Origin of the sequence: Methylobacterium sp. NEAU K (assembly GCF_030700285.1) — a bacterium.
Lineage (GTDB): Bacteria > Pseudomonadota > Alphaproteobacteria > Rhizobiales > Beijerinckiaceae > Methylobacterium.
Map to the genome: position 1 here is coordinate 1 of NZ_JAUYZJ010000031.1, position 55,512 is coordinate 55,512.

The 55,512-nt window shown below is 69.4% G+C and carries 55 protein-coding genes, 1 other RNA gene and 1 pseudogene (1 of these 57 only partly in view); 30 read left to right on the forward strand and 27 right to left on the reverse strand.

The window, feature by feature from the left end:
- The first annotated feature begins 555 nt into the window (after positions 1–555).
- Positions 556–906, forward strand: a complete 351-nt coding sequence (locus Q8W67_RS20830) for a hypothetical protein (protein WP_305549554.1) — start codon at positions 556–558, stop codon at positions 904–906.
- A gap of 24 nt (positions 907–930) precedes the next feature.
- Here the strand turns inward: Q8W67_RS20830 and Q8W67_RS20835 are convergent, their stop codons facing one another.
- The gene (locus Q8W67_RS20835; RefSeq protein WP_305549556.1) at positions 931–1,803 is read right to left on the reverse strand and encodes a 4-(cytidine 5'-diphospho)-2-C-methyl-D-erythritol kinase; all 873 of its coding nucleotides are present in this window, start codon (positions 1,801–1,803) and stop codon (positions 931–933) included.
- Positions 1,804–1,870: 67 nt separating this feature from the next.
- On the reverse strand, positions 1,871–3,109 hold the full coding sequence (glp, locus tag Q8W67_RS20840) for a gephyrin-like molybdotransferase Glp (protein WP_305549558.1): 1,239 nt from the start codon (positions 3,107–3,109) through the stop codon (positions 1,871–1,873).
- A 147-nt stretch (positions 3,110–3,256) separates the two neighbouring features.
- Between glp and Q8W67_RS20845 the strand changes: the two genes are divergently transcribed.
- Positions 3,257–4,414 (forward strand): aminotransferase class V-fold PLP-dependent enzyme, encoded by a 1,158-nt coding sequence (locus tag Q8W67_RS20845; protein WP_305549560.1) that lies wholly within the window; start codon positions 3,257–3,259, stop codon positions 4,412–4,414.
- Between the two features lie 130 nt (positions 4,415–4,544).
- Positions 4,545–5,855 (forward strand): hypothetical protein, encoded by a 1,311-nt coding sequence (locus Q8W67_RS20850; protein WP_305549562.1) that lies wholly within the window; start codon positions 4,545–4,547, stop codon positions 5,853–5,855.
- Between the two features lie 105 nt (positions 5,856–5,960).
- Here the strand turns inward: Q8W67_RS20850 and Q8W67_RS20855 are convergent, their stop codons facing one another.
- The 3 genes from Q8W67_RS20855 to Q8W67_RS20865 form a co-directional block, all read right to left on the reverse strand.
- Positions 5,961–7,085 carry a GNAT family N-acetyltransferase gene (locus tag Q8W67_RS20855; RefSeq protein WP_305549564.1) on the reverse strand — a complete coding sequence of 375 codons (1,125 nt, stop codon included), beginning with the start codon at positions 7,083–7,085 and terminating at the stop codon, positions 5,961–5,963.
- Positions 7,086–7,087: 2 nt separating this feature from the next.
- Positions 7,088–8,077 (reverse strand): sterol desaturase family protein, encoded by a 990-nt coding sequence (locus tag Q8W67_RS20860; RefSeq protein ID WP_305549566.1) that lies wholly within the window; start codon positions 8,075–8,077, stop codon positions 7,088–7,090.
- A gap of 273 nt (positions 8,078–8,350) precedes the next feature.
- Positions 8,351–9,598, reverse strand: coding sequence for a glycosyltransferase family 4 protein (locus tag Q8W67_RS20865; RefSeq protein ID WP_305549568.1), 1,248 nt, complete (start codon positions 9,596–9,598; stop codon positions 8,351–8,353).
- 132 nt (positions 9,599–9,730) lie between these two features.
- Between Q8W67_RS20865 and Q8W67_RS20870 the strand changes: the two genes are divergently transcribed.
- Both Q8W67_RS20870 and Q8W67_RS20875 read left to right on the forward strand, forming a co-directional pair.
- Positions 9,731–10,906, forward strand: a complete 1,176-nt coding sequence (locus Q8W67_RS20870) for a DUF1972 domain-containing protein (RefSeq protein ID WP_305549570.1) — start codon at positions 9,731–9,733, stop codon at positions 10,904–10,906.
- Positions 10,900–12,147: a glycoside hydrolase family 5 protein gene (locus tag Q8W67_RS20875; RefSeq protein WP_305549572.1), complete on the forward strand. Its 1,248-nt coding sequence runs from the start codon at positions 10,900–10,902 to the stop codon at positions 12,145–12,147. The genes Q8W67_RS20870 and Q8W67_RS20875 overlap by 7 nt, the downstream gene beginning before the upstream one ends.
- Positions 12,148–12,154: 7 nt before the next feature.
- Here the strand turns inward: Q8W67_RS20875 and Q8W67_RS20880 are convergent, their stop codons facing one another.
- Positions 12,155–13,459 (reverse strand): VpsF family polysaccharide biosynthesis protein, encoded by a 1,305-nt coding sequence (locus Q8W67_RS20880; RefSeq protein ID WP_305549574.1) that lies wholly within the window; start codon positions 13,457–13,459, stop codon positions 12,155–12,157.
- Positions 13,456–15,561, reverse strand: a complete 2,106-nt coding sequence (locus tag Q8W67_RS20885) for an exopolysaccharide transport family protein (RefSeq protein ID WP_305549576.1) — start codon at positions 15,559–15,561, stop codon at positions 13,456–13,458. The genes Q8W67_RS20880 and Q8W67_RS20885 overlap by 4 nt, the downstream gene beginning before the upstream one ends.
- A 261-nt stretch (positions 15,562–15,822) precedes the next feature.
- Here Q8W67_RS20885 and Q8W67_RS20890 point away from each other — a divergent pair, with 261 nt between their 5' ends.
- The 6 genes from Q8W67_RS20890 (at position 15,823) to Q8W67_RS20915 (ending at position 21,452) form a co-directional block, all read left to right on the forward strand.
- Positions 15,823–17,355, forward strand: coding sequence for a formyl transferase (locus Q8W67_RS20890; protein WP_305549578.1), 1,533 nt, complete (start codon positions 15,823–15,825; stop codon positions 17,353–17,355).
- Between the two features lie 317 nt (positions 17,356–17,672).
- Positions 17,673–17,829: non-coding RNA, 6S RNA (ssrS, locus tag Q8W67_RS20895), on the forward strand.
- Complete coding sequence (locus Q8W67_RS20900; RefSeq protein ID WP_305549581.1) at positions 17,819–18,433, forward strand: 5-formyltetrahydrofolate cyclo-ligase; 615 nt, start codon at positions 17,819–17,821, stop codon at positions 18,431–18,433. Before ssrS ends, Q8W67_RS20900 begins: the two co-directional genes overlap by 11 nt.
- Positions 18,434–18,436: 3 nt before the next feature.
- Positions 18,437–19,255: a TIGR00282 family metallophosphoesterase gene (locus tag Q8W67_RS20905; RefSeq protein ID WP_305549583.1), complete on the forward strand. Its 819-nt coding sequence runs from the start codon at positions 18,437–18,439 to the stop codon at positions 19,253–19,255.
- A 206-nt stretch (positions 19,256–19,461) separates the two neighbouring features.
- Positions 19,462–20,439, forward strand: coding sequence for a MotA/TolQ/ExbB proton channel family protein (locus Q8W67_RS20910; RefSeq protein WP_305549585.1), 978 nt, complete (start codon positions 19,462–19,464; stop codon positions 20,437–20,439).
- The gene (locus tag Q8W67_RS20915) at positions 20,439–21,452 is read left to right on the forward strand and encodes a peptidoglycan -binding protein (RefSeq protein ID WP_305549587.1); all 1,014 of its coding nucleotides are present in this window, start codon (positions 20,439–20,441) and stop codon (positions 21,450–21,452) included. Before Q8W67_RS20910 ends, Q8W67_RS20915 begins: the two co-directional genes overlap by 1 nt.
- A 392-nt stretch (positions 21,453–21,844) precedes the next feature.
- On the opposite strand, the gene Q8W67_RS20920 is transcribed toward Q8W67_RS20915, so the two are convergent.
- Together Q8W67_RS20920 and Q8W67_RS20925 are read right to left on the reverse strand one after the other, a co-directional pair.
- Positions 21,845–22,870: a D-cysteine desulfhydrase family protein gene (locus tag Q8W67_RS20920; protein WP_305549589.1), complete on the reverse strand. Its 1,026-nt coding sequence runs from the start codon at positions 22,868–22,870 to the stop codon at positions 21,845–21,847.
- Between the two features lie 99 nt (positions 22,871–22,969).
- Positions 22,970–24,814 carry an ABC transporter transmembrane domain-containing protein gene (locus Q8W67_RS20925; RefSeq protein WP_305549591.1) on the reverse strand — a complete coding sequence of 615 codons (1,845 nt, stop codon included), beginning with the start codon at positions 24,812–24,814 and terminating at the stop codon, positions 22,970–22,972.
- Between the two features lie 242 nt (positions 24,815–25,056).
- Here Q8W67_RS20925 and rpmE point away from each other — a divergent pair, with 242 nt between their 5' ends.
- Both rpmE and Q8W67_RS20935 read left to right on the forward strand, forming a co-directional pair.
- Entirely contained in the window at positions 25,057–25,305 is a 249-nt protein-coding gene (rpmE, locus tag Q8W67_RS20930; protein WP_010682778.1) for a 50S ribosomal protein L31, read from the forward strand.
- A 389-nt stretch (positions 25,306–25,694) separates the two neighbouring features.
- Entirely contained in the window at positions 25,695–26,981 is a 1,287-nt protein-coding gene (locus Q8W67_RS20935; RefSeq protein WP_305549595.1) for a diguanylate cyclase domain-containing protein, read from the forward strand.
- A 12-nt stretch (positions 26,982–26,993) separates the two neighbouring features.
- Here the strand turns inward: Q8W67_RS20935 and Q8W67_RS20940 are convergent, their stop codons facing one another.
- The 3 genes from Q8W67_RS20940 to Q8W67_RS20950 form a co-directional block, all read right to left on the reverse strand.
- A complete protein-coding gene (locus Q8W67_RS20940) occupies positions 26,994–27,524 on the reverse strand; it encodes a DUF1465 family protein (protein WP_305549597.1) in 531 nt (176 codons plus the stop codon).
- Between the two features lie 344 nt (positions 27,525–27,868).
- The gene (locus tag Q8W67_RS20945) at positions 27,869–28,354 is read right to left on the reverse strand and encodes a copper chaperone PCu(A)C (RefSeq protein WP_370693922.1); all 486 of its coding nucleotides are present in this window, start codon (positions 28,352–28,354) and stop codon (positions 27,869–27,871) included.
- Between the two features lie 41 nt (positions 28,355–28,395).
- Positions 28,396–28,785 (reverse strand): hypothetical protein, encoded by a 390-nt coding sequence (locus Q8W67_RS20950; RefSeq protein WP_305549599.1) that lies wholly within the window; start codon positions 28,783–28,785, stop codon positions 28,396–28,398.
- Positions 28,786–29,014: 229 nt separating this feature from the next.
- On the opposite strand from Q8W67_RS20950, the gene Q8W67_RS20955 reads away from it, so the two are divergent.
- Positions 29,015–30,313: a murein L,D-transpeptidase gene (locus Q8W67_RS20955; RefSeq protein WP_305549601.1), complete on the forward strand. Its 1,299-nt coding sequence runs from the start codon at positions 29,015–29,017 to the stop codon at positions 30,311–30,313.
- A gap of 155 nt (positions 30,314–30,468) precedes the next feature.
- Positions 30,469–32,121: a calcineurin-like phosphoesterase family protein gene (locus Q8W67_RS20960; RefSeq protein WP_305549603.1), complete on the forward strand. Its 1,653-nt coding sequence runs from the start codon at positions 30,469–30,471 to the stop codon at positions 32,119–32,121.
- Positions 32,122–32,357: 236 nt separating this feature from the next.
- Here the strand turns inward: Q8W67_RS20960 and Q8W67_RS20965 are convergent, their stop codons facing one another.
- Both Q8W67_RS20965 and Q8W67_RS20970 read right to left on the reverse strand, forming a co-directional pair.
- Complete coding sequence (locus Q8W67_RS20965) at positions 32,358–33,392, reverse strand: hypothetical protein (RefSeq protein ID WP_305549605.1); 1,035 nt, start codon at positions 33,390–33,392, stop codon at positions 32,358–32,360.
- A 356-nt stretch (positions 33,393–33,748) separates the two neighbouring features.
- The gene (locus tag Q8W67_RS20970; protein WP_305549607.1) at positions 33,749–34,327 is read right to left on the reverse strand and encodes a type 1 glutamine amidotransferase domain-containing protein; all 579 of its coding nucleotides are present in this window, start codon (positions 34,325–34,327) and stop codon (positions 33,749–33,751) included.
- Between the two features lie 147 nt (positions 34,328–34,474).
- On the opposite strand from Q8W67_RS20970, the gene Q8W67_RS20975 reads away from it, so the two are divergent.
- Entirely contained in the window at positions 34,475–34,678 is a 204-nt protein-coding gene (locus Q8W67_RS20975; protein ID WP_305549609.1) for a hypothetical protein, read from the forward strand.
- Positions 34,679–34,713: 35 nt separating this feature from the next.
- Here the strand turns inward: Q8W67_RS20975 and Q8W67_RS20980 are convergent, their stop codons facing one another.
- A complete protein-coding gene (locus Q8W67_RS20980; protein ID WP_305549611.1) occupies positions 34,714–35,103 on the reverse strand; it encodes a hypothetical protein in 390 nt (129 codons plus the stop codon).
- A 314-nt stretch (positions 35,104–35,417) separates the two neighbouring features.
- Between Q8W67_RS20980 and Q8W67_RS20985 the strand changes: the two genes are divergently transcribed.
- Both Q8W67_RS20985 and Q8W67_RS20990 read left to right on the forward strand, forming a co-directional pair.
- A complete protein-coding gene (locus Q8W67_RS20985; protein ID WP_010682786.1) occupies positions 35,418–35,627 on the forward strand; it encodes a cold-shock protein in 210 nt (69 codons plus the stop codon).
- 164 nt (positions 35,628–35,791) lie between these two features.
- Positions 35,792–36,028, forward strand: a complete 237-nt coding sequence (locus Q8W67_RS20990) for an AsnC family transcriptional regulator (RefSeq protein WP_305549613.1) — start codon at positions 35,792–35,794, stop codon at positions 36,026–36,028.
- 69 nt (positions 36,029–36,097) lie between these two features.
- Here Q8W67_RS20990 and Q8W67_RS20995 read toward each other — a convergent pair whose 3' ends face one another.
- Positions 36,098–36,913 carry a 3'(2'),5'-bisphosphate nucleotidase CysQ gene (locus Q8W67_RS20995; protein ID WP_305549615.1) on the reverse strand — a complete coding sequence of 272 codons (816 nt, stop codon included), beginning with the start codon at positions 36,911–36,913 and terminating at the stop codon, positions 36,098–36,100.
- Positions 36,914–37,314: 401 nt separating this feature from the next.
- Here Q8W67_RS20995 and Q8W67_RS21000 point away from each other — a divergent pair, with 401 nt between their 5' ends.
- Positions 37,315–37,770, forward strand: a complete 456-nt coding sequence (locus Q8W67_RS21000) for a DUF6101 family protein (protein ID WP_305549617.1) — start codon at positions 37,315–37,317, stop codon at positions 37,768–37,770.
- Between the two features lie 15 nt (positions 37,771–37,785).
- Here Q8W67_RS21000 and ubiA read toward each other — a convergent pair whose 3' ends face one another.
- The gene (ubiA, locus tag Q8W67_RS21005) at positions 37,786–38,733 is read right to left on the reverse strand and encodes a 4-hydroxybenzoate octaprenyltransferase (protein ID WP_305549619.1); all 948 of its coding nucleotides are present in this window, start codon (positions 38,731–38,733) and stop codon (positions 37,786–37,788) included.
- 85 nt (positions 38,734–38,818) lie between these two features.
- A complete protein-coding gene (locus Q8W67_RS21010; protein WP_305549621.1) occupies positions 38,819–39,289 on the reverse strand; it encodes a hypothetical protein in 471 nt (156 codons plus the stop codon).
- Between the two features lie 229 nt (positions 39,290–39,518).
- Here Q8W67_RS21010 and Q8W67_RS21015 point away from each other — a divergent pair, with 229 nt between their 5' ends.
- The 6 genes from Q8W67_RS21015 (at position 39,519) to Q8W67_RS21040 (ending at position 43,915) form a co-directional block, all read left to right on the forward strand.
- Complete coding sequence (locus tag Q8W67_RS21015) at positions 39,519–40,271, forward strand: 16S rRNA (uracil(1498)-N(3))-methyltransferase (RefSeq protein WP_305549623.1); 753 nt, start codon at positions 39,519–39,521, stop codon at positions 40,269–40,271.
- A gap of 292 nt (positions 40,272–40,563) precedes the next feature.
- Complete coding sequence (locus Q8W67_RS21020; RefSeq protein WP_305549625.1) at positions 40,564–41,931, forward strand: glutamate--cysteine ligase; 1,368 nt, start codon at positions 40,564–40,566, stop codon at positions 41,929–41,931.
- A gap of 102 nt (positions 41,932–42,033) precedes the next feature.
- A complete protein-coding gene (locus Q8W67_RS21025) occupies positions 42,034–42,429 on the forward strand; it encodes a hypothetical protein (RefSeq protein ID WP_305549627.1) in 396 nt (131 codons plus the stop codon).
- Positions 42,430–42,640: 211 nt separating this feature from the next.
- Complete coding sequence (locus Q8W67_RS21030; protein ID WP_305549629.1) at positions 42,641–42,964, forward strand: hypothetical protein; 324 nt, start codon at positions 42,641–42,643, stop codon at positions 42,962–42,964.
- Between the two features lie 80 nt (positions 42,965–43,044).
- Positions 43,045–43,302 (forward strand): sulfurtransferase TusA family protein, encoded by a 258-nt coding sequence (locus tag Q8W67_RS21035; RefSeq protein ID WP_305549631.1) that lies wholly within the window; start codon positions 43,045–43,047, stop codon positions 43,300–43,302.
- 37 nt (positions 43,303–43,339) lie between these two features.
- Entirely contained in the window at positions 43,340–43,915 is a 576-nt protein-coding gene (locus tag Q8W67_RS21040; protein ID WP_305549633.1) for an NUDIX hydrolase, read from the forward strand.
- A gap of 9 nt (positions 43,916–43,924) precedes the next feature.
- Here the strand turns inward: Q8W67_RS21040 and Q8W67_RS21045 are convergent, their stop codons facing one another.
- The 6 genes from Q8W67_RS21045 to Q8W67_RS21070 form a co-directional block, all read right to left on the reverse strand.
- Positions 43,925–44,758 carry a WecB/TagA/CpsF family glycosyltransferase gene (locus Q8W67_RS21045; protein ID WP_305549635.1) on the reverse strand — a complete coding sequence of 278 codons (834 nt, stop codon included), beginning with the start codon at positions 44,756–44,758 and terminating at the stop codon, positions 43,925–43,927.
- Positions 44,751–46,226, reverse strand: coding sequence for a GumC family protein (locus Q8W67_RS21050; protein ID WP_305549637.1), 1,476 nt, complete (start codon positions 46,224–46,226; stop codon positions 44,751–44,753). The genes Q8W67_RS21045 and Q8W67_RS21050 overlap by 8 nt, the downstream gene beginning before the upstream one ends.
- A gap of 281 nt (positions 46,227–46,507) precedes the next feature.
- Positions 46,508–47,599 carry a glycosyltransferase gene (locus tag Q8W67_RS21055; protein WP_305549639.1) on the reverse strand — a complete coding sequence of 364 codons (1,092 nt, stop codon included), beginning with the start codon at positions 47,597–47,599 and terminating at the stop codon, positions 46,508–46,510.
- The gene (locus tag Q8W67_RS21060) at positions 47,599–49,434 is read right to left on the reverse strand and encodes a glycosyltransferase (RefSeq protein WP_305549641.1); all 1,836 of its coding nucleotides are present in this window, start codon (positions 49,432–49,434) and stop codon (positions 47,599–47,601) included. Before Q8W67_RS21060 ends, Q8W67_RS21055 begins: the two co-directional genes overlap by 1 nt.
- Before the next feature lie 232 nt (positions 49,435–49,666).
- Positions 49,667–50,713 carry a selenide, water dikinase SelD gene (gene selD, locus Q8W67_RS21065; RefSeq protein WP_305549643.1) on the reverse strand — a complete coding sequence of 349 codons (1,047 nt, stop codon included), beginning with the start codon at positions 50,711–50,713 and terminating at the stop codon, positions 49,667–49,669.
- A 47-nt stretch (positions 50,714–50,760) separates the two neighbouring features.
- Complete coding sequence (locus tag Q8W67_RS21070) at positions 50,761–51,480, reverse strand: cytochrome c biogenesis CcdA family protein (protein WP_305549645.1); 720 nt, start codon at positions 51,478–51,480, stop codon at positions 50,761–50,763.
- Between the two features lie 157 nt (positions 51,481–51,637).
- Here Q8W67_RS21070 and Q8W67_RS21075 point away from each other — a divergent pair, with 157 nt between their 5' ends.
- The 3 genes from Q8W67_RS21075 (at position 51,638) to Q8W67_RS21085 (ending at position 52,843) form a co-directional block, all read left to right on the forward strand.
- Positions 51,638–52,147, forward strand: a complete 510-nt coding sequence (locus Q8W67_RS21075) for a metallophosphoesterase (RefSeq protein WP_305549647.1) — start codon at positions 51,638–51,640, stop codon at positions 52,145–52,147.
- A gap of 128 nt (positions 52,148–52,275) precedes the next feature.
- Positions 52,276–52,614, forward strand: a complete 339-nt coding sequence (locus Q8W67_RS21080; RefSeq protein WP_370693923.1) for a hypothetical protein — start codon at positions 52,276–52,278, stop codon at positions 52,612–52,614.
- Positions 52,615–52,618: 4 nt separating this feature from the next.
- Positions 52,619–52,843: a hypothetical protein gene (locus tag Q8W67_RS21085; RefSeq protein WP_305549682.1), complete on the forward strand. Its 225-nt coding sequence runs from the start codon at positions 52,619–52,621 to the stop codon at positions 52,841–52,843.
- On the opposite strand, the gene Q8W67_RS21090 is transcribed toward Q8W67_RS21085, so the two are convergent.
- The gene (locus Q8W67_RS21090; protein WP_305549649.1) at positions 52,844–53,086 is read right to left on the reverse strand and encodes a hypothetical protein; all 243 of its coding nucleotides are present in this window, start codon (positions 53,084–53,086) and stop codon (positions 52,844–52,846) included.
- Positions 53,087–53,254: 168 nt separating this feature from the next.
- On the opposite strand from Q8W67_RS21090, the gene flaF reads away from it, so the two are divergent.
- Entirely contained in the window at positions 53,255–53,626 is a 372-nt protein-coding gene (gene flaF, locus Q8W67_RS21095) for a flagellar biosynthesis regulator FlaF (RefSeq protein WP_305549651.1), read from the forward strand.
- A gap of 21 nt (positions 53,627–53,647) precedes the next feature.
- On the opposite strand, the gene Q8W67_RS21100 is transcribed toward flaF, so the two are convergent.
- Entirely contained in the window at positions 53,648–54,061 is a 414-nt protein-coding gene (locus Q8W67_RS21100) for a flagellar biosynthesis repressor FlbT (protein WP_305549653.1), read from the reverse strand.
- A 183-nt stretch (positions 54,062–54,244) separates the two neighbouring features.
- Between Q8W67_RS21100 and Q8W67_RS21105 the strand changes: the two are divergent.
- Positions 54,245–54,993: pseudogene (locus Q8W67_RS21105) on the forward strand (SDR family NAD(P)-dependent oxidoreductase).
- 95 nt (positions 54,994–55,088) lie between these two features.
- On the opposite strand, the gene senA reads toward Q8W67_RS21105, so the two are convergent.
- Positions 55,089–55,512, reverse strand: the end of a protein-coding gene (senA, locus tag Q8W67_RS21110) for a selenoneine synthase SenA (RefSeq protein WP_305549655.1). It continues 887 nt past the right edge of the window; only the last 424 of its 1,311 coding nucleotides appear in the window; its start codon lies off the right edge, out of view; its stop codon occupies positions 55,089–55,091.

The window sequence follows — 55,512 nt, forward strand, 5'->3', positions numbered from 1 at the left end:
CTAGGGTCAAAACCTAATCAGCTTGACCCTGGGAGGGCCGCCCGCTTTCGACCCATTGCGGACGGTCAGGTTGAGTGTGGAAGCAGAATTGCGGCCTTGTCATGGACGTTGCAACTCAGGAAACTTTTCGGTGACCAAATTTACTTGCCCAGCCTCCGATTGAAGCTCCGATCCAAAGAGAAGCATAAAGTAGGCAAGAGCTTATCAAGAATATGATATGCCCTGCATTGCCAGAAAATCCATTCTTGTCTATAGCCTTAGTAAATATTATTGCTGCTAATATGATTAAAAATAAACTCAGCGGCGATTTTAACCCTAATCTTGGTCGCTGCTTACCTTTACGATAGCCAACGGCGAAACCAAATATTAGCAACAAAAGCGCGACATATGGAATTAGATACAGTAACATGACAGATACCCAATCGGGACGATCACTGGCTAACCGTAGCATTTGAGCGTCCGCTCGCCACCCTTCTCGGACATCATCACGGCCAAGCTGATTGAGTTCAGACCCTAGCCCTGGTGGTCACGCGAGACGGTCTCCGAGGGGTGCTCGTGCTGAACCGCCGCCACGCGGACGGGCGGCACCTGCCCCACGCCACGGATGTCGCCGCCGATTTCGACGTGCTGGAGCTGCGCGAAGCCCACCTCGTGCCGAGCCGGGCGATCACGGATCTCGCCTTCGGGCGGGTCACGGCGGCGGCCGCCTTCCCCGCCCTCCATCTCGGCGATGGCAGCGCCTATCTGTGCGGCCGCGACGAGGCGGGGCGGGCGACGACCTTCGACATCGGGAGCGGTGTCGCCAGCGCAGTCGATCCCGCCTACCTGCCCCACTCCACGCGCTGGCGCGTCATGGTCCCGGAGGCCGGCGGCCTCGCAACTGTGTTCGAGGCGGGACCCGCCTGAGACCGGCGTCGCCGCCGGGACGGATCAGCGCAGGAAGGTCGGTGCCACCCACCAGCCCGGATGGGCGGCACGCAGCGCGGAGGCCGCCCGCACGGCGGCGCGCCGGTCGGAGAACAGCGCGAACACCGTCGCCCCCGAACCCGACATCCGCGCGAGGCTGCAGCCACAGTCACGCAGCGCCGCCAGCGCGACGCCGATCACCGGAGCCACCGTGAGGGCCGGCGCCTCCAGGTCGTTCCGGGCCGGAACGAGCGCCGCCACGAGGGCGTCGCCGCCGAGATCTTCGGAGATGCCGGGATGCGGCGCGCCGTCGAGCCTCTGCCCGACCGCGAGGCCGAGCGCCTTGAACACCGGGGCGGTCGGCACCGGAACGCCGGGGTTTACCAGCACGGCCGAGAGCGGTGCCAGGCCGAGCGCCGGGCCGATGGTCTCGCCGGCACCGCGCATCATACGGGCCCGCGGATCGAGGCAGACCGGCACATCGGCCCCCGTCTCGCGTGCGGTGGCCACGACGGCCGCGTGGTCGAGCGGTAGCGCGTTGAGGCGCGCCAGCAGCCTCAGGGCCGCGGCGGCATCCGAGGAGCCGCCGCCGATGCCGGCGGCGACTGGTAGGCGCTTGACGAGATGGAAGGCCCCCGTCCGCAGGGACGGCACCCGCGCCGCGAGCCCCCGGGCGGCGCGCAGGACGAGGTTGTCGTCTGTCGGGCCAGCCGGGCCGGCGGTCGGGCCGCTGACCGCGAGGCCGAGCGGGGCTGCGGGGTTCAGGGTCAGCCGGTCGGCAACGCCCGCGAAGGCCACCAGGCTCTCCAACTCGTGGTAGCCGTCGCCAGCCCGCCGCCCGAGAACGTGGAGCGTGAGATTCACCTTGGCGGGGGCACGGTCTGCGAGCAGGGGCACGGGATCTCGGACGGGTCGGGCGTGAACGGGCTTGACGCTCTACAGGCTCGCGCCTTGTAACAACAGCTCAGCTCAAATCCCCATGCGGCCGGTACGGCAGGGCGTCGCCGACCCGGATCGCACCCAGATCCTCGGCGAGTTCCGCCAGCCCGTCGCTCGCCGACAGGCCCGACATGGCGCCTGCCGGCGCCGGCACCGCCTCCGGCACGCCGTCGGCGCCCGCGCGGAGGCAGACGGGCAGGTATTCGCGCCGGCCCGCACGCTTCTCCCGGGCGAAGCCGCTGCGCACGGTCAGCGCCGGCATCGCATCGCGTGCGCCGGAGAGGTGCAGCACCAGGGGGTAGAGCACCGCGAGCGCGGTCACGTAGGCGGCGGCCGGGTTGCCCGGCAGGCCGGCGAAGGGCGTGCCCGCCACATCCCCCAGGGCCACCGGCCGGCCCGGCTTGATCGCCAGCCGCCAGAAGGTGAGCGCGCCCGACGCCTCAACGGCGGCGCGGACGTGATCCTCCTCGCCCACCGAGACGCCCCCGGAGGTGAGGATCAGGTCGTGCTCCGCGGCCGCCGCCTCGAGGCGCTGTCGCAGGGGACCGGGCGCGTCGCGCAGGATGCCGAGGTCGGCCGGCTCGGCGCCGAGCCGCCGCAGCAGCGCCGCCAGCATGGGTCTGTTGGCGTCGTAGATTCCGGCGGGCGGCAGGGGGCATCCGGGCGCCGTCAGCTCGTCGCCGGTGGAGAACAGCGCCACCCTGAGGGGCGTGCGCAGTCGCAGGTCCGGCAAGCCGAGCGCGGCCGCCAGGGCGAGGTGCCGGGGGCCCAGCCGCGTGCCGGCCCGGATCGCGAGGCTGCCGCGCGCCACGTCCTCGCCGGCCCGGCGGCGATTGGCTCCTCGCGCGAGGCCGGCCGGCACGACGACGGCGTCGCCCGCGACCCGGACGTCCTCCTGCATCGCTACGGTATCGGTGCCCGGCGGCATCGGCGCCCCGGTGAAGATCCGAACGGCGTAGCCCGGCCCCGGATCGGCCGGCGCGTGACCGGCCGGTACGCGGCCGCCAAGCGGCAGGAGCGTCTCGCCGGCTCGGGGGAGATCGCCCGCCCCAAGGGCGTAGCCGTCGACCGCCGCATTGTCGAACGGCGGCAGATCGACCGGCGCGATCAGGTCCTGCGCCAGGATGCGCCCGTCCGCGCGCTCGAGGGGGACCGTCTCGATCCCGGATAGGACCGGCAGCCGCGCGCGCAGCAGCGCCACCGCGTCGGCGACCCGCATCGGTGCGGGCGCGGCGTCAAAACAGTCGCGGCTCAGGCGGCCCATTGCGGCGCGGTGTCGGTCGGGGGCAGGGGGCGGGTCGGCACGGGCGCCTCGCGGGGCTATGGCTCGCCGGCTTGCGGCATCGGGGCCGTGTGATCAAGCCCCGGGCCGTGGCCTCGGCCGGTACGATCCGCTACGCTCCCCGTCGCCATGCCTGCCGCCGACGAGCTTCCGTGCCAGCGACACCTGTTCGAGGTGCCGGCGGATGTCAGCTATCTCGACGCCGCGGCATGGTCGCCCTTGCCGCGTGCCGTCCGGATGGCCGGCGAGGCCGGAATCCTGGCCAAGACTCGTCCCTGGACGCATCCCCGCGCGGCGTTTGCCGCCCGGGCCGAGCGAGCCCGTGCGGCCGCGGCCACGCTGATCGGAGCGACTACGGACGATTTCGCGATCGTCGGCTCGGTGAGCCACGCGATGGCGACGGCCGCCCGCAACCTCGCCCCGGAGCCGGGTGGGCGCCTGCTGCGGGTGGCTGACGAGTTCCCGTCCCTCCGCTACGCCTTCGACCGGCTGGCGGCTGCCCGCGGTCTCGCCGTGGAGGAGGTCGCCCGCCCCGCGGACGGCGACTGGACCGCGGCGCTGCTGGCGGCGATCGCGCGCCCAGGCGCCCCGCCGCTCGCCCTCGCGACCCTGACGCCCCTGCACTGGACCGACGGTCTCCTGATCGACCTCGACCGTCTGGCGCCCGCGGTGCACGCAGCCGGCGCCGACCTGGTGATCGACGCGACGCAGGCGGTGGGCGCCGTGCCGGTGGATGTCGGCCGGTGGCGGCCCGATTTCCTCGCCTTCCCCACCTACAAATGGGCACTCGGTCCCTACGGCCTCGCCTTTCTGTATGCAGCGCCCGACCGGCAGGACGGCGTGCCGATCGAGGAAAATCTTGGAAACCGGTCGCCGACGTCCGGGGGGCGGCGCTACGACCGGGGCGAGTTGAAAGATCCCGTAGCCCTGTCGATGGCGGCGACCGGCCTGGAACTGATCGCCGGCTGGGGCATGCCGGCGGTGTCCGCGAGGCTCCGCGGGCTCACCGACCGACTGGCCGAGGGGGTCAGCGCGCTGGGCCTCGCGGTCGCGCCGCGGCCCCTGCGGACACCCCACATCCTCGGGCTGCGCGCACCCGGCGGCCTGCCTGTCGGCCTCGTGGAGCGCCTGGAGCGAGAGCACGTTTTCGTGAGCGAGCGGTCGGGAGCGCTGCGGCTGAGTCCACACGTCTGGGCGAACGAGGTCGACGTCGCGCGCTGTCTCGCCTCTCTGGCGGGCGCGTTCGACGGTCTTGCCGCACACGGTACGGAAACAGGTCGCGGATAGTTTCGGAAGTCGTGGCCGGACCAATGCGGATGGCGTGGCGGCCGCCCTGCCTAGATGACGCGGCGGAAGCGCGGCCATTTCATCCGGAAGGACGCCGCCCGCAACATTATGCCGAATTATGCCGAGATTCATGCCGCGACCCGGTGAGACCCTTTGCGCACCGGCGACCGGCCGCAGCCTGCGGTTGCCCGCTTCGGTGCGTGCCGCCCTGTCCGGACGGTTTGCCGTGATCCTGTCCGGCGAGCTGATCCAGAGCCTGTTCCACTTCGTGCTGAACATCCTGCTGGTGCGCGCGCTCGGCGCGCACGATTACGGGCTGTTCGCCATCGTGTTCACGGTCGGCGCCGTCAGCATCACCTATATCCGCGCCCTTGTGGCGATCCCGGCGACGCTTCACCTCGCCCGCAGCCTCGGCCGGCCGGCCGCCCTCGGCTACGACGTGATGTTCGGCTCCGGGGCGGCGTTGGTCTCCGGTCTGATGGCGCTCGCCACCGGCGCGGCGCTCGTACCGGTGATGGGCCTCGGCGCCTTGGCGGCCGGGGCCTTCGTGGCACTCTACGGCTTCCGCAGCTACCTGCGGATCGTGCTGCTCGCCCGTGGGCGGCCGCAGATCGCGGGCTTGAGCGACCTCGTCTACGCCGTCTGCGGCGCCCTGTTCGTCTGGAGCGGGCTGAACGGCGAGGGCACGGCGCTCCTCGAGCGGGCCTTTCTCGCCATCGCGCTGGCCCATGCGATCGCCATCGCGGTGGCCTACGGGGCGTTGCGCCAGCGGCTGCGCCTCTCGCTCCATGCCCGCGCGCGGGCGCGCTACAGGGCGATCTGGCGGACCCTGGCGTGGTCGCTCGCGGGCGTCACCAGCCTCACCGTGCAGGGACAGGGCCTGACGCTGCTGTTCGCCCTCATAGCGGGCCCGGCCGCCTATGCGCCGATCGCCGCGACGCTCGTGCTGTACGCACCGCTACGCATCCCCACGAACGCGCTGATGAACATGGTCCTGCCGGAGATCAGCGGATTGCTGGCCGCCGGGCAGGTTCACGCAGTCCGTCGGCTCGTGGTGCGCTACGCCCTGCTGATCGGCTGCGCCTGCCTCGCCTACGGGGTGGTGATGGCGATGACCCTGCCGCTGATCGAGCAGATGCTGTTCAAGGGGCGGTTCGCGGACGAGCGCATGGGCTTGATCGGGCTCGGCGTCTGGGCGGTGGTGACCGTGTCGCTGCTCTACGCGATCCCGCGCGCCTACCTTGAGGCGTCCGCGGCCTTCCGGACGATCACCGCCGGGGCGGTGGCGAGCGCCGCGCTGGGCTTCGCCATCATGGTGCCGCTCCTGCTGCTGCTGCCGCCGGCCACCGCGCTCCTCGGCCTGCTCACCTCCGAGGCCGCCACGCTCGCATGGTCGGTGGGCGCGTTCCGGGTTCGAACGCGGGCACCGCGCATCCCGTGAGCGGCCGGTAAGGGCTTCGTCCGACGAGGCTGCTGCGCACCGGCGCCACCCCGCGCATTCCGATGCCGAACCGGCATCCGCGGCCTTGAGCATCGCGCCAGCGCCTCAGGCCGCTGCCTCGGCGGGCATCGGCTCCGCGGTCGCGGGCTTGCCGAACCGCTGCCGCCACGCGTGTCGAGTGCGGTCGACCAGATGCGCTGCAGCGCCCTGAGGCGTGCGTGCGCCCATCATCGAGGTCAAGGTCAGGTTCTGAGTGCCGAATCGGCCCTTGAACCCCTCGTCGCCGCAGAGGAAGTCTACCGTGTGCAGCCCGTGGTCGATCGACCACATGATGTAGTCCATCATCAGCACCATCCCGGGCGAGCCGCGCTCGAAGGCCGGATCGTAGGTTGTGACGAAGGCCATCATCGTGCCGGCCTGGACGAAGTTGATCGACACCGCCACGACTGCATCGCCGCATTCGAGCACAAAGGCGTGCAGCAGCCCCGACTCGGCCAGCACCCGCACCATGGCCGGGAGGGCGCCCGAACCCTCGTCGTAGAATGCCGTGGAGGGCAGGTCGTGGGTCGCGAGCCAGGCCCGCTTGAAGGCGGTCAGCCTGTCGAGCACCGGCCCGAGCGGCTCTTCGGGGCCGAGCAGGCGGAAGGTCAGCGGCCCGCGCTCGCCGATGAACTTCTGGCCGCGGCGGTAGTTCTGGCGGGTCTTCTTCGACTGTGCATCGAACCAAGCCTGCCCGGTCGGCCAGGGTCCGCGCACGCGCCAGTTCGCCTCGTCGCGGTGGTTCGGGCGCAGCCGGACGCCCCCGGTCGAGGCGTCGAGCAGCGCCCGCGCTGCAGCGTCGGGCAGGAGCCGGTTGAGGTAGGCGAGATCGAAGCCGCCGACTCGGCCGGTATGGTGCCACATCCGCTGCAGGAGCCCCGCGTCGGCGCGGTCCGCGAGCAGCGCGTCGCCGAAATCGGAGCAGTCCTTGGCGGCCCATTCCAGAACGCGGAAGCCCCGGCGGCGCACGGTGGCGAGCGGCAGCACGCCGACGAGCCTGTCAGCCCGCCACGCCAGCACGATCGCCAGCGCCCGGCGGTCGCGGTCGGAGGCGCTCGCCCACCAAGCGGAGATCCAGGCATGGCTCTGGAACACGAGCGCGCCGCTCCGCGCCCAAAGGGCGGTCCAGGCCGGTCCGACGGCCGCGAGCCTCTCGGCCGTGCGGATCGTCTCGAAGTGCTCGGGAGCCATGGTCAGGCGCCCGACCGCGGCTGCGCTGGGAGGCCGCGCAGGCGGCGCATCTGCCGCATCATTCGCCGGCCCATCTTCCTGAGGGGTAGCAGATAGAGGCCCGAGAGGGATTGGTAGTCGGCCACATCCCGGTCGACGAGTCCGAACTTGAAGTCCTCGTTCGGTTCCGGGACGTGGAGGGTGCCGAAAAACCGATCCCAGAACGAGAACAGCAGGCCGAAATTTTTGTCGTAGTGCTGCGGTGCCGTCGAGTGGTGGAGCTGGTGCCAGTGCGGGCAGAGGATGACCGCATTGAGACGTCCGAACGAGATCTTGAAATGCGTATGGCGGACGAAATCCATCATCAAGATATTGCGCATGATGTAGACGTTGATCCCGAATACGGTCAGCTCGACCGGGTTGAGCGCCAGCAGGCTCCAGATCCCGAAGCAGATCCCGGGGATTACCCCGTCCCAGGCCCGGTTCATCAGTTCGTCGAGCGGATGCACCCGGTCCTTGGTGATGCCGACCATCACCTCAGCCGAGTGGTGGACCTTGTGGAGTTCCCACAGGAACGGATAGCGGTGCTGGGCCGTGTGATAGAGGTAATAGGACAGGTCGTAGGCGAGCAGCATGGTGACGGTGAACATCACCACGGTCAGCGGCCCGGGTGCGCCGAGGATCGGCTGGTCGATGCCGAGGATCGCGCCGAACCCCCGGTTGGTCGCGTAGCCCACCGCCACCACGAACGTCACCCCGGCGGGGATCAGCAGGAACGGCATGATCGCTTTGCGGGTGACGTAGAACAGCAGGTCCGCCCGCGCGGACGGGTGCGTGATCACCTCGTGCGGTAGCGCGAACTCAAAGAATTCCGCGAGCGAATATCGCTCCGCCGTGCGCAGATAGGCGATCAGCGCGCAGCCGAACGCGGTCGCGAACAGCAGTCCGGCGGCGATCAGGTTTTCGGCCGAGACCTTCTCGGTGATGCGCTGGATGAAGTCGACGACTTCCATGAAGAGGCGTTTCCCTTCGCCGGACCGGCCCGCTCGGCGAATTCGGGGCGCCCGGTGCTTACCCTGCGGCGCGTGCAGCTCACCGGCTCCATTCGAACCGCTTGCGCCGTAACCGGATCGCCTGGCGAGCACTATCCCGGAACTGTGCTTACCGAGTTTTGATGCGACGGTGATTGTCCACCGAAGATTGAACGCGGGCGTCTGCCGCCGCGTCGGTCCCGACGATGCTCTCCTCGCGGACGTACCACTGAAAGGGTCTTGTCCGGCGCTCGGTCATGCCGCGGGGTGTGTGGGCTGCGTCGCCGCCACCGCCGGCTCCGCGCCCCGGGCGTGCCGCAGCGTCGCCCACACCATGCCTTCGATACCCTCTGCGGCCGAGGCCTCCGAGAACAGGTTCTCGTAGCGCTCCCGCGCCGCCTCGCCGAAGCCGCGCCAGCGGGCGGGATCCGTGGCGATGCGCGCGAGCGCAGCCGCGATCGGCTGCGGGCTGCCCGGCGGCACCACCCATCCCGTCTTTCCATCCTCCACCACTTCGGGCAGGCCGCCGATGCGGGTCACAAGTGGCGGCACGCCGAAGGACATCGCCTCGATCGCCACCCGGCCGAGCGATTCGGGCCGCTGCGAGGGCATCGTCGCCACGTCGGCCCAGCGGTAGAGCGCGGCCGGGTCGTCGACGAACGGCTGGAGGCTGACCTGCTCCGACAGGCCGGCCTCGGCGATCTGCGCCGCCAGGGCCTCCTCCCGCGCCGCGTCCTCGAAGGCGCTGCCGACGATCCGCAGCTCGATCCGCCGGCGGACTGTGTCCGGCAGGGAGGCCAGCGCCTCGACCAATACGTCCTGCCCCTTGATCCGGCTGATCCGGCCGAGCATCAGCACGCGCAGCGGGCGCGTCCCGTCGTAAACCTGCCGGTTCGGCTCGGCCGGCCCGGCGATGCCGTTGTAGACGACGCGGGTTGCGGCGGCGCCCGCCGGCAGCGCGTAGGCCGCCTCAGTGGCGCGCGAGTTGAACACGACGTTGGCGCCGCTCCAGCGGATCAGCCAGCGCAGAACCTTCAGCACGGACCCTTCCGGGATCTCATGGACGTGCACGATGCTGCGTCCCGGCAGAAGCCGGGCGGCCAGAAGATAGTCGGCCACCACCGTGGTGTTGACGTAGACAAGGTCGCTCGCGCGGATGCGCGCGTACGCGCGAGCGACCGCGAAAGGCAGTGCCATCAGGCCCAAGGTGGCGAGCCGCGCCAGGTTCTTGCGCCGCAGGATCCACAGCGGCTCGATCACGATGCGGTTTGCGAAAGGCTCCAGAACCGCGACGATCGGGCCGTGCTGCGGCAGGACGACGTCGATCCGCGCCGTCGGATGGGCGGCCCGGATGGTGCGCACCGTCTCGACGAAGCAGCGATCCGAGCCGTACAGTTCGAAGCCCTGGTGCACGCAGGTGATGCGCGCGACGGGCACGCTGCTCCGGGCCGGCCGGAACGCCTCGTGCGCCGACCTTTCCGGCTCTTCCGCAGTCGAAGACATGCAGCGTATCGAATTATCCACCATAATCTGATAATCTGTCATGTACCGTCAGCCTTTGTGCGCGTGATCTAATCGCCTGCTCGGTAATCGAAACCGTTTACAATACGAGCTGCCGACAGGGAAGAAAGAACCATGGTCGACCTTGCGCCCGCGTTACTTATTCTTGGGACGCGGGGGATTCCGGCTGCTCACGGCGGCTTCGAGACTTTCGCGGAACGCCTCGCGCTGTATCTGGCCGGCCGCGGCTGGCGCGTCGGCGTCTACTGCCAGGAGGAGGTCGAACGGGTGCGCAACCGGGTCTCGTCCCGGATGTGGAACGGCGTTGAGCTGATCACCGTGGAGGTGGCCCTGCGCGGTCCGGCCGCGACGCTCGCCTTCGATGCCTTGTGCGTCCGCGACGCGGCGGCCCGCGGCGGCGTCTGCCTCGTGCTCGGCTACAATGGCGCGGCGTTCCTGCCTTACCTGCGCGCGCGCGGCGGACGGATCCTCACCAACATGGACGGGATCGAGTGGCGGCGGCCGAAATGGTCGATGCCGGTCCGGGCGTACTTCTACGTGAGCGAGTGGATCGCCGCCTGGTCGTCGCAGCGCCTGGTCGCTGACCATCCGGCCATCGCCGACCATCTCGCCCGGCGCCGTCCGAGGCGTGCCATCGCGACGATCCCGTACGGGGGCGACCCGCCGCCGGCGGATCCGGCCCCGCCGCCGCTGGGCCTGGAGCCCGGCCGCTACCTCGTGTCGATCGCCCGGATCGAGCCCGACAACAACATTCTGACGATCGTCGAGGCGTTCTCGCGCCGGCCCAGGGGCATGCGCCTCGTGGTGCTCGGGACGTTGAGCGTCTCCAATCCCTATCACCGCGCCGTGGAAGATGCCGCAGGGCCGGAGGTGCTCCTCCCCGGCGCGCTTTACGAAGCGGAGCGCGTGCAGGCTCTGCGCGTGCACGCGCGCGCCTATCTCCACGGTCACACGGTGGGCGGCACAAACCCGTCGCTCGTGGAGGCCCTGTGGGCCGGCAACGCGGTGATCGCCCACGATAACCCGTTCAACCGCGGCACTGCAGGGGACGGCCAATTCTACTTCACCGACAGCGCCTCGTGCGCGTCCGCGATCGAGAGGGTGCTGGCGGACGACAACGCGGTCGCCGCCGCCCGGAAGGCCGCGCGGGCCCGCGCCGAGAGCTTCCGCTGGGACGACGTGCTGGCGGCCTACGAGGCCGAGGCGCGCCGCGTCGGCGGCTACCCGCCGCTGCCGCCCCGGGCGACGATCGGCTCCCCGGACTCTGTCACGGTCGGTAACGAATGGTGAGCGCGAACCGACGCGGGTTTCTGGCGCGCGGCCTCGCCCTGGCGGGTGCGGGCGCGTTGCCGGTGCGGGCCGATCCTGGGCCGCTGCCCCTGCGCCGCGGCATCGCCCTCTGGCCGTGGTTCTCGCTGACCACCGAGTTCCCGGCGCCGCGGACGGACTACGCGTGGCCGCCTTTCCAGTCCGACCGCCCGTTGCCGACCCGGGACGACCTCCGCCGCCTGGCCGCGCTGGGCTTCGACTTCGCGCGGCTTCCCCTCGATCCCGGGCCGTTCGTGGCCTTCACGGGCGCGCGGCGGGCCGAGCTTTTCCGCGCCTTGTCGGCCGCGATCGACGATGTGCTGGGGGCCGGACTGCGCGTGCTCGTCAACGTCCAAGCGAACGCCGCCACACACCACTACACGCCGGACGCTTTCTACGATTCGGACCGGGCGCCGATGCTGTCGGTCTATCGCGACCTCGTCGCCGAACTCGCCCGGCTGTGCGTCCGGAAGGGCATCGACCGGGTTGCACTGGAACCGGTCAACGAACCGCCCCAGGCCTGCGGGTCCGGCGCGTGGGACCGGGTGCAGGCGGGGCTGCTCACCGCGGCCCGGGCGGCGGCGCCGTCCCTGACCCTGGTAGCGACGGGGGCCTGCGGCAGCCTCGTCGCCGGGCTGACGGCCCTGGACCCGGCGCCGCTCGCGCGGTTCGCGCCGCTGCTCTACACCTTCCACTTCTACGAGCCGTATCTGTTCTCCCATCAGGGCGCGACCTGGCTCACCGAGGAGCCGTTCTATCGCTGGCTCAATGCCGTGCCCTGGCCGGGCGCGCGCGGGCGCCTGCCCGAAACCCTCGTCGCGGTACGGGCCCGCATGGCGGCCGACCGCACGGTCCCGCAGGCGGAGAAGGCCCGCGACCTCGCGGTGATCGAGGCGAAGCTGCGTGACTATGCCGAGGCCGAGCCCGGACCCGCCTATCTGGCGAAGGAAATGGCTCCGGTCTCGACCTGGGCCGATCTCTACGGGATCCCGGCCCGCCACGTCCTGATGGGTGAGTTCGGTGCCCTGCGCACCGACGCGCGCTACACGGCTTCGAAAGCGCCCGACCGAGCAGCCTATCTCCGCGATGTGCGGCAGGCGGCGGAGCAGGCGGGCTTCGCGTGGTCGTTCTGGAACCTGTTCGACGGGCTCGGGCTGATGGACGAGGCCCACGCCGTCGATCCCGCGCTGGTCGCCGCGCTCGGGCTCGCGGCGCGGCCGTGACCTGCGGTCAGGGCCGGTCGCGGGCGGCGTTCGGCGGGAACAGAACGATCAGCATGAGGGCGAATTTCGCCAGCATCGTGGTCTTCCCGGCCAGGCCCTCGAAGGTGTTGACCAGGATCACGAACGCCAGGATTGGCAGCCAGACCCCGCGCCGGCATCCACGCGCGATCTCGGCGAGGTAGAGCCCCACCGCCACGACCAGCAGCGCCGTCACCAGGATTCCGTGGTAGAGCACGTCCGAGACGATCGAGTTCTCGATGCCCCATTCCAGGCCGTAGATCCGACGCAGCGTGCTGACTTGGAGGAGGTCGGGGGCGAGCAGCAATTGCCGGAACGGGATCGCGTCGAAGATCGCCAGCATGTCGACCCGGGCCTGAGCGCTGCCGCCGTCGGAAACGAACCGGCTCAGCAGGGTATCGAAGAATCCCACGGCCGACAGGACGGCCACGACCACCGGCAGCATTGTCAGCACGAAGCACGCGCAGGCCGCCCCGACGAGGGGGATCCGGTTGCTGCGCAGGGTTCGGTTGAGGGCGAAGAGCCCGACCAAGCCTCCGAGCGCGAGGGTCGTCACCGTGGCCGACCGGCCGCCGAACGTGACCAGGGCTACGAGTTGCAGGGCAATCATCCCGGCGCGGATCGCTGGCGTCAGCCGGCCGCCGCCCTTGGCCAGGGCCAGGATGTAGCAGGCGGTCATGGTGGCGTTGGCGAGCGGGTGGCCCTGGAGCGCGGCCGAACGGGTGTCGGTCTCGAACGCCATGCCGTCAAAGCGGAACGGGAAGAAGCGCTGGCCGCTGGCGAACTCGAACAGGCCGAGCAGGGCGTTGGCGAGCATGACGAGGTGGAAGACCGTCTCGATCTGCCCCAGGGTCGCCGCATCGCGATCCATCAGCAGGATCGGGATCACGCCGGCCAGCACGAAGGTGTCGATCGAACCCGCCAGCCCCGTGCCGCCGCGGGCCGCAATGAGCATGAGGAGCAGCACCCCGCAGACCGCCAGCAGCACGCAGGCCGGCCGGCGGTTCAGGGCCTGCGCCACCGGGATCACGGGATTGCCGGCGCGCAGCAGGATCCAGCCGACCAGCGCCACCGCCATGTAGGTTGCCGGATGGATCTTCGAGGGGGCCGAGCCGCTGATCCCGTCGTAGTTGAGGCCGAGCGCCCAGAGCAGGCCCCCCGAGACTCCGACGAGGACCAGCGTCAGCAGCACGAAGGCCAGGGTTTCCACCCGCGCGAGGCCGCGCAGCGCCGCTGCGGGCCGCGCGCGCGACCGCCGCCGATGCGCGAAGCCGGCCGGCCGAGCGGCTCTCACGCGCTGCGCCTGTCGAGCAGCAGAGATCCGGAGACTGGGCGACCCAGGGCCTCGGAGGTGTCGACGAGGTCGATCAGGTCGCGCTGGCGCGTGGCGCCATTGCAGACGACCACCAGCAGCCGGTCCGCCGCTGCGGCGATCGGGCCGAGCCGCAGGTTCTCGGACAGCACGCCGCCGTCGACGATCACAAGCTCGAACCGGCCCTTCACGCCGGCGATGAAACGCTCGATGTTGGCGGGGGTCAACGCATCGCGGATCGGCTTGTGGGTATCGCCGAGCCCGATTCGGCGTGCGCCCGTCTTCGGATCGACCTGCGTGACGGTGTTCAGGCTCTGCTCGCCGCGCAGCACGTCGAGGAGGCCGCCGCTGCCCGAGCCGTCGGCGCGCAGGTCCGCGTCCACCAGGAGCACCCGGTCGCCGCGCGCCACAGCCACCGATGCGAGCAGGCCGATCACGGCCCGGCGCTGGGCCTCGTCCGCCTCGCCCGATGTCACCAGCAGCGCCAGCGAGCGTCCGCGCACGCCCTCGGTCGCCGCGAGATGGTCGAGGGTGAAGCGCGCCGCCGCCGTGCTGGCGCCCCCCGGCCGAAGGCCCGGGATCACCGCGACCACCGGGGCGTTCGACAGGCGCTCGAGCTGGCGCGGCGACAGCACCGTCGGCTCGAGATATTCCCGCGTCAGCGCGAGGCCGGCGCCGAGCCCGAGGCCGCCGGCCAGAGCGGCGGCGACCAGGATCAGCCGCGGCGGCCAGCTCGGATCCTGCGGCGGGCGGGCCGCCGTGATGATCCGCGCGTTGGAGCTATCGATGCTGCTCTGCTCCCTGATTTCGCGGGCCCGGACCAGGAACGTGTTGTAGACCGTGCGGGCAGCCTCGACCTCCCGCTCCAGCTCGCGCAACTGCACCGATGACTGGGCGGTCACGGTCGATTGCCGCTGGAGCCGCTCCAGCTCGGCCGCCAGCGTCCGCTCGTTCGCCTGGGCACGCTGGTATTCGGTCTCGGCGGCTCCGGCGATGCGGTTCAGCTCGGCGTCGATCAAGCGGCGGACGTCCTGCATCTGGGTGCGGACGGCGGCGATGTAGGGGTGGCGCTCGCCGAGGTTGGTGCGCAGGTCCGCTTCCTTTGCGGCGAGCTCAGCGTATTGGCCGCGCAGCCGGTCGATCGCCGAGGACTGGACGGCTTCCGGCATCGACCCGGACCCGATCGCCTGGCCGCGCGCGTCCCTGACGCCCTGCAGGCGCGCCCTGGCTTCGGCCGTCCGGGCGCGGGCGGCCACTAGCCGGGCGTTCGAGTCGGTGAGTTGCTGCTCGTTCACGAGCCGGCCGCTGGAGGCGATCAGGCCGTTGCGTGCCTTGTAGTCCTCGAGCTTCTTGTCGGCGGCGTTGACGCCGTTGCGCAACTCGTCCAACCGCCCGCGCAGGTCGCCCGCGGCGCGTTTGGCGGCGTCGGAGCGTGCCTCCGTCTGGTCCACCAGGTAGGCGTTCGCGATGGCGTTGACGATGCGCGCCGACAGGTCCGGGTCCACCGTGGTGACGACCACGTCGATCACGAACACCTTGTCGGCGCGCTTGACCGCCAGTTTGCGCCGCAACTGGTCGAGCGCTTGCCCGCGCCGGTCGATGCGCCGCTCCGGCCGAGGCCCGAGCACCATCTCGCGCAGCGACCCGACGGTGCGCGCGATGAGCCCGTCCCTGGGCGCGCCGAAGCCCGGCTCGCTCTCGAGTCCGGCTTGCGTCACGGCGCGGCCCAGGACCGCGTCCGACTCGATAACCTTCACCTGGCTCTCGATCTGGGCGATGCCGCCGTCGGGAGAGAGCGCGCCGGGATTGACGTCGTTCGAGACCACCTGCCGGTCGCGCGGGTCGATCAGGATCTGCGCGGTCGCCGTGTAGAGCGACGGGGTGAGCACGGCGTAAGCCAGGACCGCGAGGCCGAGCAGAAGGGCGGTCCCCAGCACGGTACGCTTGCGCCGCCACAGGATCCGCCACAGGTCGCCGAACTCGGCGGTGGTGTCGGGCCTGGGCGGGCCCGGCCGCTCTGGATGCGCCGACTGGACCGGCGCGAGCCAGGTCGCGACAGCGATGTTATGGTCGATCTGTGCCACGATCGGTCACCAACGTCTCGATCTGGTTCGGTCCCACGCGGACTCCATGCGCTACTGCAAGAGTCGCGCAGACCGCTGACAATTCCTCAAGACTTTTGAGAGTCGCGGTCACGAGCGCCGATTACTGAGCATCTGGTAAACGCCCTGCAACAAGTTCGCGGTCAGCCGGCACAGTTATCATTCCCGTTACCAGTTCGGGAATAGGTCGGATTTGCGGCCGGCGTTCGGCGGATCAACGGGCTGAGCGGAGGCGCGCTCATCATGCATGTGCGAGTGCGTCTCGATGGCGCGAGGCCGCGCCGCTGGCAGGCGGGCCTGTTGGAACGGATCGCCGGGATGCCCGGCATTGCTGCCGTAAGCGTCGAGGCCACGCCGGGCCCGGACGCGTGGCCGACGAATGCCGAATTGCTGTTCCGGCTGGAGTCGCTGGTCCACGGCTTGCCGCGGCTCGGCTCGGCCGTTCTGTCCCCGACCGCGCTCGATGCGTGGCGTCAGGCCGGTGCGACCCTCGATACCGCCCCCGATCTGGTGCTCGACCTCTGCGGCGATGTCTCGCCAGGCCCCACGATCTGGCACTTGGCCTATGATGGACGGCTCGGAGAGGGGGCCCTGCTCGCGAGCCTGCTCGCCGGTGCGGTCCCGCAGCTTGCACTGGTCGAGGACGGGCGGATCGTGTCCGCGGGACGGCTCGGCAGCGATCTGCCGGGCATCACGGTCGCGAGCCACGACGACGCGCTCGCCCGGACCGTGACGCTGGTGATGGCGGCCTTGCGGGGCCGCATCGCCGGGCGCAGTGGCCCCGCCCATGGCGCACGGGTTACGCCGTCGACGATCCGACCAACTCTCGCCGTCGCGGCACTAAGTACCCGGGCCTTGAAAATCCTGGCCCGGACTATCGTCCACCGCCTCTACCATCTCTGCTACCGAGCACCCCATTGGCGCTGCGGCTGGCGGCGCCTCGACGGTCCGGATCTGATCGACCTCGGGCGCCATCCCGAGGCCGGCTGGAACATCCTCCCGGATGACGGCCGCCGCTTCTACGCCGACCCATTCCCGATCGCTTTCGCCGGGTCGACGCATGTCTTCGTCGAGGATTTTCCACACGAGACCGGCAAGGCGATCATCTCGGCCGTCCGCTTCGGTCCGGCCGGCCCCGAAGGACCTCCTGTCCCGGTGCTGGAGGAGCCCCATCATCTCTCCTACCCATTCGTGTTCGAGCGCGAGGGCTCCGTCTGGATGGTGCCGGAGAGTTCCGCAGCCGGCACGGTCGAGCTCTACCGTGCCACGCGCTTCCCCGGAGGCTGGGTCAAGGAGGCGACGCTGCTGTCCGGCGTCGTCGCGAGCGATGCGACCCTCCTGGAGCATGCCGGCCGCTGGTGGATTTTCGCGACCGTGCGCGATGCCGGGTCCGGAGCGCCTTCCGGGGCCGGCTCCTACCACGACACGCTCCATCTCTGGTCGGCTCCCGACTTCCGCGGGCCCTACACGCCGCATCCGGCCAATCCCGTGCTGATCGATCCCGCGACTGCCCGCCCTGCCGGGCGGATCGTCGCGCGCGGTGGGGCGTTGATCCGCCCGGTCCAGGATTGCTCCGGGGGCTACGGCCGCGCCCTGGGACTGGCGCGGATCGACCGCCTCGACCCAGAGGGATTCGCGCAGACGGTCATCGGCCGGATCGAGCCCGGCCCGGCCTGGCCCGGGAGCCGCCTCCACACCGTGAACGCGGGGGGCGGCCTCGAATTCATTGACGGCTCGGCCCGGGTATGCCGGATCCGGATGGCGGGGCGCGCCTGAGCTTTCCGGGGCGCCGCCGGCTGCGGCTGGAAACATTCCGCTCGAACGCCGCTTCTGGGGCGCATCGGAAGCTTCTGGAACTGCCCAGGTTGGGGATCTCGGGTCCGACGCCGCCTCGGCTGTCTGCCGCGTGTGCGAGGCCGGGATAGAGACGATCCCGGTCTGCGCTTATTTCAGCGGGAGGCACTGCGGCCTGCCACGGGGGGGACGCCGATGCGCTGTCGCCGGGGTGGGTCCCGGTCGACCCGATCCCGGCCATCGAATTTTAGACCGGGCCGGCCCTGGCGGGAGTGCGCGTGGATCGCTACATTGCTGCAGCGGGGCTGCAGAGTTCGTCAGGAGCACTTTCCCCGGGGCCTTATCGACTCCCCCGGGAGCTGTCCCTGGCCTCGTTCCTGGACTTGGCCAACACGGCGCCCACCTACACTGTAGGTTTCCCGGGATCGATCCTCCAACGGCTCACGTGGCTCCGCACTCGCTCACTTCCGAATCCGGCGCCGCCTCCGGCGCGGCGCACAAGGCTGAACTGCGCCGGGCAGCGCTCGCCGCCCGCGACGCCCTGGACCCGGCCGCCCGGCAGGCCGCCTCCGCTGCCATCGCGCATACGCTCCTGGCGCTGCCCGAGCTTGCCGAGGCTCGGCTGGTCGGAGCCTTCTGGCCGATCCGCAGCGAGGTCGATCCGCGACCGGCCGCCGAGGCTCTGCTCGCCCGCGGGCAAGCCGTTGCCCTGCCGCAGGTCACGCGCGAGGGCTTGGTGTTCCGGGAATGGCGGATCGGGGATAGGCTGGTCGTCAGCCGCTTCGGCCTGAGCGAGCCGGACCCGGCGCTGCCGCCGGTGGATCCCGACGCGCTGATCGTGCCGCTCGCCGCCTTCGACAGGGTTGGTCAGCGCATCGGATACGGGCGCGGCTATTATGACGGCGCGATCGCGCGCCTGTCCGGCCTGCATCCCCTGATCACCGTCGGAATCGGCTTCGCCGCGCAGGAGGTCGCTCGGGTTCCCGCCGAGCCGCATGACCGGCCACTGCAATGTGTGGTCACCGAGGCGGGCGTGATCCGTTTCGACAGGATAGTCTGATTCATGCGGCTGCTCTTTCTCGGTGACGTCGTCGGACGTCCGGGCCGGAATGTCGTCTGCGAGCAACTACCCAGGTTGCGGGAGCGGTGGCGGCTCGATTGTGTCGTGGTCAACGGCGAGAACGCGGCCGGCGGCTTCGGCATCTCCGAGGCGATCTGCGACGAGCTGATCCAGGCCGGGGCGGACGCCGTAACGCTGGGCAACCACAGCTTCGACCAGCGCGAGGCGCTGGTGTTCATCGCCCGCCAGCCGCGCTTGGTTCGGCCGGCGAACTATCCCCCAGGAACGCCCGGCCGCGGCGCCACCGTGGTGGAGACGCAGGGCGGCGCCCGCGTGCTCGTGGTCAACGTCATGGGCCGGGTCTTCCTCGACGCGATGGACGATCCCTTCACCGCGATCGAGCGCGAGATCTCCGCCTGCCCCCTTGGGGCGGCGGCGGACGCCGTGGTGGTGGACGTGCACGCGGAGGCGACCAGCGAGAAGCAGGCCTTCGGCCATTACCTCGATGGCCGCGCGAGCCTCGTGGTCGGGACCCATACCCACACGCCCACGGCCGACCACCGCATCCTGCCCGGCGGCACCGCCTACATGTCGGATGCCGGCATGTGCGGCGATTACGATTCGATCATCGGGATGCAGAAGGACGAGCCGATTCGCCGGATGATCCAGAAGACGCCGGGCTCGCGCTTCGAGGTGGCGACCGGCGAGGGAACGCTCTGCGGCGTCGCCCTGGAGATCGATGCGCGCGGTCTCGCCAAGAAGGTCGCGGCCCTCCGCCTCGGGCCGAACCTCGAGGAGTGCTGGCCGCGTTTCTGGGACTGAGGCCGCGCCGCCGAGGGCGATGCCAGGCCGGCGAGACTGCGCGCGCCGGTCCGGAGCGCTGGGGGCGTGACCCGGCCCGATACGGAAGGTTGCGGCGTGGGCGTGTCTTTCGCGAGACTTGATCGCGTCCGGGGCTGCCCCCACAGTGGCCGCGACGGATCCCGCCTGTCGGCGGCCCCCATCTTGAGACCAGGCTAGAGCGACCGATGGCGGCCCGCGATACCGGCGAAAACACAAGTCAGCCGCTGGCGCGGCCCGGGATTTATCTCGGACGCATGGTGATTTTCTTGATCCTGGTGGGCTTCCTGGCCTTCATCCTGTTCAAGCAGATCACGCCGGCCTTCCTGGCCAATCCCGGTCTTAACGGGCTCATCCTCGGGGTTCTTCTGATTGCGGTCCTGATCGCCTTCGGGCAGGTCATCCGGCTTTTCCGCGAGGCCAACTACGTCAACGCGGTCGCGGGGGGCGCCCAGGCCAGGCGGCCGCCTGCTCTTCTGGCGCCGATGGCGCCGATGATCGCCGCACGGGCCTCGGGCACGATCCTGCCGGGCACCACCGGCTATCTCGACACCATCGCGGCGCGCCTCGACGAGGGGCGCGAGATGCTGCGCTACATCGCCGGGATCCTCATCCTGCTCGGTCTGCTCGGCACGTTCTGGGGCCTGATCGATACGCTCTCGGCGGTGGGCGGGGTGATCAAGGGAATGCGCGGCGGCGGCGATGCCGGCGTGATGTTCGACGAGTTGAAATCCGGCCTTGCGGTCCCGCTCTCGGGGATCGGGCTGGCCTTCTCGGCCTCGCTGTTCGGCCTCGCCTCCTCGCTGATCACCGGCTTCCTGGAGCTTCAGGCGGGCCAAGCCCATGCGCGTTTCCACAACGAATTGCAGGACTGGCTGATGTCCGGCACGGCGGCCGCCGAGACGGCGGTCCCGGCCGCGATCCGGCCGGCCGCCGGCTCGCAGGAACTCAGGGAGGCTGTCGAGCGGCTGACCGCGGTGGTGTCCGAGGGCGGGGGCGGGCGGGCCGCGACGCTCGCCATGACAAACCTCGCCGAGGGCATCCAGGGCCTCGTCCAGCATATGCGCGCGGAGCAGCAGATGATCCGCGACTGGGTCGAGGCTCAGGCGAGCCGTGAGCGCGAGTTGAAGCAGGTGCTCGACCGGCTGGGCAGGGAGCGGGTGTAGTGGCGTCGACGGCGGCACGCTCCCGGCGCACCCTCAACGTCTGGCCGGGCTACGTCGACGCGCTGGCGACGCTGCTCCTATCGGTGGTGTTCCTGCTCACGGTGTTCGTGGTCGGGCAGTTCTTCCTGTCCCAGGAGCTGACCGGGCGGGACGCGACGCTCGCCAAGCTCAACCGCCAGATCGCCGACCTCACCGACCTGCTCGCCCTGGAACGCTCGAATCGTCGCAACCAGGAGGAGGAGGCGCGCAACCTCCGCACGACGCTGGCCGGCGTCGAGTCCGAGCGCGACCAGGCGAAGTCCCAGGCCGAGGCCGCCACCGTCAGCCAGGGCGCGGCGGGGGCGCTCGACAAGCAGCTGGAGGCCGAGCGCGGCGCGACCAAGCGGGCGCTCTCTCAGGTCGACCTGCTGAACGAGCAGATCAGCGCCATGCGTCGCCAGCTCGCGGCCCTGGAGGATGCCCTGGCGGCTTCCGAGACCCGGGATCGCGAATCGCAGGCGCGCATCGCCGAGCTCGGCAGCCGGCTGAACGTCGCGCTGGCCCAGAAGGTCCAAGAGCTGGCCCGCTATCGGTCGGACTTCTTCGGGCGCCTGCGCCAGATCCTCGGCAACCGCCCCGACATCCGCGTGGTCGGCGACCGCTTCGTCCTGCAATCCGAAGTGCTGTTCCCGGCGGGCTCCGCGACGCTGAAGCCCGAGGCCGGGCCAGAACTCGACCGGATCGCCGGCGCCATCTCCGACCTCGCCAAGCAGATCCCGGCGGATCTGCCGTGGGTCCTTCGGGTGGACGGCCACACCGATGCGCGGCCGATCAACACATCGCAGTTCCCGTCGAATTGGGCGCTGTCGGCCGCGCGCGCCATCGCGGTGGTGCAGTACCTCGCCGGCAAGAGCATCCCGCCGCAGCACCTGCTGGCCGGGGCGTTCGGTGAGTTCCAGCCCCTCGACGCCGGCACCACGGAGGATGCCTACGCCCGGAACCGCCGGATCGAGATGAAGCTTACGGAGCGGTAGCAGGCGGCAGGTTCGGCATCATCGTGTGTTCGAGGCCTGCATCGTTCGACTGCTACCTGGACTTGCCGGGTCGGCGTGCAGGTGTCTGGTTGTTAGGCTGGGTGCTCTGGTCGCCGGCAGCTCCGCATGGAGCTTCACGGCCGCCACAGCGCAAGCCCATTCGGCGATCACGGCCGTGGGCGGCTCGATCGTTCCGGGACTCGCTTTCAGTGATGATAGCTCGTTGCCGGCGCACCAGGGCGCTCCGCCGCCGCGTCGGGTGTCCCTGATGTCGTCGTCGCGCGATCATGGCCGGACCGGTCGCGGGGTCTCTGCGACCCATCTCGACCAGCGCGACGGTCACGGCGGCGCATTCCGGCGCTGCGGTTGCTGGTTCGTATCGCCCGTCGGGCTCAGGGGCCGGAGAGCGTCTCCTTGTAGGCGAAGATCCCCGGCGTCCCGCCGGTCATCAGGAACAGGACCGACGAGCCCGCCGGATAGAGCCCGGCGCGCACGTCGTGCAGCAGGCCCGCGAAAGCCTTGCCGCTGTAGACCGGGTCGAGCAGCTTGCCCTCGGTGCGGGCCATCAGCCGGACCGCTCCCAGCATGCCCTCCGTGGGGATGCCGTAGCCCGGCCCGCGATGGTGGCCGTCGAGGTTGATCGCCTCAGGCGACACGCGCCGGTCGGATCCGATTAGGGCGAGCGTAGCATTGGCCTTCTCCAGGACTTCAGCCCGGGCGCGGCCTTCCTCGGCGAGCACCGCGAAGGATTTCGCCAGCGTCGGGTCGAGATCCATGGCGGCGAGGCCGGCCACGAGCCCGGCGTGGGTGCCGGCGCTGCCGTTGGCGGTGATCACCTGCGCGAAGTGCACGCCCAGGTCGTCCGCCTGGGCGAGGATCTCGGCGGCGCAATTGGCGTAGCCGAGACAGCCGGTCGGGCTCGATCCGCCCGATGGGAAGACGTAGGCCCGGCGTCCCTCGGCCCGCAGTTCCGCAGCCCGCGCCTCGGCGGCCGCCAGGGAATCGGCGTCGCCGGGCAATTCGTGGACCGCGGCACCGAACACGTCGTCGAGCAGGCGGTTACCGTTGCCGGTATAGTCTGGGTCCTGGCGCGGCACGCTGCGGGTCAGAAACAACTCGCAGGCGAGACCCGCGCGCGCTGAAGCCGCGGCGGTGAGCCGGGCGTGATTGGACTGAATGGCGCCGACGGTGATGGCCGTGTCGGCGCCCTCTGCACGCGCGGCGCCGAGCAGGTATTCGAGCTTGCGAAGCTTGTTGCCGCCGAGGCCGATCCCGGCCACGTCATCGCGCTTCACGAAGAGCCGAACGCCGTTGAGGGCGGCGCCAAGATGGCGCATCAGCCCGTCTAGAGGCTCGATCGGGGTCGGCTGCGCGAGGAACGGCAGGCGGGGGAAGCGGGCGAGATCGAGATGGCGCATCGCGGCGATTCTACACCGCGCGGCGCGCCCTGTCCCGGGCTCGCGCGATGGAAGGCCCGCTTCCGTCGCTGAGGGATGCGGGCCCCGGCCACGGAAGAATCACTCGGCCGCAGGGATCCGCTCGCCTCGGGCGCGCAAACCCTTGCCGCGGGCGGTCTCATCCAGAGCGTCGGTGAATTGCAGGCTCGCCAGCTGCGCGTAGAGCGCACCCTGGGCGAGCAGGCTCTCGTGGGTCCCGGTCTCGACGATGCGGCCGTCGTCGAGGACCAGGATGCGGTCCGCGGCGCGGATGGTTGCAAGCCGGTGGGCGATCACCAGTGTGGTGCGCCCGCGCATCAGCGTATCGAGGGCGGCCTGGACCGCACGCTCGGATTCCGCGTCCAGCGCCGAGGTCGCCTCATCGAGGAGCAGGACAGGCGCATCCTTGAGGATCGCCCGGGCGATGGCGATACGCTGCCGCTGTCCGCCGGAGAGCGTCACGCCGCGCTCGCCGACCTGTGTCCCGTAGCCCTGCGGCAGCGCCATGATGAAGCCGTGCGCGTTGGCGAGTTCGGCCGCGCGCCGGATCTCCGCCTCGGCCGCCTCGGGGCGCCCGTAGCGGATGTTCTCGGAGACGCTGCCGGAAAACACCACCGGGTCCTGTGGGACCAGGGCGATGCGGGCGCGCAGGTGCTCGGGATCGACCTGCGCGATGTCGGTGCCGTCGACCAGCACGCGGCCGCCCTGCGGGTCGTAGAAGCGCAGGAGGAGCTGGAGCACCGTCGACTTGCCGGCCCCGGATGGACCTACGATGGCGATGCGCTCGCCGGGGGCGGCCGCGAAGCTCAGCCCGTCGAGGGCGGCATGTCCGGGGCGGGTCGGATACGCGAAGCGCACGGCTTCGAAGGTCACCGCGCCCTGCGCCGGCTCGGGCAGGGGCAGCGCTGGGGCGGGCGCGCGGATCGCGGGCTCGGTGGAGAGGATCTCGGTCAGCCGTTCGGCTGCGCCAGCCGACATGGCGAGGTCGCCGTAGACCTCGGAGAGCTGGCCGAGCGCGCCGGCGCCGAACACCGCGTAGAGCACGAATTGCGAGAGTTCGCCGCCGGTCATCGTGTGGTTGAGAACCCCTTGGGCGCCGTACCACATCACTCCGACGACCGAGGCCGAGATCAGGAAGATCGCAACGCCCGTGAGCAGCGCCCGCGCTCGGATCGAGTCCCGGGCGGCGGCATAGGCCTCCTCGGAAGCGGCGGCAAAACGGGCCGCCGTGGTGCCCGAACGTCCGAAGGCCTGCATGGTCCGCACCGCCCCGACCGCTTCGGCGGCATACGCGGAAGCGTCGGCCAGCCGGTCCTGCGCGGCCCGGGAGCGGCGGCGCACGCCGCGGCCGGAGACGATGAGCGGGAAGACGATGACCGGGATGGCCGCGAGCACCATCACCGAGAGGCGGGGACTCGTGATCACCATCATGGCGGTCGCGCCCACGAACAGGAACAGGTTGCGCAGCAGGATCGACACCGAGACGCCGAAGGCCGACTTGATTTGCGTCGCGTCCGCGGTGAGCCGGGAGACGATTTCACCGGATTGCGCACGGTCGAAGAAGGCGGGATCGAGGATCGTCAGCCGGGCGAAGACGGCGCTACGCAGATCCGCCACCACGCGCTCGCCCAGTGTCACCACCGTGTAGACCCGCGCCGCACTCGACAGGGCGAAGGCCGCGACAACGCCCAGCAGGGCCAGGAAGTAGGCGTCGATCACCTCCGATCCGTCGGCCGTGAAGCCGTGGTCGATCACCCGGCGCATGGCGATCGGGACCACCAGCGTCGAGGCCGAGGCGCAGACGAGGGCGAGGAGCCCAGCGATGATCCGCCCGCGATAGCGCAGGGCGAAAGGAAGCAGAGGCCGCAGCGCGCTCAGCGGGGCTTTCGGCCGGCTTTCCGCGGCGGCTTTCTTCTTACGGGCCATCACGCCTCATGCGTCTCATCCCTCCCTATCCACCGGCGCTTGTTACCGGAGAAAGCCTGCGGTATACGCCGCCCCTCATCCGATTGCGCGTGTTCAATGGCCGCGGGCCGCCACCACGGTCGGCTTCGACGTGCCGTTGCACGAACCTACGGTTCGGCGCAACCGGTGACATCTTCCGCATTCCGGGCCGGGCGGCGCCTCTTGCGCTTCCCGCCGGCGTGCCAGAGCAGGGACGACAGGTCATGGCGAAGGACGCGGCCGCGAAGGCCAAGGGGACCGAGCACCCCGATTACCATTTCATCAAGGTCGTTATGACGGACGGCACCGAGTACCGGACCCGTTCGACCTACGGCAAGGAGGGCGATACCCTCAACCTCGACATCGACCCGCTCACCCACCCGGCCTGGACCGGTGGCGAGCAGAAGATGCTCGACCGCGGTGGCCGCGTCTCGCGGTTCAACTCCCGGTTCGGTAATCTCGGCAAGCGCTGAACCCTTCGCGGAGCAGGCGTGGCGCGTTCAGGACGGGCGGTTTCCTTGCGGGACCGCCCGTTTTCTTTCGCGGATCGCCTTGCCAGCCGTTCAAGTCTGTCACCGGGATGAGGGGGCAGGACTCGGGTGTTTCCCGGAAGAGTTTTGAATCTGATCAATTGCATCGTTGGGATTTAGAAATTTCGCGTTGGACTTTAGAATTAATGATTGTTGAATACGACAAATATAAAAGAATCCAACGAGTTGGCCGTCTCGGATCTATCTGAGGCAGTTTCCGCGGGCAAATCGAGGGACCTATGGACGATGTTGCGCCGACGCCTGCGCCTGCGTCGTCCAGCTGTGCCGAGCGCGCCGGAGCCGGACGTCGCATCCCGCTCGGAGGCCTCAACTTGAGGAGCGGCTCGCACGGTTACGCGGTGGCGATCGGCGCGGTCCTACTGGCCCTTGCGCTGCGCGCGCTTCTCCCTGGCGGATTCCCTTTCCTAACGTTCTATCCGGCGGTGATCCTGACCGCCTATTTCTGCGGCCCCAAGCCGGCCATCCTGTGCGCGGTTCTGTCAGGCCTCACGGTGTGGCTCCTGGTGTTGCCGACGAGTGCCCCGGCCACGGGCGCCTCATCGGTCGCGGCGATCCTGGGCCTGTATGCCCTCGTAGTGAGCGTCAACCTGATCGGGATCGGCGGGATGCAACGCTCCCAGGCGAAAAATGCCAGATTGTCGGAATCCCAGCGGATACTCACGCTTCAGCTTCAACGCGAAACCGAGCTGCGCGTGGCCAACCAGAGGCTCGCCGAGAAGACCCTACTGCTGGATCTCGCGCTTCAGGCCGCCGATGCCGGGACTTGGCGCTACTGCGTGGCCACGGGTCGCGCCCAGCTCTCCGAGCGCATGGCACGGCACAACGGCTTCGGGGATGAGGCGATCGAGATCGATATCGAGCGGGACTGGCGGACGCGCGTCCATCCCGAGGACGCCGAGCGGACGCTGGGCGATCTCCAGGCGGCCATCGCCAGCCGCGGAAGGTTCGTCGCCGATTACCGCGTGATCCTGCCGGATGGCAGGGTGCGCTGGATCGCTGGCCTGGGGCAGGTGGAGGTCGACGAGGCTGGAACGCCCTCGGAGGTCGTGGGCCTCAGCCTGGACATCACCGCCCGCAAAGAGGCCGAATCCAAGATCGCGCACCTCGCCTGCCACGACCCGCTGACCGGGCTCGCGAACCGGACCCTGTTTCACGCGCGCCTCGGCGAGGAGATCGCCCGGGCCGTCCGCCGCCAAGCGTCGTTCGCGCTGTTCTGTCTCGACCTCGACCGGTTCAAGGCCGTGAACGATACCCATGGTCATCTCGTCGGCGACGCACTGCTTCAGGTCGTGGCCGCGCGTATTCTCGGGGCGGTCCGGCAGGAGGATACGGTCGCCCGATTCGGCGGAGACGAGTTCGTGATTATCCAGACCGGGGCCGATCGGACGGCCTGCGCGACCGTCCTGGCGGAGCGCCTGATCGGCGCCGTGCGGGAGCCGATCGAGATCGAAGGTCACAGCCTGTCGGTGGGACTCAGCATCGGGATCGCCATGGTGCATGCCGGCGACGACGATTCCCTGGCGATCTACAGGCGCGCAGATCGAGCCCTTTACCGGGCGAAGGCCGAGGGCCGGAGTACATTCCGGTTCGCCGGCTGATCGCTCGGATGCTCAGGCGTCGCCGAGCCGGAACGCCATGCGCAACAGGCCCTGCTGCGCGGCCACCGGGCTCTCCACCGGCACGGGCGTCGGCCGGTCTTCCGCGATCAGCGAATCCAGATGGAGAATGCGGGCGTGCAGGCGGCGCGCCCGCAGGATCAGTTGCTGCAGGCGCATCGGCAGCAGGGTGAAATCTTCGGGCTTCGGCGGCTCGGCGGCACCGAGCTTGACCCGGTGCTTCTCCAGGAGGGCCTCGGCCGGGGTCATCTCGCCCTCGGCGACCGCCCGCTGCACCAGCAGCCAGGATGCGACCTGCATCAGTAGCGTTGTGAGGCGCATGCTCTCGGCGGCGTAGCTCAGCGTAGCGTCGCGGGAGACGAGGCGCGACTCGTCGCGGCCCTCGCCGTCGAGATAGGCCGCCGTCTCCTCCACGAGCATCATGCCGTCACGGAACAGCGCCTTGAACGCTTCGGAATTGACGTAGGTCTTGCCGAAGTCGACCCAGTCCCGATCGTCCCGGAACGTGACATCGAAGCCGTTCATGCTGCCTCTCCTGTGCCGCCCGACGGCCCTGACCGTCCCGGACCGGGACACCCCGGCCGTGGCTCTCCGACGACGCAGCAATCCTAGCGCCGAACCGCGGCAGCATCAGGGTTAGATCTTTTTTAACCTTAATGTGCCGGCCGATGGTTAAAATATGGCCTATGACGAGGCGGGCAAGCATTCTGGATGAGATCCGCCCGACGCCGAATACTCCGTACCTTCGTCCGGCATCGAACCGGTGGCAGCCGATCCGCGCGCCCTCGCTCTACGAAGGCCAAGCGCTGCGACCCGGGGCGGCCCGGTCCTCTCGGTTGGCCGCTCCGGGTCGCGCTTCGCGAGAGACGTCAGTGCTGATGCTGATGCTGGTGCGGGCCGCCGGGCGCGCTCGCGCCGATCGGCGCCACCGAGAACGTGACCGGCACGGCGCCGGCACGCCGGAAGCTCAGCGTCCCGGACACCGTCTCGCCGGCTTTCGGTGAGCCGGTGAGACCCTCGAACATCAGGTGGTAGCCACCCGGCTTCAGCTCGACGGTCTCGCCGGGCTTGATCGTCAGGCCGTCCGAGACCGGGGCCATCTTCATGACGCCGCCCTCCATCGACATGGAGTGGATGTCGCTTGACTTGGCGAAAGGCACTGCAGCGCCCGTGAGCGTATCCGGCGCCGTGCCGGTGTTGGTGATCCGCACGTAGCCGCCCGCGACCTTGGCGCCGTTCGGCGTGGCGCGCAGCCACGGCGTGTCGATCGTGAGGTCGCCGGCCTTGACGGGCTCGGCCTGCGCTGCGGTCGTGAGCAGGCCGAGGGCGAGGGTTATCGAGTAGAGAATCTTCATGGGAATGCTTCCGTCCTGAGGGATCCGATTGAGAAGATCGCTCAGGCCGCCGGTGGCCCCCGCGGCGGCGCGATACGCCCGGGCGGGGCGCGGGCGCGCGGTGTTTCTGCCGCGCTCCCGACCGTGCGTATACCCCCGACCAACGGCCAAGCCACCGGCTCGGGAGCGGTCCGGGCCGGAAGCGCGGCACCGGCGGCCTGGGCTGCCGTGCAGCAATCCGCGTAATCATGCGGGATCGCCTTGCCGGGACCTTCGTCGGCCTGCGCATGCCCGGTGCAGAGCCCGTCCACGGCGGCGGCCATCGGCGTCAGGCCGCCCAGGAAAAAGACGAGCAGGAACGCGTAGAGCGCGAGCACCGCCACGGCTGCCCGAAGGGTGCTTGCCCTGGAGCGGAGGTCGGTCTGGTTCGGGGTGGCCGGGCCGGACACCATGCTGCTCCTGCTGGCCATCCGGATCGGACGGTGGTGACGTGACTGCCACACCGGGCCGTTCGTGGCTGTTGCCACCGTGCCGCATCCGAACGCGGCGTGCGCTGGCGCACGGCGACGCCACAATCCGGCCCCTTCGATAGGGAGTCTTAACGGCATCCCGACACCGTGGCGGCCGAGAAAACCCGCTCTCGCCACGATTTGACGAACTCCGGACAAGAGCCAGCGACTGATGCGCATCAAGGCAACAAACCGGTTCACCGCGGTCCTGGGCGTCGCCGCCATCGGCACGCTCGGCATCGGCGCCGCCGCCGCCCGCGACCAGGGCAACTACGCCCAGGCCGAGTGGGCGCAGGATTACGCCTCCCCCGCGGGCATGCAGGTGCAGCGCGAGACCGTGCCGATCCTCTCGCCCCAGACCGTGGCGGCGACCGAACAGATGGTCGAGCGCTACAAGGACATCGTCGCCCGCGGCGGCTGGCGCCCCGTCTCCGGTGCCGAGCGCTTGCGCGTCGGCGCGAAGGGGCCGGCCGTGGCCGCCGTGCGCCAGCGCCTGATCGTCACCGGCGACCTCGATCCGGCCGCCGGCGGTTCAGGCGTGTACGATTCCTACGTCGCGGCCGGCGTGAAGCGGTTCCAGGCCCGCCACGGCCTCAGTCAGACCGGCGCGATGAGCCTCGCCACCCAGCAGGCCATGAACGTGCCCGCCGAGGTGCGGCTCCACCAGCTCGAGATCAACGTCGTGCGCCTGCGCTCCTATTCGGGCGACCTGGGGCGGCGCTTCGTGATCACCAATATCCCGGCCGCGCTGGTTGAGACCGTGGAGAACGGGCAGGTCGTGACGCTCCACGCCGCCGGCGTGGGTAAGATCGACCGCCAGTCGCCGATCATGAACACCAAGGCGACGCAGATCAATTTCAACCCGACCTGGACGGTCCCGGCTTCCATCGTGAAGAAGGACCTGATCCCGAAGATGCAGAAGGATCCGAACTACCTCACCGACAACAAGATCCACATCCTGTCGGGCAGCGGCGAGATTTCGCCCAAGGCTGTGAACTGGTTCTCGGACGAGGGTACGCGCTACACCTACCGCCAGGAATCCGGCGCCGACTTCAATTCGATGGGGATCGTGCGCATCAACATCCCGAACCCCTACGGCGTGTTCATGCACGACACGAACACCAAGGGCGTGTTCGGCGACGACTTCCGCTTCATCTCTTCCGGCTGCGTCCGCGTGCAGAACGTGCGCGAGTACATCACGTGGCTCCTGAAGGACACGCCCGGCTGGGGCCGCGAGCAGGTCGAGCAGGCGATCGAGAGCGGCAAGCGCATCGACGCCAACATCGCCCAGCCGGTGCCGGTTTACTGGACCTACATCACCGCATGGTCGACCCCGGACGGCCTCGTGCAGTTCCGAGACGACATCTACAAGCGCGACGGCGTGAACGTGCCCTCGACCATCGGGGCGCCGACCCCGGTCGCCAGCGCCGAGCCGCTGCCCCAGACCTTCGAGCCCGGCGACGAGGAATAAGCCGTCTCACCGTGCGTCGGAGCCTTCGGTCCGGCGTGGATTCTACGAGGCCCGCCCCCTGCCCGGGGTGCGGGCCTCGTGCGTTCCGGGCCGCGGTGTCATCGGGCGGTCAAACGAGTCTGCTTGGCCGTGGGAGAGCCCGGTAGGAGGCCCCCATGGCGCGCGAGTCAACCTCCCCAAACGGATACCTCACCCGACGGGAGGCCGTGGCCGGCGCCGCGGCTCTCGGGCTGGTCGCGGGCCGGGCCGGAGCCCAGGAGGCCGTCGAGGCCATGGGGATCGTCTACGCGGCCGGTTCGGCCGGAGCCGGCCGGGTCCCGCTGCCCGACGTGCTGGTCTCTAACGGGCGCGAGGTCGTGCGCACGGATGGCCAGGGCCGCTACCGCCTGCCGATGCCTGGGGACGGCGCGGTCTTCGTGATCAAGCCGCCGGGTTACGCCCTGCCGTGCGACGCCGACAACGTGCCCCGCCGCTCCTACATCCACCAGCCGGGCGGCACCCCCGCCGGCCTCGGCCTGCGCTACGCGGGTCTGACGCCCACCGGCCCGCTGCCTGCCTCGATCGACTTCACCCTGACCCGCGTGGACGAGCCCGCGGATTTCGACGTCATCCTGTTCACCGATCCGCAGCCTGAGAGCCGGTTCGAGCTCGACCACGTGCGCGACACCGCTGTCGCCCGGGCCATGGCGATCCCGGCGGCCTTCGGCCTCACGCTGGGCGACGTGATGTTCGACGATCTCTCGCTCTACGGCCGCTCCAACCGCATCGTCGGCCGGATCGGCCTGCCCTGGTACAGCCTGCCGGGCAACCACGACCTCAACATGCAGGCCCCGGACGCCCGTTACAGCCGCGAGACCTGGAAGCGTGTGTTCGGCGCCCCGAGCTATGCCTTCCGGCACGGACGGGTGCTGTTCGTGATGCTCGACAACGTCGAGTGGCTCGGGCCGCCGGTCCCGGTCGGGGCAAATACCTACCGGGGCCATATCGGCGAGCGGACCCTCGCCTTCCTGCGCAATCTCCTGGCCGAGGTCCCCCGGGACGACCTGATCGTCCTGGCCACCCACATCCCGCTGCAGACCGATACCGGCGACGATCCGCGGAGTGCGACGATCGACCGGGTCGCCCTCCTCGAAGTCCTGGCGGACCGCAAGGTGCTGAGCCTTGCCGGACACACTCACACCACCGAGCACCACTATCTGGCAGATGGGCACCACCATCACGTTCTCACAGCGGTATCGGGCTCGTGGTGGAGCGGTCCGGATACCCGCACCGGAATTCCGTCGGCCGATAGCCGCGACGGCACGCCCAACGGCTTCCACGTTCTCTCGGTCCGCGGCACCGATTACACGACGCGCTACGTCACCGCGCAGGGCGAGCCGGACGAGACGATGCGGATCGCGTTCGAGAGTGAGCTGCGGCCTGCCGCCCCGGAGGTCTTCCGGTCGACCAGGCCGATCCAGGCGTTGCGGCCGCCGATCCCGCAGGACGCGCTGGGGGACACCAAGTTGGTGGTCAATGTCTTCGACGGAGGCCCACGCACGAGCCTGACCTACCGGATCGGCGACCGGGTGCCGGAGGCGATGGCGCGCACCCGCCGGCTCGATCCGTTCGTCACCGAACTGTACGCGCGCTACCCGGAGACGAAGAAGAGCTGGGTGCAGGCGACGGCCTCAACCCATATCTGGACCGCGCGCCTACCCGAGGACCTCGCGCCCGGCGCCCACCGGCTTACGGTCGAGGGAACGGACGAGTACGGGCGCCCGATCCGCGCTTTCGCGGCGATCGAGATCATCGGCGAGCGGATTTAGAGCGGGCGACGAATCAATAACTGGCAGAATATCGTGCGAATTCCGTTCGTGTTTTGAAGAAATCATGGGCGATAAAGGTCTGCGCTCTATTGCCAATGCAGGACGGAGGCCGGCGAGCTGCGGCTGTCTGCTTCAGCGCCGCTGAAATGCTTATCGCCCTATGAAAATCCAAGTTCTCGGTTGGGATCCGTCGTATGTCTGAGCTTTTTCCGGATGATACGATCTATAAAAATCATCTATACCGACGAGATTGGAGCGGCATCGCGTGAAGAATTTATCGATCCGTAAAATAATTCAATCAATTTCGATATTATTGCGATAATAATGGCCGTCAATGCTGCAGATTCGATTATGTTTTGAACAAAGCGTCCAAATATGTTGTGTAATGCGAATAAAATAAAATTCGATGCGACCAAGAAAACCAGAATGTGATGCCCGGGAAGCGTTATAATCGGAGAGAGCTTGATGCGTTTGACGATTTCCATGCTCACCGCACGATAAAGCAAGAGGAACAGGGCCGGCCCCGCTACCCACAATGTTGACGGCGGAAAACGAGAGGCGAGATGATCGTCTGTCATCGCAACAGCGACAAATGTATAAGTCGCCAGGGCGGCCAAAAAAAATTCGAGGTGGCTGGGTGGACCCTTCCTCGGCGCATAGTAGGATCCCAAAAAAACCCATATTGCATACGGTGCGAGCGGGAAAGATACAGCGTTTTTCGTGCCGATGAGGATTGGTACCCAAGGCAGATCTTCCGACTCAATATGAAAGCATCCACATAAGACTGAAATTCCGGAGACCATAATTAGACAGGTCGGATTTCCGCTGACAAGACTCAGTTCTTTGCCGAGCCAAATCATCACGATGCTCATAGCAAAAAGCGAAGCGAGAAATTCGCCGTGTCCCGGTAGGTACATCAGTGTAGCCACGTCAAGGATGCGCGTGGCCGACCATCCGGCACCGTCAATCAAGACGAGATGGGCAATTGCAGTCAGGTAGAACGCGAGCAGAATTTTCGCTGGCCCTCTGAGCCGATCCCAGGCGGTTCTGACTTTATTGGTGCCGAAAGAAAGTGTTGTGCCCCAACCGAAAGCGAATAAAAATCCTGAGAAGCTTACAAGATTTACATAGTTCGATATGCATTTCGCAAATATATCGATTGGCTCCTGAAGGAGCTGAATAGTATGAGCGAGAACCATCCCGACGACGAGAAACGTCTTGAATAGATCAAGATCGACACGCCTGCTGAGGCGCTCACTCTTGTCAGGCAAGATGGGGCCTCAGCCAATGTATTGGACCGTGACCATAAATACGGTCGCGATTTTAAAATAAACTCAGATCCGTAAATATTACGTGAACTATTTATTCAATCTCGTCTGAGGCATTCGAAAAATATTTGGTGGATCGGAAATTCGGCCTCAGATCCCCTTGTGCGAGGCATGTTCCCTCGACGGCCAGACGTGGAACGATCTCAGATCGTAGGAGCGGATCCGTGCGCGACTGCAACGCCCGACATCGCGGGCGCCAAGGAAAAATGCCTTCCCGGCCGATCTCGCATCCGGCCGGGAGACACACATCATGTTGGATCCGGATCGGGTGGCCCCGATCCGGATGGGCAGGGCGGATTTCAGGCTGCCAACTGGCGGCTGCCGTGGCCGCCTTCCTGGATCTCCTCGACGATCTTGGCGCAAAAGGCGTCGAGATCGTCTGGATTGCGGCTTGTGACGATGCCCTGATCGGTCACGACCTCCTTGTCGTGCCAGCGGCCACCGGCATTGATCACGTCGGTGCGGATCGACGTGAACGAAGTCATGTCGCGGCCCTTGGCCGCGCCCGCCTCTATGAGTAGCCAGGGCGCGTGGCAGATCGCGGCGACGACCTTGCCGGTGGTCAGGAAGCTCTTGATCACCTCCAGGGCCTTGGGCTCGAGGCGCAATTTGTCGGGGTTGATCTGCCCGCCCGGCAGGACCAGGGCATCGTAGGCCGCGGGATCGACCCGCTCGAGGTCTATATCGACCGCGACTTCCCTACCCCAATCGGTCTTGTCCCAGCCGCGGATCGTGCCCTTGCTCTCGCGCGATTGCGGGGCTGCCACGGTCACGGTCGCGCCGGCCTGGGCCAGCTTGGATTGCGGCAGCGTCAGCTCGCTCTCCTCGAAGCCGTCGGTGGCGAGGATCAGGATCTTGGCTTGGCGGATATCGGGCATGAGGGCCTCCGTACTGGGGATCTGTCCGGCTAACGGAGGGCCTGGTGCCGTCGTTCCCCGTCGCATGACCTCGGGCCGCGATCTGCGGAACCCCCTGGGTGAGCGGCCCGTTGGTCCAGCATCCCGAAAACCATGAGGAGCCGCGTCATGGCCAATCCCGGCCTACCCGAGCCTACGCCTGGCGATCTGCCACCTCCGCCGCCCCCGCCGGACGAAGAGCCCGATATCGGCCCGACCGGGCCGCGCACGCCCTATCCCGTGAACGATCCGGGCATCGGCGAGCCGGGCGGTCCGGGCTCCGAGCCTGACATCTTCCCCGGCACGCCGACGGATCCCGGCACGCGGATGTGAGACGCGCCGACCCGGCGAAGATCGATGGCCGACGATCAATGCCCTCCGTGCGACGTGCGGACGTCGCGCGGCGCACTAAGGATCTCCGAGAGGCTTGTTACGACGTGGCGGGCCTCCTCGTCGGTCAGGCGCAGCTGGAACGGCGGCAGCGCCCCCGCCTGCAAGGCGACCACGGCCTGACCCTCATCATCGGTGCCGATCTCGATGGCCGAGGATGTCACGTCGAGCATGGCGACTTCCTCGTCGCCCAGGCCTTCGGTGATGTCAGGCTCGTCCGTGTCGTCGATCGCCGTGAGCAGTTGCCCGACGGCACGGACAAGGGCCCGGGCGGCGCGGGCGTCCATCACCACGGCCGTCGCCTGATCGTCCTTCTGGAAGGAGAGCTGGATGTTCGCGCCTTCCAGCGAGACCGAAATGCCTGCCATGTACCGCTCGGAGCCACTTGCCTTAACTGTCTGTCCACGTTCCGTATATGCATCGTGAACGCGGGGAAACACAGGGGGGCGGTCGTTGCCGACGCGGCAGCGGCGAAGCCTCGGCGCAGAAGTCGCGGCCCGACCGCCTTGTTGCCGCCGCAGCCAGCGCCTAAATAGGAGTTCGGGGGGCTTACCCACCGAGACTGACGCTCTTCAAGGTTCAGCGTCTCGCGCCCCGCCGCACTGGCCAATCCAGCAAGACCGTGGTGCATGACGCGGCCCTCTCGCCGCGCGCATGGCCTATGGACGATGAGGTAGACTACGTGAACACCGGCACTGTGAAGTGGTTCAACGAGACCAAGGGTTACGGCTTCATCCAGCCCGACGACGGCGGCAAGGACGTGTTCGTCCATATCTCGGCTGTCGAGCGCGCTGGGATGCGCAACCTGATCGAGGGCCAGCGGATCACTTACGAGATCCTCACGGACAAGCGCAGCGGCAAGGACGCCGCCGGAAACCTCCAGGCGGCCTGACCGTCATCCGGGTTTGAACCGGCCGCATGATGCGGCTCCCCCTTCCGACGCTTCCGACCCAGGGCGAGACCGTCCGGGACTGGTCGCGCCGGAGGCAATATCGCCAGAAACGACGCCGGGCGCACACAGACGTCCGGTTCATAAAAGAAAAGACACGTAAACAGATGATGTTCGAATTCACCCGCCGTCGCGGCGTCCGCTCCCCCGTCACGGATGCGCCGACCTTTCGGGTCGGCCGGCTGGCCCGGGCGAAGACCGCCAACGAGACCGGGGCCGATCTCAGCCACCTGATCGACCGGTCCTACAACTACCATTCCCCGCGAGAGCTGCACTGGCATCTCGCCGAGCGGCTCGGGCTCGCGCCCGGTTCCGTGATCGTACGTGAAGCCGTGGCGGCCTGAGGGCCGACGCCGCCTTCAGCACTCTAAGCGGCCGCGCCCGATCCCAGATCGGGCGCACGGCGCCCGCATTCACCGATCCCAGGCAGTCAGCACCGGGTCTCGCAACGCGACCGGCGCGGCCAGCAGTTCGCCGTGGACCGGATCGGCCCGGTTATATGTCGTCGCCTGCCCGCTGAGATCGCAGACCATGCCCCCCGCCTCGCGCAGGACGAGGTCCGCGGCTGCGATGTCCCAATCGCGGGCATTGCCCGAGATCAGACCGACATCGACCGTCCCCTCAGCCACCCGGGCGAGCCGCAAGGCGAGCGACGGGATGCGGTCGATGCGGGCGAAATCCGTATCGGGCCCGGCGCCTCGCGCCAGCCGGTCGAGCATCGGCTTCGGCCCGGTGATGCGCGCGCCCGGCAGCGATTCGCGGGGGTGGACCCGGATCGGCTCGCCGTTCCGGGTCGCTCCGCGGCCGCGCACCGCCTCGTAATCCGCCGCGCCCGCCGGCGCATGCACGAACCCGATCATTGGCTGGCCCTCGGCCAGGAGGGCGACCGCGATCGACCAGTCGGGATGGCCCGAGAGGAAGGCACGGGTGCCGTCGATCGGGTCGACGATCCAGACGAGATCGTGGCCGATGCGTACGGGATCGTCCGCGGTCTCTTCGGACAGCCACGCCGCGCCCGGCACGAGTGCGCTCAGGCGAACCTTCAGGAAGGCGTCGACCGCCACGTCGGCCTCCGTCACCGGCGAGCCACCGGCCTTCGACCAGATCCGGGCCGTGGTCTGGCCGCCGAGCCTGAAGAACGGGCGTGCGATGTCGGCCGCCTCGCGCATGATCGCGCGCAGTTCCGGCATCAGGGCGGATACGGCCTCGTCGGTGATGGGCTCGGGCATCGCGCTCCGCGGGGAATCCGTGAGGCCCGGAACGGGCCGCCCGCCCGGCCTTGAGAGCCGGCGCGGCTGAAAATCGAGAGTGCCGGGCGCCCGCCGCCCGGTGCCGCCTGTTGTAGGGCGCCTCCCGCACCGCCACAAGGATCGGAACGGCGGCTGCGTCGATCGATCGACACTGCTCGATCTTCGCAAGGAAATGTTGAGCATTCAAGGAAGCATTGAGCATTCCGCAAATGACTGCGCCGTCCAGAATCGCTTAACGACGGCTCTTAAGCTGCGCGGAGGAGATCGGGTGCGATTTTGCTTGGCATAACGGACGGCCCCGCTGGGACCGCCACTTGCTCCAGGGACTCGGACAGATGAACACTTCCCCATTCACGGACGAACGCCGCGCAGGACATCCGATGCACGCCGCCGAGGCCGCTCCCCGTTTTGCCGCCTCGCCGCTCCCGGTGATCGGCCGGTCCTCTGGCGCCCGGGCTGTCACGGCGATCGCCCTGGCCTATGCCATCGAGGACGCCGAGATCTGCGGCGCCGACCGCTTCAGCCTGATCTTGGTGGATGCCGAGGGCGCAGAGGTTCACCGCCTCGGCAACTTCGACGAGGACGATGTCGTCGCCGTGTGGCGCGACATCGCCGCCCGGGCCGGGCTTGTGCGGATGATCGTCCGGGAGGACGGCGTGCTCGTGCCGGTCTCCCAGCAGATCGGTCGGCTGATCCTCGGACAGGTGCGCATCCGCCGGCGGCATGCCGGGCTCGGCGCCCGCCGTCCGCGCTTCCTGGCCCGCCGCAAGACCGGCCGCCTGCCGGCCCGCCCGCAGATCTTCCGCGGCGAGAACGAGATCATCGCCCGCAGCTGACCGTCCTCCGAACCGTCAGGACAGGCCCCGCAGCAGCGCGTCCGCGGAAAGGCCGGCGAACAGGATCAGCCCGGCGCCCCGATTCGAGCGAAACAGGGTGAGCGCCCCGCGCCCGTCGCGCTCCCGCAGCGACAGGACTTGCCAGCCGAGATGGGCGGCGAACGCCGCGACCCCGAGATAGCCGACGAGGCCCGCACCCGCGCCTCGGGCCGCTAGCGCCACCAACAGGGACGCCAGCGCGTAGCACAGGCCCACCGCGAGCCGCAGGCGCCGACCGAAAAGGCGGGCTGAGCTGCGGATCCCCGCGATCTCGTCATCCTCGATGTCCTGAACCGCATAGATCGTGTCGTAACCCACGACCCAGCAGAGCGCGCCCGCGTACAGCAGCAGCGCCGGCGGATCGAGGCGGGCGAACACCGCCGCCCAACCCATCAGCGCACCCCACGAGAAGGCCAGCCCCAGCACCGCCTGCGGCAGCGGCATTACGCGCTTCATGAACGGGTAGATCGCCACCGGCACCAGGGAGCACAGCCCCACGACCACGGCCTGATCGTTGAACTGCAGCAGCACGGCGAGCCCGATGAGGGCCTGGACCACCAGGAACACGGCCGCATGGCGCGGGCGGACCTGCCCGGAGGGGAGGGGGCGCAGGCGCGTCCGCTCAACCTGCGCGTCGAGATCGCGGTCGGCGATGTCGTTGTAGGTCGAGCCTGCCCCGCGCATCGCCACCGCCCCGATCAGGAAAAGCAGGCAGTGCCAGGGGTCGGGGAAGGTCCGATCCGCCGCGATCGCCGCGAGGGCGGCCGACCACCAGCAGGGCAGGAGAAGGAGCCACCATCCCACCGGCCGGTCGATTCGTGCCAAGCGGAGGTAGGGGCGCCAGGGCCGCGGGGCCGCGCGTTCGACCCAGTGTCCGGCGACCGCGTCGGCGGGCCGCCCGTCCTGCAGCGCCGTGCCGCTCATCGGTTGGATCTCCGGTCGTCCCACGCCAATCCCGCTCCGTAGCAGAGGAGCATCCGCGCCGGATCCGTGATCCTCTCAAACGATCTTACAATGCGCCCTGCGGCAGCTTGAAGCTGCCGGTCAAGCCCGGGCCGCCCAGCAAGCCGCTGCTGGCGCCGTTCTGGGCCTGGGCGCGAGCCTGGGCTTCCATCTTGGTGGCTTGGACCGCCACATTGCAGATCTTGGTGCGGATGCCGCTGACCTTGAGGTGGTCGGCCTTGAAGCCTTCGGCGAAGGAATCGGGGATCGAGCACCATTCCTTGTTGGCGGCGATCCACTTCAGCCCCTCGGCGCCGTTGGCCTGAAGCTTGCCGAACAGCGCGCAGGCCTCCTGCGGCGTCATCTTCTTCTTGGAGTTCGATGCGGCGTTCGCGCGGGAGATCAACGCCTTCCGGTCCGCCAGAGTCTTCTGGATGGTGCCGCATTCCGGCGCCGCGCCCTGCGCGAAAGCCGCCGTCCCGAACAGCAGGCTGCCGACGAGCGCCACCGCTCCCAGACTCAAGCTCCCATGTGCCATCCCGCGACTCCTTCGAGGTCCTTGCAGAAGCCCGCGCGACGCCGGCCCCGTTCCCTTACCCTGGGTTCGCCATAGGAATGTGGCGTCAATCGAGCGGCAAACCGGCCACGCCATGCGCTCGTGTGCAGGGCGCCAAAAACCGTCACGCGTAACTATCTGGCAACACTTTCGGGCGCGGGTGCCGGCGCGGCGCGTTGACAGGTCCGTCGGGCCGCGCGACCACGCGGCCATGCCGGCCTACGACTTCACCGCTCCGCGCCTCCACGTCGAATCGGACCTAGCCGCGAATGTCGTCCTGCCGCTCGATCGAGCGCAGGCGAACTACCTGCTCAATGTCCTGCGCCGCGGTCCCGACGATCCCGTGCTGGTGTTCAACGGCCGCGACGGCGAGTGGCGCGCGCATCTCGTGCAGACCGGGCGGAAGGGGGCCGACCTTCACGTCGTCGAACGCACGCGTCCGCAGACGTCGCCGGCTGACCTGCACTACCTGTTCGCACCCCTGAAGAGTGCGCGTCTGGATTACGTCGCCCAGAAGGCCGTAGAGATGGGAGCGGGAGCGATCCGGCCCGTCATCACCCGGTATACGCAGGGCGAGCGGCTCAACATGGATCGGCTCCGCGCCAACGCCGTTGAGGCGGCCGAGCAATGCGGCATCCTGGCGATCCCGGCCTGCCCCGAGCCGGAGCGGCTGCCCACGGCCTTGGCGGGTCTCGAGCCTGACCGGCTGCTGGTGTTCTGCGACGAGGATGCTCCGCTGAGCGATCCGGTGCGAGCCCTGCGCGCGGCGGCCGATCCCGTGGCGCCGCCGCCGCTCGCCGTCTTGGTCGGCCCGGAGGGCGGCTTTTCGGAAGAGGAGCGGGGGCTGATCCGCGCGCGGCCGAACACCGTCGCTCTCTCCCTGGGGCCGCGAATCTTGCGGGCCGATACCGCCGCTGTCGCGGTGCTCGCCCTCGTCCAGGCGGTGCTGGGCGACGCGCACTGACGGCACGGCCGATCCCAACCGTGTGTGCCGGCGCACATGAGGGCGGCGGGCGGCGGGATTGTTTCCGCGGAACGGCGACGAAGGGGCGTCCCGGTCGACGGCGCCGCGTTGTCGGTTCCCGGCGCCTCGCTTATGTCCATGTGCGGACGCAACCCGCTCCGCGCTTATAGAGGTCGCGGCGGGTGACCGTCTGGACCCCGCTCGCGGGTCGGGGTTGAACCGGACGGACTCGCCGGAGCCTTTCGGCGCGCTCGCATCCCAGGCACACGTCACTCGCACGGGCAGGCAGCGCATGGCGCGCGACAGCAACGACACGACGCCGCTCACGACGCGCGCCGAGCTGATCGAGTGGTTCGCCGCGGGGGAGAAACCGCGCGAGCGATTCGCCATCGGCACCGAGCACGAGAAGATCCCGTTCTACCGGGAGAGCCGGACGCCCGTTCCCTACGAGGGGGATCGCGGCATCCGCGCCCTGCTCGAAGGGCTCGCCCGCGAGACCGGCTGGGAGCCGATCCTCGATCTCGGCAACATCATCGGCCTTTCGGCGGCTGAGGGTGGTGCGATCTCGATCGAACCGGGCGGACAGTTCGAGCTGTCGGGGGCGGCGCTTCCCGACGTGCACGGGACCGTGGCCGAACTCGCAACCCACCTCGCGGCGACGAAGCGCGCGGCCGATCCCCTCGATATCGGCTTCCTGACGCTTGGCATGAGCCCGAAATGGCGCCGCGACGAGACGCCGATCATGCCCAAGAGCCGTTACCGGATCATGGCGGCCTACATGCCCAAGGTCGGATCGCTCGGCCTCGATATGATGCTCCGCACCGCCACCGTGCAGGTGAATCTCGATTTCGCCTCCGAGACCGACATGGTGCGCAAGATGCGCGCCTCTCTGGCGCTCCAGCCGGTGGCGACCGCCCTGTTCGCCAACTCCCCGTTCACGGACGGCCGCCCGAACGGCTTCCTCTCGCGCCGCTCCGAGATCTGGCGCGACACCGATGCCGACCGCACAGGCATGCTGCCCTTCGCGTTCGAGGCCGGCTTCGGCTACGAGGCTTATGTCGACTGGCTGCTCGACATGCCGATGTACTTCGTCAAGCGCGGCGATACCTATCACGACGTCTCGGGCGCTTCGTTCCGCGACCTGATGGCCGGCAAGCTGCCCCAACTCCCGGGAGAATACGCGACGGTCTCGGACTGGGCCAACCACGCGTCCACGGCGTTTCCGGAAGTCCGGCTCAAACGCTTCCTGGAAATGCGGGGCTCGGATGTCGGCGGCCCCGACATGATCGCCGCCCAGGCCGCCTTCTGGGCGGGGTTGCTCTACGACGAGTCGGCCCTCGACGCCGCCCTCGACCTCGTAAAGGGCTGGAGTTCCGCGAACCGTGAGGCTGCGCGGGCTACGGCCCCCCGCCTCGGCCTCGCCGCTCCGGTGGCCAACACCACGCTCGGCGCGGTGGCCGCCGAGGCCCTGGCCATCGCCCGCTCGGGTCTGCGCGCGCGGGCGCGTCGGGATGCCGAAGGCCGGGACGAGTCGATCTATCTCCAGCCGCTCGAGGCGATCGTCGCGGCCGGCCGGACCCGGGCCGACGACCTGCTCGCCGATTACGAGGGTCGCTGGGGCGCCTGCGTGCGCCGCACCTTCTCGGAATGCGTATTCTGACGGGACAGTCAGAAGCTGCGTGCGCAGCCACACGCCTCTTGGAACGAAGTTCGATAGTGTACAGTTCTTACGCCGATCCCGCATCGTGAGGAGAACGCATCCATGTCCCGCATCACGACTTCCGTTGTGGCCGGCGCTGCGGCCCTGACTATGATCGCCGGTTCCTTTACCGCTGCCGACGCGGCGCCGCTGCCCGCGCAGAGCGCAGTTCTGGTCGGCGGCCACAACGCCGCCGTCGACACAGTCGGCTGGCGCCGCGGCTATTACGGCGGCTACGGCTACCGCCGTGGTTATGGCGGCCGCGTGGCCGGTGCCGTGGCGGCGGGCGCCGCCCTTGGCCTCATCGGCGGTGCGCTCGCCGCGAGCACCGCGCCCCGCTACGGTTATTATGGCGGCTACGGCTACCCGGCCTATGGATACGGCTACGCACCGGCCCGCACCTACGGGTATCCGGCCTATGGCTACCCGGCCTACGGCTACGACTATTACGGCTGGTAAGCCTCCCGCCAGCATCGACGCCTACGTTGCGCCCGGTCCCGGTTACCTCGGGGCCGGGCGTCTTCGTTCTGACCGTCGATCCGGGTGGGCCGTCTGGTCGCGACGTCGTCCTGCCATCGCCTGCTCGGGCTCGTGCGCAACCGCGCATCCCGGGGCTCCGTGCCGTCGGATCCCTCGCAGGCGGACCACGCCGGCGTGAGGAACCTTGCCCATGATCCGCTCCACCGCCGCTCTCATGGCCATCGTGGCTACCCTCGCCGCCATCGGCAGCACCTGTGAGGCGGCGGATCTCGGCCCCGATCGCGGGCCGGAGGGCGTGCCGCTCGACGGCCGCGGCGCGGTCGTGCGTCAAGCGCGTGCCAGGGCGCAATACAGCTACTATGGTGAATACGGTTATCCGGTACCCTTCGGATACGGCTACGCCTCTGCGCCGACCCCCGGCCGCAGCATGGAATACGGCTATGACGGCCCACGCTACTACCTCTTCGCGCCGGACACGTATCACGGCCCTGCCTTCGGCTATCACGATTGGTAAGCGCGCCTCTTGAAACCCCAGCCCATAAACGTCCTCGACGTTTCCGCCACAGGGTTCCCCCGGGCCCAGGAGCTTTCTGTTTGAGGGATGACGAGCCGGACTGCGTCGAGCTCGACCTCAGCGGCCTGAAATGTCCGCTCCCGGTCCTGCGCACCCGCAAGGCCCTGCGTACGCTCGACGCCGGCCGGACCCTCGTTGTCACATGCACCGATCCGCTTGCGATGATCGACATCCCCAACCTCGTACGTGAGGAAGGCGCCCATCTCGGCGCGGCCGAGCGGTGCGGCGATCGCGTGCGCTTCCGAATCACGTCCTCCGCGAAGCCGCCGCATTCCTGAGCGATCCGTTCTGCTCCCGGGAATGATCGGAGACGGCATGGCACCACGGATCGGGGGCGTGCGCCTCGTGCACGAGGGTTGGGCCCGGTACCTCGTGGCCGAGGTGATGCAGGACGACGGCAGCCGCATCACCCGCGAGATGGAGGATCACGGCCGCGCGGTCGCGGTGCTGCCGTACGATCCGGAGCGGCGGGTCGCGACGCTTGTCTCGCAGTTCCGGGCTCCGGTGCTCTATTCCGGCGGTCCGCCGAGCCATGTCGAGGTGCCGGCCGGACTCCTCGATGACGGTGCGCCTGAGGACGAGGTCAGGCGTGAGGCCTTGGAGGAGACCGGGCTGAGGCTCGGGGCGCTCGAACTCGTCGCCAGCGCCTGGACCATGCCGGGCATCTCCACCGAGCGGATGGACCTGTTTCTGGCCGCCTACGGCGAGGCTGACAGGAGCGGGCCCGGCGGCGGCTTGGCCGCCGAAGGCGAGGCGGTGGCCGTGCACGAGATCCCCTTGCAGGAACTGGTGGCTATGACGCGCCGGGGCGCCCTCACCGACATGAAGTCGCTCGTGCTGCTGTTCGCGCTGCAACTGCGGCGGCCGGACCTCTTCACGGACGCGGGTTGAGATTCCCGCTCAGCCGCGACGGCGCGGGAAGCGATCCCGGGCGGCGATGCCGACGAATCGCCAGGATTCGATGAAGTAGCGGCGAAACAGCCGGCGCGGGGCGCACAGAAAGCGGAAGATCCATTCGAGGCCGAGGCGCTGCATCAGCCATGGCGCGCGCGGAAGGCATCCCGCCGCCACCGCCAGCGCGTCGCCTACGCAGAACACCACCGGGTTCCCGAGGGCCCGGTCCTGCCGGTCGACCCAGATCTCCGATTTCGGCGCGCCGACCCCCATCACCAGCAGCGTCGTGCCGTGGGCGCGGATTCGCTCCGCGAGCGCGCGGCCGTAGGATGTGTCGTCCTCAAAGCCGAATGGCGGCACCGCGCTCGCCACCGCCCCGTCCGGCAGTCCCGCCGCCTGGAGGCGGGTAGCGAGTGCGTCTGCCGCATCCTGGCGTGCTGACACGAAGAACACCCGCCGGGCGAACGGGGGCGGGTCGGTGAGGATGCAGGCCAGGAGGTCGTGACCGGTGACCCGCTCGACCGGCCGGCCGCTCGCCCTCCGGGCGAACCAGACCAGCGGCATCCCATCCAGGGTCCGTGCCGCGGCCCGCTCATAAGCCCCCCGGAAATCCGCGTGCTCGGCGAGCCGGACGATGTGGTCGACGTTGGCGGTGACGATCATCCGCGGGCCGTCCGCCCGCCGCGCCGCGACAGCGGCCACGATCGCGGCGGCGGAGCCGGTGTGGAAGCTGTGCCCGAAAAGGGTCACGTTCGAGGTCGCGGCCGGAGGCACCGAGGTGGCGCCGCCCCGCCAGACCGGGCCGGGCGCCGTCCGGCCGACGCCCTCGACCTCACGCATCGGCGGCCCGAAAGCTCGTCCCCGGGCGTGCCGCCGCGCGCTGGAAACGCCGCCGGTCGCCGTCGGCGCCGAGCGCCAGGGCGATGCCTCCGCCGAGCATCAGGCCGAGCACCAGCGCCACCGGAAGCACGATCTTCGGCGAGGGCGGGAACGTCCGCTGGCGGGCGGGGGTCGCCGCCGAGATGATCCGGACATTGGTGGTGTCGAGCCGCTCCTGCTCGCTCGCCTCCCGGGCGCGCTTCAGGTAGGCCTCGTAGACGCCCCGGCGGGCATCCAGCGTCCGCTCCAGTTCGCGCAGGCCGACATAGGCCCGATCGCTGTTCACCGTCTCGTTTTTCACCCGGTCGAGATTGGTCCGGATCGCCGCCTCGCTCGCCGCGGCGCGATCGTAATCCTTCTGGGTCGTCTCGATGATCCGCTCCTTCTCGCGCTGGATCAGACGCTGGAGGTCGCGCTGCTGGGCGTATTGCTCGGCCATCGCCGGGTGGCGTTCGCCGAGGCGGGTGGCGAGCTCGGCGGTGTTGCGCGACAGCGTTGCGTATTGCTGCCGCAGCGCCTGCATCTCGAGGGATTGCAGCATCTCGGGCAGCGCGGTGCTGGGATCGGACGAGCGCATCCTGCGGGCCTGATCCAGGCGCGACTTGGCTTCCGCGGTCTTGATAGAGGCTGTCACGAGCTGCTGGTTCAGGTCGCCCAGCTGCTGGTCAGTGAGCAGGCGTCCGCTCGATGCCACGAGCCGGTGGGCCTCGCGGTAGCGCACGACCTCACCCTCGGCTTGCTCGACGTCGCGCTTCAGGTTGCCGAGGCGCCCCGCCAAAGCGTCGGAGGCGCGGCGCGCGGTATCGGTCCGGGCCGCGGATTCCTCGGCGAAATACGCGTCGCCGATGGCATTGGCGATCCGCGCGGCCTTCTCGGGGTCGCGCGACTGTACGGAGACGTCGATCACGAAGGTCCGCTCGGCCCTGCGCACGCTGAGCTTGGCCTGGAGCGTGTCGAGAGCGGCGTTAGCAGGGTCGCGGCTGGCGGCAGGAGGCAGCATGCCCAGCGCTTCCTTGATCCAGGCGACCGTCGGGTTGTTGCCGTCCGGCAGCACGAACTCGTCGTCCTGGTCCAGGTGCAGCTTGGCGATCACGCGGCGCAGGACACTGTCGGACTGGATCACCCGCACCTGGCTCTCGGCGATGGAGACGCCGCTATCGGCCTGAGGCTGGCGGGCATTGAGGTCGTTATCGACAACCCGCACGTCGCTGGGGTCCACGAGAACCTGGATGCTGGAGGTGTAACGCGGCGGGATCAGGCCGAGCAGCGCCACGGCGGCAGCGACCATGAACAGGGCCCCGAGGATCACGAATCCGCTGCCCCGCCACAGGCGACGGACGATCACGCGGGCTTCCGTTCGGGGCGCCACCTGGGGCAGCACCATGCGGACGGGTTGGTCACCGCTCATCCGCGTCGAGAAGTCGAACATACGCCTCGCTCCCTGACCTGCCGGAGGCGGCCGCTGCCGCGCTCCACCGCCGTCTCACGCCCGTCCCCTTTCCGGTCACACCGTGCCGATCCGGGACAGGTCCGCCATCGAGGCGGTATCTTCGACGACGGAGCAGCAATCAGCATACCGAACCAGTAGTCCCGCCTCGCAGCGGATCCTGCATTAGGAATCCTGTAGACATCGCATACGGAGGCAGATTGCCCTGTCACGACTTTGTGGCTTGGAAAGGCCTGTCTTTGCTGGGGACTACGTATCCCGCGTCATGGGACGACGTTCGGCGCGATGGTCGAGCCTGCCGCTTCATAGGCCGCCGGATCCCCCGCGAGGAACCGTCCGAAGCGCCGCTCGTCCTCCGCCGCGTCCGCGTTCCAGCGTGCCACGTTCGCGCGGCTGGCGCCGGCCGCCCGGGCGAGGCCGCCCCCGGCGATCCACGTGGTGAGGGCCGCCGCGGCGGCATCCGGAGCCTCCGGCCGGATCAGCAGGCCGGAGCTGCCCAGCACCTCGCGGAACACCGCCGCGTCCGGCGCCACCACCGGCAAACCCCCGTGCTGAACCTCCAGGAGCGGCAGGCCGAGCCCTTCGGCCTTCGAGGTCGAGAGCAGCAGGTGGCACGAGCCCGCGAGGCTCCGCAGTTCTGCGTCAGACACGTAGCCGTGCAGGTGCAGATAGGGCGGCGGGGCGTCGAGGAAGGGATGGCGGCCCCAGCCGACCCGCCCGACGAGGTGAAGCTCGGCCGGCACGCCGGCGCGGTTGAGGGCCGCCGTCAGCGCGAGCGCGGCCGAGTAATCCTTGCGCGGCTCGATCGTCCCGATCGCGAGCAGCCGCAGGGGGACTCCGGGGACATAGGTGGCAGGTCCCGGCAGGTCGCCGAGGCCGAACGCATCGCGCACGGCGGGGCGCAGCAGGGCGATCCGGGCCCGCCTCGCGCAGACGGCGCGCACCGCCTCGCCGGTGGTGCGACTGTTGACGAACAGGTTCGGACACCAGCGTAGCGCACTGGCGAAGCTCGGGCTGAGATAGATCCGGCTGCGCAGGCTCAGGTCCTCCGGCCTGTCGAGCAGGAAGGTGTCGTGGACATAGAGCAGGCAGCGCTCGGCCGCGACGGCGCAGAGCGGCCCGGGCGGGAAACCGGGAAACAGGAACAGCGCTCCCCGGTCCAGGAGCGCCCGCAGCGGCAGGCCGAGCTGTTGCTGCGCGATCATGCCCGGCAGAGAGCCGCTCGTTATCGGCCTGACCTCGTGCGGCGCCAGCCGTCCGGGCGCGAACAGGTCGAGGGTGATCCGCTCGATCCCGGTGACGTGGGACCGCAGATGTGTCTGATCGAGATAGATCCGCCGTCGTGCCCCCGGCATCACGGGGCGCTCCGCCGGAGCGTCCCGGCGAGGTACAGGCATCGGCGCACGAACAGCGGCATGCGGCGCCCGAGCACCATCTGCTTGGCCCGTCGCAACCATCGCACGAGCGGCCGCGAGGCTGCCGCCACCGTGCCGGCCGCACCCCGCTGCGGCTCTGCCGCGAACGGGAAATGGCCGAGCATCGGGGGGGCGAAGCTCAGCCGCGCCGCGTCGTCATCGATCAGCCCGCGCCGCCGGAAGACCCCATCCAGGGAAAGGGCCGAGGCGGCTGGACTGTAGCGGCTCTCCAAGGCGATCCGCGCGAAGGCGCCGAGCCGCGCGCGGGCATCCGCGTCGTCCACCAATTCGCCCAGCGCCTGCGCGAGCGCGCCGGGCTTCACCGGCACGAGGCGGCCGGACACACCGTCGATCACCGAGGAGGTCAGCCCCGATGTGCGGTAGGCCAGGGTCGGCACGCCGCACAGGCCGGCCTCGATCGGGGTCTGCCCCAGGGTCTCGTGGCGGCTTGCGGTGACATGGAGGTCGCAGGCGGCGTACCAGGCGGCCAGGGTCTCCTCGTCCGCGACGAGCCCCGGCGCGAACAGGTTCGGGACGCCGAGCCGGGCCGGATCGTCGAGCCTGCCGATCGCCACGACGCCGACCCCCGGGCGCGCCACGGTCCTGAGGGCTTCGCGCAAGTCGGGAAAACCCTTGTCCGGCCCGTCGACGATCACCGCGGACACGAGGATCAGCACGTCGTCGGCCGGCAGGCCGAGTCTGCGGCGCAGGGCGGCGCGATCGTCCGGCCGAAACACCGCCGTGGGGAAGGCCAGTCGGATCGGCTCGGCGGCCGTGCCGGACGGCGCGAGGTCCTGCGCGCGCGCCAGGGTCCAGTCGGAATTCGCCAGCAGCCACGGCCCCGAGGAACTGGCGAGCACGGCGCGCTTGCGTCCGTGCATGCCGGCGATCCGAGCGGGGGCCAGTTGGGGATACTCGTCCGGGCTCGGGCAGGCGGCGTCGCAGCCGGCAGCGGCGCGTTCGCAATCGCGCGGGTGGCAGCAGCGGCCGGTGAGCGGGAACAGGTCGTGCAGCACCAGCGCCAACGGACCGCGCCGGGCGAGGCGTTCGACGACGTCGAGGCTGCGGGTCGCACCGTGCAGATTGCCGGCCAGGACGAGATCGGGCGCCGCGGCGGCGACCGCCGCCTCAGCCCGGGGGAAGGTGTCGGACCACTCGGCGGCTTCCGGCCGACCGCTCAAGGCGACATTCGCGATGCGGTGGCCCGCGAGCGCGAGCGCCTCGGCGAGCCGCCTTTGGGCGACGCCGGCCCCCCCCTGCGTGCCCGTGCCTGTGAGGGAGACGATCGAGAGGCCGTCCAGCCGCGCCGCCGGCCTCTCGGCCACCCGCTGGAGCAGCACCGGGCGGCCGATGCGCCTGCGCGCGGAAACCGGGAGCGTCGACCAGGCCGTAGCCGCGTCCGGCAGCCCGTCGGCGTCGAGGACGGCGTGGGCGCGCAGTGCGTACCGCGACCAGAGCACCTCGCCGCCCGTGAACGGTATGCCGCCCGGTGCTGCGGCGCCCGCGAGCGCGGGCACGTCGAGGCTCCGGACCGCGTCCGCGAACAGAACCCGCAGGCCCGCCACCGCGGCCGCCCCGGTCAGCGCCGCCTCCAGGGCCAGGGCGGTCAGCGCCCCCGGGGCGAGGAGATCACCCGCGCCCAGCCAGAGCAGGTAGTCGAAGGCCGGCTCCGCCAGCATCCGCTCCACCGTGGCGCGGCCGCAGCCCGGGGGCAAGAGGTCGTGCTTGAGCTCGGGGTAGTCCTGACGGATGACCGACGCGACCGTCACGCGCATGTCTGCGCCGCCACGTGCGACGCTGACGACGCGGATCCCCGGCCACGGGCGACCGTCGGGCAGGGCGGCGGGACGGCCTACGCCTGGGCCTGCTGGTCCGAACGGCCAGCCGGCGACCCCGTGGGCGGGCGGTGACATGTCTGCGGCGTCGGTCAAGATCGGTTCGCGGGTCGAGCGGGGGCGGCAGCCTGACCGCGAATGTTGAAGATTGCCTCTCGGTGCCTCTCGCGCGTCAGCCGGCCACGCGGATCCGGGCCGGGCCCGCCTCCATCCGGCCGATCAGCGCGGCTGCCGGGCAGCCGGCCTCCCGAATGCGTGCGACGAGCGCCTCGGCCTGAGCCGCCGCGCAGGTCACCAGCAAGCCGCCGGAGGTCTGCGGATCGGTGAGGAGGTGGCGGCGCCAGTCGGCGAAGCCGGCAGGCAGGTCCACGTCGGCGCCGAACGCGGCCCAGTTGCGGTGCGAAGCGCCGGTGACGTAGCCCTCCTGCGCCAGCGCCGCCGCTCGCGGCAGCAGCGGCAGGGCATTCGCGTCGAGGGCCAGGGTCAGGCCGGCACCGCGGGCGAGTTCGAGCCCGTGGCCGAGGATGCCGAAGCCGGTCACGTCGGTGAGCGCGTGGACGGATGCCTCGGCGGCGAGTTCCATGCCGACCTTGTTGAGCAGGGTGGTGGTGGCGATGAAGTCGCGGTAGCCGGCCTCGTCCAGCGCCTCGCGCTTGATGGCCGCGGAATAGACCCCGACGCCGAGGGGCTTCGTCAGGATCACGGCATCCCCGGGCAGCGCGTCGGCGTTGCGCCGCACCGACTCGCGGCGGCAGGTGCCGATCACCGCGAGGCCGTAGATCGGCTCCGGCGTGTCGATCGAGTGGCCGCCGGCCACCGGAATCCCGGCCTCGCCGCATTTCTCCGCACCACCGCGCAGGATCCGGGCGACCACCTCGGGGGCGATCTTGCCCACCGGCATGCCCAGGATCGCCAGCGCCAGGATCGGCCGGCCGCCCATGGCGTAAACGTCCGAGATCGCGTTCGTCGCCGCGATCCGCCCGAAATCCGTCGGGTCGTCCACCATCGGGGTGAAGAAGTCGGTGGTGGCGATGATGCAGGTGCCGTCGTCGAGTTCCCAGACCGCCGCGTCGTCCGAGGTCTCGTTGCCGACGAGCAGCCGCTCGAACGGTCCGGCGGCCGGCTGCTCGGCCAACAGCTGGCGCAGGACCGCCGGGTCGAGCTTGCACCCGCAGCCGCCACCATGGGCGAGACTTGTCAGACGGGGGGCATCGGTCATAGCGGGTCTCCGTTCCGGCCGCGGCGCCCGTCGACGGGCGCCGGCCGTCAGTAGCGCGTCGTGACGGCGTTGAGCCAGTCCGGCGAGGCGGCTACGGCTGCGGCTTCGACGCGCTTGTCCAAGCCGGTGAGGACCAGAAGACCCAGCGCCACCATAACGACGCCCAGGGCGGCCTTCGCGGCGCGGCCCGCCGCCGCGAGGCCGCCGCGCCAGCGCATCAGCGCCTCCCGCGAGACGAAGCCGAGCAGCATCAGCGGCGCAGCGGCCCCGATCCCGAATGCGAGCATCGTGAGCGCCACGCTCCAGAGATGCTCGCCCCGGGCAGCCAGCAGCGAGGCGGCGCCGAGCGTCGGGCCGACGCAGGGGCTCCAGGCCGCCCCGAGTAGCAGGCCCACGGCGAACTGCCCGGACAGGCCATTTGTGCCGAGGCCGCCGAAGCGCTCCTCGGCCCAGGCACCCACCGGCCCCGCGGCTGTCGCGACTTGCGCCTGGAGCCGCGGCAGCATCAGCACCACGCCCAGGATCACCAGCAGCAAAGCCCCGGCGCTGCGGAATACGTCGCCGTCGAGCCCGATGGAAAAGCCGATGGTCGCCACGAACAGGCCGATGGCGGTGAACGAGAGCGCCAGGCCGACAGCCAGGGCCGCCGGCCCGAGTGGGTGCTCCGACGCCGCAGTTCCAAGCACGATCGGCACCAGCGGCAGGACGCAGGGCGAGAGCACCGACAGGAGTCCTGCCAGGAAGGCGAACCCGACCGTCCCCAGCATCTCCATTCTCCCGACCCAGGATTTCGACCCCAGGCTTCGCGCCGGCGGAGGGCGGCGTCAACACAGCCCTCGATCACGGTCTGGATGGAACCTGAGGGACCGCGATGCGCTTCGGGCGCAGCCCCGGGGCGGTTCCGGGCGCGGACGGAGCGGACTGGTGGCAACCTACTTCACGGGGGATACCCATTTCGGCGACCAGCGAGCCCTGCGCTTCGACCACAGGCCCTACTCGGACCTCGCCGCCCATGATGACGGCCTGATCGCGGCCTGGAACGCCACGGTGGCGCCGGACGACATCGTCTGGCATCTCGGGGATTTCGCGCTCGGCCCGAGTCGGGCGCGCATTCGCGAGATCCTCGCCGGGCTGAATGGCGAGAAGCACCTGATCGTCGGCAACAACGACGGGGTCGATACCGTCGAGGCACCCGGCTGGGCTTCCGTGCGCCACTACGCCGAGACCCAGGTTGAGGGGCGCATGATCGTGCTGTGCCACTACGCGTTCCGGACCTGGAACGGGATGAGCCGAGGGGCACTCAACCTGCACGGGCACAGCCACGGCAAGCTCAAGCCGATGCCGAAGCAGTACGATGTCGGCGTCGATCCGATGGGTCCGGCTCCCGTCGGCCTCTCCGCAATCCTCGCCTCGCGTCTGCGTCGGAAGGCCTGATCGGGGCGGAACCTTCACGTCAGCTTCACCGTTTCAGCGGACAGAGAGGGGGTGGACACGCGCCGCCCCGAGAAACCCGGCACCCCCGTCCGCGGGGCTGCGACAGCAACCAGTCCGCGAGTAATCCCGTGAGTGCCAGTTCGGCCTCTCTTGCCCTCGGCTTCGTCACCAAGGCGCTGACAGGCGCCCTGGCGGGTCTTGCCCTGACCTCCTCCGCGCTGGCCCTGCCGGCGTGCCTGGAGGCCCAGCGCAAGGTCGACGAGGCCAACGCATTGCGCTTCCAGGCGCGTCAGGAGATGCGGCTGGGCAACCACGACCGCGTCTGTGACACGCTCGACGAGGTCGGCGACCGCTACGACGACGCCCGCGACGCCTTCGAGCGCTGCGGCGAGGGCGTGGTGGCGATCGATCTGCGCAGCGAAATGCGGGCCTTGCGGATCGCCAAGAAAATCAACCGCTGCGACTGATCGGGTGCGCACGCGCACCTCGATCGGCCTGCTCCCGCAGCATCATCCCAACACGGGCGACGTATGTCGCCGAGAAGGTTTTGCGCCGATGACCTCCGCCACGCTGTCGACCGAGATCAATGCCTCGTCCACTGTTCGGACCGGGCCATCCTTCACAGCCGCCCTCTGTGGCTTCATCAGCACCACCGTTGCCACGACGATGCTGCTCGTGCTGATCGGCACCCTCTGATCAGGGCGCGACCGACCAGAATCGCTGTCGGTTGAACAACATGTCCTGCGTACCGACCTTCGGGACGTCGATCGAGCGCGTACAATCCGGCTCCGGTGGCTTCCTTACGGTCGCCAGGGCAGCGACCACCGGGGCCGGCTTGAGCCCGAGGCGCACTTGAACCTCCGGTTGCCGGGCCAGCACGATGGTCAGCACGCAGGCGATCAGGCCGCCCGCAACAGTACCAAGGAAGAAATTCAGCATCGGTGACGCGATCCGGGGCCAGATACCTTGGGGCCACACTTCCTGGTCCCTGTCCAACCCGGCGGGATCATGGCGGACCTGATGCTCACGCGGCCTTAACACTTGGTCTGCGACAGCTACACGCAAGCCTGCCCGCCTGGCAGGTGTTTCGACGGGGCTGGACCGCCTATGACCTACGCCGCCAACGCCTATGCCAGAACCTCGCGTTCCGCACTGTCGCCGCGCGAAGCCGAATCCGCGGTCCTGCTGAAGGCGGCGCAGCAGTTGATCGGTGCCAGCCACGCCCTCGCGTCCGGCGACACCAAGCGCCTCTGCGAGGCCCTCTCGTTCAACCAGCGGGTCTGGACACTGCTCGCCACCGAGGCGACGTCCGACGAGAACCCGCTACCCGTCGAGATCAAGCAGGGCATCGGCAACCTGGGTGTCTTCGTGCTTCGCAACTGCGTCGACACGATGATCGCCCCGACTTCGGAGAAGATCGCCGCGCTGGTCGCGATCAACAACGAGATCGCCGCCGGGTTGCAGGGCAATCCGGGCTGATCCCGGTCCAGATGGGCACCGTCAGGCGTGCGGTTCCGTCTCCTTGACCGGGATCCCCGGACCGGGCGCCGCGTTCTCCCACTCGATCAGCTTCCGGCCGAGCTTGATCGCCCGGTAATACTCCCCGGTCTCGACGGCCTCGGCGATGGCCGCCATCTGCGGCGCCGCAGCCGGTGCCAGCCGAATCAATTCGCCCGCCTGGCGGAAGAACAGGTCGATTCCCTGGGCCGGATCGTCGGCGAGGTAGATGACCGTCAGGGTCAGATGGATCTGCTTGCAGGCCGTGTCGGCCTCGCTCTCCGTGATGATCTCACTCTCGCGAAGAAATTTGCATTGCGTCTCGATCAGGAATGTCGAGCGCCGGTCGCCGTTGCGAATCAGCGCCCCGTTGATGATCAGCCGTTCGAACGGCTTGAGTTCCAGGCGCAGCGGCATCGCGTGTTCCTTTCTAGAAGACGCCCGGATCTCATTCGGAAAGCGTTAACGTTTGGACAATGGCCGCCGTTGAAGCCGCCATCCCGGCGCGACGGGATGGCGGCCGGGATGCTGGCCGTCCGGGGAAAATATTCCTCGCTCGATGCGCGAGTCGCCGAAGCTCACCGACTGGAGGCCTGCCCGATGTCGTCATCGTCCGAACGCGCGGTCAATCCCAGATTACGGGGTCGGCGCGTGCTGCTGACGGGCGGCGCTTCCGGCATCGGCGAGGGCCTCTGGTCCAGGCCTTCGTGGCGCAGGGCGCCCGCGTGCTGTTCTGCGGCATCGCCGACGACGCTGCGGAGGCTTTGGTCGCGCGGCTGTCGCCCGGCGCCGCGCACGCGCCGCTCTACAGGCGTTGCGACCTGACCGACGTCGAGGCGGTCCGGGCGCTGGTGGTGGGGACCGAGGCGGACTTGGGCGGCCTCGACGTGCTGGTCAACAACGCCGGCAACGACGACCGCCACAAGCTGGAGGACGTGACGCCCGCCTATTGGGACGACCGCATGGCGGTGAACCTGCCCCACCTGTTCTTCGCCGCGCAGGCGGCCGTGCCGGCGATGCGGCGTGGCGGGGGGGTGATCCTCAACTTCGGGTCGATCAGCTGGCACCTCGGGCTGAAGGAGATGCCGATCTACCAAACCGCCAAGGCGGCGATCGAGGGGATGACCCGGGCCATGGCCCGCGACCTCGGGCGCGACCGCATCCGGGTGGCCACCATCGTGCCCGGCAATGTCCACACGCCCCGGCAGGAACGCTGGTACACCCCGGAAGGGGAGGCGGAGATCGTCGCCTCCCAGTGTCTGGATGGTCGGATCCAGCCTTCCGATGTCGCCGCGCTGGTGCTGTTTCTGGCCTTCGACGATGTGCGCATGTGCACGGTGCAGGGCTAATTCGTCGACGGGGGCTGGCGCTGAGCGGGCGATTGCGCCGCATCGTGATGCTGCGCCGGACTGTATCGGCATCCCGCGGCCCTCTGTCCCGATGCTCAGAGAGCGGCGGTCCGGAACCCGGCGATCACGTCCCGGCGGTCCGGTTCGAAGAAGTTGCGGTAGGTGCCGTTGGCGAGGCGGGCCCTGGTCGCCCAGCCGCCGCCGCGCAGGACCTTGCGGGTGCCGAAGGCCGGCTCCGAGTATTCCTTGTAGGCGTCCGGCGCGAAGCCCGGGTAGGGCAAGAAGGGGCTCGCCGTCCATTCCCAGACATTGCCCAGCATCTGGCGGCAGCCCCAGGCGCTGTCGCCGGCCGGATGCGCGGCGACGTCGACGCAGCCGAGCCGGCCGCCGTCGAGATTCGCCAGCGCTGGATCGGGGAAGGCCTCACCCCACGGATAGGTGCGCTTCACGCGGCTCAACGCGCCGTCGGCTCCCGGCTCGCCGATCGCGGCGGCCTCCCACTCAGCCTCGGTGGGCAGG

Coding starts and splice junctions, on each gene's coding strand:
- Q8W67_RS21025 (WP_305549627.1), top strand. CDS start 42,034: ATGTCCCGCATCACGACTTCCGTTGTGGCCGGCGCTGCGGCCCTGACT.
- selD (WP_305549643.1), bottom strand. CDS start 50,713: ATGACCGATGCCCCCCGTCTGACAAGTCTCGCCCATGGTGGCGGCTGC.
- Q8W67_RS20995 (WP_305549615.1), bottom strand. CDS start 36,913: ATGCCCGAGCCCATCACCGACGAGGCCGTATCCGCCCTGATGCCGGAA.
- Q8W67_RS20890 (WP_305549578.1), top strand. CDS start 15,823: ATGCATGTGCGAGTGCGTCTCGATGGCGCGAGGCCGCGCCGCTGGCAG.
- Q8W67_RS20940 (WP_305549597.1), bottom strand. CDS start 27,524: ATGAACGGCTTCGATGTCACGTTCCGGGACGATCGGGACTGGGTCGAC.
- Q8W67_RS20945 (WP_370693922.1), bottom strand. CDS start 28,354: ATGAAGATTCTCTACTCGATAACCCTCGCCCTCGGCCTGCTCACGACC.
- Q8W67_RS21040 (WP_305549633.1), top strand. CDS start 43,340: ATGGCACCACGGATCGGGGGCGTGCGCCTCGTGCACGAGGGTTGGGCC.
- Q8W67_RS20905 (WP_305549583.1), top strand. CDS start 18,437: ATGCGGCTGCTCTTTCTCGGTGACGTCGTCGGACGTCCGGGCCGGAAT.
- Q8W67_RS20910 (WP_305549585.1), top strand. CDS start 19,462: ATGGCGGCCCGCGATACCGGCGAAAACACAAGTCAGCCGCTGGCGCGG.
- Q8W67_RS21055 (WP_305549639.1), bottom strand. CDS start 47,599: ATGCCGGGGGCACGACGGCGGATCTATCTCGATCAGACACATCTGCGG.
- Q8W67_RS21090 (WP_305549649.1), bottom strand. CDS start 53,086: ATGCTGAATTTCTTCCTTGGTACTGTTGCGGGCGGCCTGATCGCCTGC.
- Q8W67_RS20975 (WP_305549609.1), top strand. CDS start 34,475: ATGGCCAATCCCGGCCTACCCGAGCCTACGCCTGGCGATCTGCCACCT.
- flaF (WP_305549651.1), top strand. CDS start 53,255: ATGACCTACGCCGCCAACGCCTATGCCAGAACCTCGCGTTCCGCACTG.
- Q8W67_RS21045 (WP_305549635.1), bottom strand. CDS start 44,758: ATGCGTGAGGTCGAGGGCGTCGGCCGGACGGCGCCCGGCCCGGTCTGG.
- Q8W67_RS20960 (WP_305549603.1), top strand. CDS start 30,469: ATGGCGCGCGAGTCAACCTCCCCAAACGGATACCTCACCCGACGGGAG.
- rpmE (WP_010682778.1), top strand. CDS start 25,057: ATGGCGAAGGACGCGGCCGCGAAGGCCAAGGGGACCGAGCACCCCGAT.
- Q8W67_RS20920 (WP_305549589.1), bottom strand. CDS start 22,870: ATGCGCCATCTCGATCTCGCCCGCTTCCCCCGCCTGCCGTTCCTCGCG.
- glp (WP_305549558.1), bottom strand. CDS start 3,109: ATGGGCCGCCTGAGCCGCGACTGTTTTGACGCCGCGCCCGCACCGATG.
- Q8W67_RS21050 (WP_305549637.1), bottom strand. CDS start 46,226: ATGTTCGACTTCTCGACGCGGATGAGCGGTGACCAACCCGTCCGCATG.
- Q8W67_RS20855 (WP_305549564.1), bottom strand. CDS start 7,085: ATGGCTCCCGAGCACTTCGAGACGATCCGCACGGCCGAGAGGCTCGCG.
- Q8W67_RS21030 (WP_305549629.1), top strand. CDS start 42,641: ATGATCCGCTCCACCGCCGCTCTCATGGCCATCGTGGCTACCCTCGCC.
- Q8W67_RS21070 (WP_305549645.1), bottom strand. CDS start 51,480: ATGCTGGGGACGGTCGGGTTCGCCTTCCTGGCAGGACTCCTGTCGGTG.
- Q8W67_RS21015 (WP_305549623.1), top strand. CDS start 39,519: ATGCCGGCCTACGACTTCACCGCTCCGCGCCTCCACGTCGAATCGGAC.
- Q8W67_RS20870 (WP_305549570.1), top strand. CDS start 9,731: ATGGTCGACCTTGCGCCCGCGTTACTTATTCTTGGGACGCGGGGGATT.
- Q8W67_RS20865 (WP_305549568.1), bottom strand. CDS start 9,598: ATGTCTTCGACTGCGGAAGAGCCGGAAAGGTCGGCGCACGAGGCGTTC.
- Q8W67_RS20845 (WP_305549560.1), top strand. CDS start 3,257: ATGCCTGCCGCCGACGAGCTTCCGTGCCAGCGACACCTGTTCGAGGTG.
- Q8W67_RS21010 (WP_305549621.1), bottom strand. CDS start 39,289: ATGGCACATGGGAGCTTGAGTCTGGGAGCGGTGGCGCTCGTCGGCAGC.
- Q8W67_RS20990 (WP_305549613.1), top strand. CDS start 35,792: ATGATGTTCGAATTCACCCGCCGTCGCGGCGTCCGCTCCCCCGTCACG.
- ubiA (WP_305549619.1), bottom strand. CDS start 38,733: ATGAGCGGCACGGCGCTGCAGGACGGGCGGCCCGCCGACGCGGTCGCC.
- Q8W67_RS20925 (WP_305549591.1), bottom strand. CDS start 24,814: ATGGCCCGTAAGAAGAAAGCCGCCGCGGAAAGCCGGCCGAAAGCCCCG.
- Q8W67_RS20955 (WP_305549601.1), top strand. CDS start 29,015: ATGCGCATCAAGGCAACAAACCGGTTCACCGCGGTCCTGGGCGTCGCC.
- Q8W67_RS21020 (WP_305549625.1), top strand. CDS start 40,564: ATGGCGCGCGACAGCAACGACACGACGCCGCTCACGACGCGCGCCGAG.
- Q8W67_RS20950 (WP_305549599.1), bottom strand. CDS start 28,785: ATGGTGTCCGGCCCGGCCACCCCGAACCAGACCGACCTCCGCTCCAGG.
- Q8W67_RS20970 (WP_305549607.1), bottom strand. CDS start 34,327: ATGCCCGATATCCGCCAAGCCAAGATCCTGATCCTCGCCACCGACGGC.
- Q8W67_RS20980 (WP_305549611.1), bottom strand. CDS start 35,103: ATGGCAGGCATTTCGGTCTCGCTGGAAGGCGCGAACATCCAGCTCTCC.
- Q8W67_RS21060 (WP_305549641.1), bottom strand. CDS start 49,434: ATGCGCGTGACGGTCGCGTCGGTCATCCGTCAGGACTACCCCGAGCTC.
- Q8W67_RS20860 (WP_305549566.1), bottom strand. CDS start 8,077: ATGGAAGTCGTCGACTTCATCCAGCGCATCACCGAGAAGGTCTCGGCC.
- Q8W67_RS21100 (WP_305549653.1), bottom strand. CDS start 54,061: ATGCCGCTGCGCCTGGAACTCAAGCCGTTCGAACGGCTGATCATCAAC.
- Q8W67_RS21000 (WP_305549617.1), top strand. CDS start 37,315: ATGCACGCCGCCGAGGCCGCTCCCCGTTTTGCCGCCTCGCCGCTCCCG.
- Q8W67_RS20850 (WP_305549562.1), top strand. CDS start 4,545: ATGCCGCGACCCGGTGAGACCCTTTGCGCACCGGCGACCGGCCGCAGC.
- Q8W67_RS20875 (WP_305549572.1), top strand. CDS start 10,900: ATGGTGAGCGCGAACCGACGCGGGTTTCTGGCGCGCGGCCTCGCCCTG.